This is a genomic window from Nocardioides sp. S5, from assembly GCF_017310035.1.
Classification (GTDB): Bacteria; Actinomycetota; Actinomycetes; order Propionibacteriales; family Nocardioidaceae; genus Nocardioides.
This window is the reverse complement of sequence record NZ_CP022296.1, coordinates 1,807,392-1,865,062: the sequence shown is the minus strand read 5'-3', so window position 1 is coordinate 1,865,062 and position 57,671 is coordinate 1,807,392. Positions and strand designations below refer to the sequence as shown.

General features: G+C 69.8%; 47 protein-coding genes, 2 tRNA genes, 3 rRNA genes and 1 pseudogene (2 of these 53 cut by a window edge). 23 read left to right on the top strand and 30 right to left on the bottom strand.

All coding sequences use genetic code 11. The features are described 5' to 3' along the window. The 3 genes in view from CFI00_RS09290 to CFI00_RS09280 are tightly spaced (at most 25 nt apart) and all read left to right on the top strand, a layout consistent with a single transcriptional unit that may run on beyond the window. A protein-coding gene (locus tag CFI00_RS09290; RefSeq protein ID WP_207084876.1) for a hypothetical protein crosses the window boundary here: on the top strand, positions 1-350 show its 3' portion. The gene continues 43 nt to the left of window position 1, outside the view; only the last 350 of its 393 coding nucleotides appear in the window; its start codon lies off the left edge, out of view; it ends in the stop codon at positions 348-350. Next, complete coding sequence (locus CFI00_RS09285) at positions 307-1,761, top strand: ATP-binding protein (protein WP_207084875.1); 1,455 nt, start codon at positions 307-309, stop codon at positions 1,759-1,761. The genes CFI00_RS09290 and CFI00_RS09285 overlap by 44 nt, the downstream gene beginning before the upstream one ends. Positions 1,762-1,786: 25 nt before the next feature. Beyond that, on the top strand, positions 1,787-2,458 hold the full coding sequence (locus CFI00_RS09280) for a response regulator transcription factor (protein WP_207084874.1): 672 nt from the start codon (positions 1,787-1,789) through the stop codon (positions 2,456-2,458). A 15-nt stretch (positions 2,459-2,473) separates the two neighbouring features. Here CFI00_RS09280 and CFI00_RS09275 read toward each other — a convergent pair whose 3' ends face one another. From CFI00_RS09275 to CFI00_RS09250, 6 genes are all read right to left on the bottom strand, one after another. Next, the gene (locus tag CFI00_RS09275; RefSeq protein ID WP_207084873.1) at positions 2,474-3,355 is read right to left on the bottom strand and encodes a serine/threonine-protein kinase; all 882 of its coding nucleotides are present in this window, start codon (positions 3,353-3,355) and stop codon (positions 2,474-2,476) included. A gap of 23 nt (positions 3,356-3,378) precedes the next feature. Further along, positions 3,379-3,774: a hypothetical protein gene (locus CFI00_RS09270; protein ID WP_207084872.1), complete on the bottom strand. Its 396-nt coding sequence runs from the start codon at positions 3,772-3,774 to the stop codon at positions 3,379-3,381. A gap of 110 nt (positions 3,775-3,884) precedes the next feature. Then, positions 3,885-3,956 (bottom strand) — tRNA-Val (locus CFI00_RS09265). A gap of 201 nt (positions 3,957-4,157) precedes the next feature. Beyond that, complete coding sequence (locus tag CFI00_RS09260; RefSeq protein WP_207084871.1) at positions 4,158-4,631, bottom strand: peroxiredoxin; 474 nt, start codon at positions 4,629-4,631, stop codon at positions 4,158-4,160. Then, a complete protein-coding gene (locus CFI00_RS09255) occupies positions 4,628-6,292 on the bottom strand; it encodes an AMP-binding protein (RefSeq protein WP_207084870.1) in 1,665 nt (554 codons plus the stop codon). The genes CFI00_RS09260 and CFI00_RS09255 overlap by 4 nt, the downstream gene beginning before the upstream one ends. Then, entirely contained in the window at positions 6,289-6,717 is a 429-nt protein-coding gene (locus CFI00_RS09250) for a DUF3052 domain-containing protein (RefSeq protein WP_207084869.1), read from the bottom strand. The genes CFI00_RS09255 and CFI00_RS09250 overlap by 4 nt, the downstream gene beginning before the upstream one ends. A 213-nt stretch (positions 6,718-6,930) precedes the next feature. Here CFI00_RS09250 and aceE point away from each other — a divergent pair, with 213 nt between their 5' ends. Beyond that, positions 6,931-9,714, top strand: coding sequence for a pyruvate dehydrogenase (acetyl-transferring), homodimeric type (aceE, locus tag CFI00_RS09245; RefSeq protein WP_207084868.1), 2,784 nt, complete (start codon positions 6,931-6,933; stop codon positions 9,712-9,714). A 120-nt stretch (positions 9,715-9,834) separates the two neighbouring features. On the opposite strand, the gene CFI00_RS09240 is transcribed toward aceE, so the two are convergent. Further along, positions 9,835-10,821, bottom strand: a complete 987-nt coding sequence (locus CFI00_RS09240; RefSeq protein ID WP_242532760.1) for an alpha/beta fold hydrolase — start codon at positions 10,819-10,821, stop codon at positions 9,835-9,837. 168 nt (positions 10,822-10,989) lie between these two features. Between CFI00_RS09240 and CFI00_RS09235 the strand changes: the two genes are divergently transcribed. The 7 genes from CFI00_RS09235 to CFI00_RS09205 all read left to right on the top strand — a co-directional run bounded on the left by CFI00_RS09235 (position 10,990) and on the right by CFI00_RS09205 (position 17,996). After that, complete coding sequence (locus tag CFI00_RS09235) at positions 10,990-12,162, top strand: helix-turn-helix domain-containing protein (protein WP_207084867.1); 1,173 nt, start codon at positions 10,990-10,992, stop codon at positions 12,160-12,162. Positions 12,163-12,241: 79 nt separating this feature from the next. After that, positions 12,242-13,426, top strand: coding sequence for an acyltransferase domain-containing protein (locus CFI00_RS09230; protein ID WP_207084866.1), 1,185 nt, complete (start codon positions 12,242-12,244; stop codon positions 13,424-13,426). Next, complete coding sequence (locus CFI00_RS09225) at positions 13,426-14,436, top strand: beta-ketoacyl-ACP synthase III (protein WP_207084865.1); 1,011 nt, start codon at positions 13,426-13,428, stop codon at positions 14,434-14,436. The genes CFI00_RS09230 and CFI00_RS09225 overlap by 1 nt, the downstream gene beginning before the upstream one ends. A 56-nt stretch (positions 14,437-14,492) precedes the next feature. Then, on the top strand, positions 14,493-14,738 hold the full coding sequence (locus CFI00_RS09220; protein ID WP_135839746.1) for an acyl carrier protein: 246 nt from the start codon (positions 14,493-14,495) through the stop codon (positions 14,736-14,738). Positions 14,739-14,822: 84 nt separating this feature from the next. Then, positions 14,823-16,076 carry a beta-ketoacyl-[acyl-carrier-protein] synthase II gene (locus CFI00_RS09215; RefSeq protein ID WP_207084864.1) on the top strand — a complete coding sequence of 418 codons (1,254 nt, stop codon included), beginning with the start codon at positions 14,823-14,825 and terminating at the stop codon, positions 16,074-16,076. Further along, positions 16,073-17,503: a carboxyl transferase domain-containing protein gene (locus tag CFI00_RS09210; RefSeq protein WP_207084863.1), complete on the top strand. Its 1,431-nt coding sequence runs from the start codon at positions 16,073-16,075 to the stop codon at positions 17,501-17,503. The genes CFI00_RS09215 and CFI00_RS09210 overlap by 4 nt, the downstream gene beginning before the upstream one ends. Positions 17,504-17,564: 61 nt before the next feature. Then, positions 17,565-17,996: a hypothetical protein gene (locus CFI00_RS09205; protein WP_207084862.1), complete on the top strand. Its 432-nt coding sequence runs from the start codon at positions 17,565-17,567 to the stop codon at positions 17,994-17,996. Between the two features lie 10 nt (positions 17,997-18,006). Here the strand turns inward: CFI00_RS09205 and CFI00_RS09200 are convergent, their stop codons facing one another. The 6 genes from CFI00_RS09200 to tyrS form a co-directional block, all read right to left on the bottom strand. After that, on the bottom strand, positions 18,007-18,522 hold the full coding sequence (locus CFI00_RS09200; RefSeq protein WP_207085438.1) for a DUF3145 domain-containing protein: 516 nt from the start codon (positions 18,520-18,522) through the stop codon (positions 18,007-18,009). 156 nt (positions 18,523-18,678) lie between these two features. Beyond that, positions 18,679-19,704 (bottom strand): tetratricopeptide repeat protein, encoded by a 1,026-nt coding sequence (locus CFI00_RS09195; protein WP_242532759.1) that lies wholly within the window; start codon positions 19,702-19,704, stop codon positions 18,679-18,681. Positions 19,705-19,796: 92 nt separating this feature from the next. After that, a 5S ribosomal RNA gene (gene rrf / locus CFI00_RS09190) occupies positions 19,797-19,914 on the bottom strand. Positions 19,915-20,075: 161 nt separating this feature from the next. Further along, positions 20,076-23,209 (bottom strand): 23S ribosomal RNA (locus CFI00_RS09185). 561 nt (positions 23,210-23,770) lie between these two features. Beyond that, positions 23,771-25,285, bottom strand: a 16S ribosomal RNA gene (locus tag CFI00_RS09180). Together the 16S, 23S and 5S rRNA genes form the textbook arrangement of a ribosomal RNA operon. Positions 25,286-25,880: 595 nt before the next feature. Then, positions 25,881-27,146 carry a tyrosine--tRNA ligase gene (tyrS, locus tag CFI00_RS09175; RefSeq protein WP_207084861.1) on the bottom strand — a complete coding sequence of 422 codons (1,266 nt, stop codon included), beginning with the start codon at positions 27,144-27,146 and terminating at the stop codon, positions 25,881-25,883. 73 nt (positions 27,147-27,219) lie between these two features. On the opposite strand from tyrS, the gene CFI00_RS09170 reads away from it, so the two are divergent. Further along, the gene (locus tag CFI00_RS09170) at positions 27,220-28,596 is read left to right on the top strand and encodes a serine/threonine-protein kinase (protein ID WP_207084860.1); all 1,377 of its coding nucleotides are present in this window, start codon (positions 27,220-27,222) and stop codon (positions 28,594-28,596) included. 10 nt (positions 28,597-28,606) lie between these two features. Here CFI00_RS09170 and CFI00_RS09165 read toward each other — a convergent pair whose 3' ends face one another. Genes CFI00_RS09165 through CFI00_RS09155 form a run of 3 tightly spaced genes read right to left on the bottom strand, consistent with a single transcriptional unit; the run spans position 28,607 to position 30,972 of the window. Next, positions 28,607-29,242, bottom strand: coding sequence for a response regulator transcription factor (locus tag CFI00_RS09165; RefSeq protein ID WP_207084859.1), 636 nt, complete (start codon positions 29,240-29,242; stop codon positions 28,607-28,609). Continuing rightward, positions 29,239-30,516 carry a sensor histidine kinase gene (locus CFI00_RS09160; protein WP_207084858.1) on the bottom strand — a complete coding sequence of 426 codons (1,278 nt, stop codon included), beginning with the start codon at positions 30,514-30,516 and terminating at the stop codon, positions 29,239-29,241. The genes CFI00_RS09165 and CFI00_RS09160 overlap by 4 nt, the downstream gene beginning before the upstream one ends. Positions 30,517-30,537: 21 nt before the next feature. Next, the gene (locus tag CFI00_RS09155; RefSeq protein WP_207084857.1) at positions 30,538-30,972 is read right to left on the bottom strand and encodes a hypothetical protein; all 435 of its coding nucleotides are present in this window, start codon (positions 30,970-30,972) and stop codon (positions 30,538-30,540) included. Between the two features lie 166 nt (positions 30,973-31,138). Here CFI00_RS09155 and CFI00_RS09150 point away from each other — a divergent pair, with 166 nt between their 5' ends. Further along, positions 31,139-32,626 (top strand): serine/threonine-protein kinase, encoded by a 1,488-nt coding sequence (locus CFI00_RS09150; protein WP_207084856.1) that lies wholly within the window; start codon positions 31,139-31,141, stop codon positions 32,624-32,626. Between the two features lie 18 nt (positions 32,627-32,644). Here the strand turns inward: CFI00_RS09150 and CFI00_RS09145 are convergent. Both CFI00_RS09145 and CFI00_RS09140 read right to left on the bottom strand, forming a co-directional pair. Next, a tRNA-Ile gene (locus tag CFI00_RS09145) sits at positions 32,645-32,718 on the bottom strand. A gap of 12 nt (positions 32,719-32,730) precedes the next feature. Next, positions 32,731-33,687, bottom strand: coding sequence for a GNAT family N-acetyltransferase (locus CFI00_RS09140; protein ID WP_207084855.1), 957 nt, complete (start codon positions 33,685-33,687; stop codon positions 32,731-32,733). 157 nt (positions 33,688-33,844) lie between these two features. On the opposite strand from CFI00_RS09140, the gene CFI00_RS09135 reads away from it, so the two are divergent. Genes CFI00_RS09135 through CFI00_RS09125 form a run of 3 tightly spaced genes read left to right on the top strand, consistent with a single transcriptional unit; the run spans position 33,845 to position 37,420 of the window. Continuing rightward, positions 33,845-35,245, top strand: coding sequence for a DUF1800 domain-containing protein (locus CFI00_RS09135; RefSeq protein WP_207084854.1), 1,401 nt, complete (start codon positions 33,845-33,847; stop codon positions 35,243-35,245). A 1-nt stretch (position 35,246) separates the two neighbouring features. Further along, positions 35,247-36,557, top strand: coding sequence for a DUF1501 domain-containing protein (locus tag CFI00_RS09130; RefSeq protein ID WP_207084853.1), 1,311 nt, complete (start codon positions 35,247-35,249; stop codon positions 36,555-36,557). Positions 36,558-36,598: 41 nt separating this feature from the next. Beyond that, a complete protein-coding gene (locus tag CFI00_RS09125; protein WP_242532758.1) occupies positions 36,599-37,420 on the top strand; it encodes a PIG-L deacetylase family protein in 822 nt (273 codons plus the stop codon). Here the strand turns inward: CFI00_RS09125 and CFI00_RS09120 are convergent. Genes CFI00_RS09120 through CFI00_RS23860 form a run of 6 tightly spaced genes read right to left on the bottom strand, consistent with a single transcriptional unit; the run spans position 37,383 to position 41,690 of the window. Continuing rightward, entirely contained in the window at positions 37,383-38,174 is a 792-nt protein-coding gene (locus tag CFI00_RS09120) for a putative hydro-lyase (protein ID WP_207084852.1), read from the bottom strand. The two genes, CFI00_RS09125 and CFI00_RS09120, sit on opposite strands and share 38 nt — an antisense overlap. Beyond that, the gene (locus tag CFI00_RS09115; RefSeq protein WP_207084851.1) at positions 38,167-39,060 is read right to left on the bottom strand and encodes a biotin-dependent carboxyltransferase family protein; all 894 of its coding nucleotides are present in this window, start codon (positions 39,058-39,060) and stop codon (positions 38,167-38,169) included. The genes CFI00_RS09120 and CFI00_RS09115 overlap by 8 nt, the downstream gene beginning before the upstream one ends. Further along, positions 39,057-39,668, bottom strand: a complete 612-nt coding sequence (locus tag CFI00_RS09110) for an allophanate hydrolase subunit 1 (RefSeq protein WP_207084850.1) — start codon at positions 39,666-39,668, stop codon at positions 39,057-39,059. Before CFI00_RS09110 ends, CFI00_RS09115 begins: the two co-directional genes overlap by 4 nt. After that, positions 39,665-40,453: a 5-oxoprolinase subunit PxpA gene (locus CFI00_RS09105; RefSeq protein WP_242532757.1), complete on the bottom strand. Its 789-nt coding sequence runs from the start codon at positions 40,451-40,453 to the stop codon at positions 39,665-39,667. The genes CFI00_RS09110 and CFI00_RS09105 overlap by 4 nt, the downstream gene beginning before the upstream one ends. Next, the gene (locus tag CFI00_RS23865) at positions 40,450-40,998 is read right to left on the bottom strand and encodes a divalent metal cation transporter (RefSeq protein ID WP_277988366.1); all 549 of its coding nucleotides are present in this window, start codon (positions 40,996-40,998) and stop codon (positions 40,450-40,452) included. The genes CFI00_RS09105 and CFI00_RS23865 overlap by 4 nt, the downstream gene beginning before the upstream one ends. Beyond that, a complete protein-coding gene (locus CFI00_RS23860; protein WP_277988365.1) occupies positions 40,971-41,690 on the bottom strand; it encodes a divalent metal cation transporter in 720 nt (239 codons plus the stop codon). Before CFI00_RS23860 ends, CFI00_RS23865 begins: the two co-directional genes overlap by 28 nt. 121 nt (positions 41,691-41,811) lie before the next feature. On the opposite strand from CFI00_RS23860, the gene CFI00_RS09095 reads away from it, so the two are divergent. After that, the gene (locus tag CFI00_RS09095; protein ID WP_242532756.1) at positions 41,812-42,537 is read left to right on the top strand and encodes a GntR family transcriptional regulator; all 726 of its coding nucleotides are present in this window, start codon (positions 41,812-41,814) and stop codon (positions 42,535-42,537) included. Positions 42,538-42,577: 40 nt separating this feature from the next. Here CFI00_RS09095 and CFI00_RS09090 read toward each other — a convergent pair whose 3' ends face one another. After that, positions 42,578-43,576 carry an IS481 family transposase gene (locus CFI00_RS09090; RefSeq protein WP_207084849.1) on the bottom strand — a complete coding sequence of 333 codons (999 nt, stop codon included), beginning with the start codon at positions 43,574-43,576 and terminating at the stop codon, positions 42,578-42,580. Between the two features lie 190 nt (positions 43,577-43,766). Between CFI00_RS09090 and CFI00_RS09085 the strand changes: the two genes are divergently transcribed. The 6 genes and pseudogenes from CFI00_RS09085 to CFI00_RS23850 all read left to right on the top strand — a co-directional run bounded on the left by CFI00_RS09085 (position 43,767) and on the right by CFI00_RS23850 (position 52,466). After that, on the top strand, positions 43,767-46,850 hold the full coding sequence (locus CFI00_RS09085) for a S8 family serine peptidase (protein WP_207084848.1): 3,084 nt from the start codon (positions 43,767-43,769) through the stop codon (positions 46,848-46,850). Between the two features lie 457 nt (positions 46,851-47,307). Then, positions 47,308-48,561 (top strand): annotated as a pseudogene (locus tag CFI00_RS09080) (IS256 family transposase). 654 nt (positions 48,562-49,215) lie between these two features. Next, on the top strand, positions 49,216-50,094 hold the full coding sequence (locus tag CFI00_RS09075; protein WP_207084847.1) for a potassium channel family protein: 879 nt from the start codon (positions 49,216-49,218) through the stop codon (positions 50,092-50,094). Between the two features lie 28 nt (positions 50,095-50,122). After that, complete coding sequence (locus CFI00_RS09070; RefSeq protein ID WP_207084846.1) at positions 50,123-51,427, top strand: IS30 family transposase; 1,305 nt, start codon at positions 50,123-50,125, stop codon at positions 51,425-51,427. Further along, positions 51,424-52,074: a cation:proton antiporter gene (locus tag CFI00_RS23855; RefSeq protein ID WP_207084845.1), complete on the top strand. Its 651-nt coding sequence runs from the start codon at positions 51,424-51,426 to the stop codon at positions 52,072-52,074. Before CFI00_RS09070 ends, CFI00_RS23855 begins: the two co-directional genes overlap by 4 nt. Continuing rightward, complete coding sequence (locus CFI00_RS23850) at positions 51,984-52,466, top strand: cation:proton antiporter (RefSeq protein WP_207084844.1); 483 nt, start codon at positions 51,984-51,986, stop codon at positions 52,464-52,466. Before CFI00_RS23855 ends, CFI00_RS23850 begins: the two co-directional genes overlap by 91 nt. Before the next feature lie 44 nt (positions 52,467-52,510). Here CFI00_RS23850 and CFI00_RS09055 read toward each other — a convergent pair whose 3' ends face one another. The 5 genes in view from CFI00_RS09055 to CFI00_RS09035 are tightly spaced (at most 8 nt apart) and all read right to left on the bottom strand, a layout consistent with a single transcriptional unit that may run on beyond the window. Next, positions 52,511-53,929 carry a proton-conducting transporter membrane subunit gene (locus CFI00_RS09055; RefSeq protein ID WP_207084843.1) on the bottom strand — a complete coding sequence of 473 codons (1,419 nt, stop codon included), beginning with the start codon at positions 53,927-53,929 and terminating at the stop codon, positions 52,511-52,513. Between the two features lie 4 nt (positions 53,930-53,933). After that, positions 53,934-55,424 carry an NADH-quinone oxidoreductase subunit M gene (locus CFI00_RS09050; protein WP_207084842.1) on the bottom strand — a complete coding sequence of 497 codons (1,491 nt, stop codon included), beginning with the start codon at positions 55,422-55,424 and terminating at the stop codon, positions 53,934-53,936. Between the two features lie 2 nt (positions 55,425-55,426). Next, positions 55,427-57,352 (bottom strand): proton-conducting transporter membrane subunit, encoded by a 1,926-nt coding sequence (locus CFI00_RS09045; RefSeq protein WP_207084841.1) that lies wholly within the window; start codon positions 57,350-57,352, stop codon positions 55,427-55,429. A gap of 8 nt (positions 57,353-57,360) precedes the next feature. After that, a complete protein-coding gene (locus tag CFI00_RS09040; protein ID WP_207084840.1) occupies positions 57,361-57,663 on the bottom strand; it encodes an NADH-quinone oxidoreductase subunit K in 303 nt (100 codons plus the stop codon). After that, positions 57,660-57,671: the 3' end of an NADH-quinone oxidoreductase subunit J gene (locus CFI00_RS09035; protein WP_207084839.1), read on the bottom strand. Its footprint extends 552 nt past the window's final position; only the last 12 of its 564 coding nucleotides appear in the window; the start codon falls outside the window, past its right edge — the gene reads right to left on this strand; the stop codon is at positions 57,660-57,662. The genes CFI00_RS09040 and CFI00_RS09035 overlap by 4 nt, the downstream gene beginning before the upstream one ends.

The window sequence follows — 57,671 nt, the reverse complement described above, 5'->3', positions numbered from 1 at the left end:
TGCCGGTCACGGCGTACGTCGCCGGGTCGCTGGCGTCCCAGGGTGCGCCACCGCCCGCCGACCACAGCCCCGTCATCCTGCGCGACGCGCCCACCGATCCGCCGGGCACGCCCGCGTCGGAGACGCCGGAGGCACCGACGCCCGGGCCGACGCCGGACGACGACCGTGGAGGCCCGGCGGAGCGCGACGAGGAGCAGCAGCGGGACGGGTCCGGCCGCGGCGGGGGCGAGGATGCCCGCGTCGTGACACCGATGCCGACACCGGTCGGGGAGGATGACGACGACGACTGGGACGACGACGGGCCTGATGATGACGACACCGACGACGAGCGGGCCGACGGGGACGACTGACGGTGCCCGCCGACGCCCCACCCGAGTCTCCGTCCGGACCCGCATCACCGTCGTCATCGCCGTCCTCACGGCCGCGGCCATGAGCGGTGCGGGACTGCTCGTCTACGCCCTCGAGTCGGCGCGCATCGAGCGACAGGTCACCTCCCAGATCAGCCAGGAGATCGAGGAGTTCCGCAACCTGCGCCGCGACCCCAACACCGGCGAGGCGTTCAACGACGTGCGCCGTGTCCTCGAGGTCTTCCTCACCCGCAACGTCCCCGACGACGACGAGCTGCTCGTGGGCTACACCAGCGGCGAGGGCACGATCGCCACCCGCAACCGCTACGGCCAGGAGGTGCTCGACGAGCCGGCCTACCAGCAGGCAGTCCAGGACCTCGCGGAGGTGGGCGGCACGAGGATCATCGACTCCCCCGCCTTCGGGGAGACCTGGGTGACCCTCGTGCCCGTGACCAACGCCCAGGGCGACGGGGCGCTCGTCATCGCCAACTTCCTGCGCGACGAGCACGAGGAGCTCAACCGCACCCTCCAGACCTACGCCCTCGTCGCCCTCCTCTCGCTGGGCCTCATCACCACGATCGCGGCCTTCCAGTCCGGGCGGCTGCTCGCCCCGCTGCGCACCCTGGAGGAGACCGCCCGCGAGATCACCGCGACCGACCTCTCGCGCCGCATCGTCGAGCAGGGCAACGACGACATCACCGCCCTGACCCGCACCATCAACGGCATGCTGGAGCGCCTCGACTCCGGGTTCGCCGCCCAGCGGCAGTTCCTCGACGACGCCGGCCACGAGCTCAAGACACCGCTCACGGTGGTGCGCGGCCACCTCGAGCTCATCGACCCCACCGACCCGGACGACCTGGTGCAGACGCGCGAGCTCGTGCTCGACGAGGTCGACCGGATGTCGCGCCTGGTGACCGACCTGATCCTGCTGGCCAAGAGCCGACGCCCCGACTTCCTCGTCGTGGGCGAGGTGGAGCTCGGCGGACTCACCCAGTCGGTGCTCGCGAAGGCCACCGCCCTCGGTGAGCGCGACTGGCAGCTCGACGACGCCGCCCACGGCCGCGCGGTGCTCGACGAGCAGCGCATCACCCAGGCGCTGCTCCAGCTCGCCGACAACGCGGTGAAGCACACCGACCCCGGCGCCGTGATCGCTGTCGGCTCGGCCATGGAGGACGGCCTGGTCCGGCTCTGGGTTCGCGACACCGGCGACGGCATCCGCCCGGAGGACCGCGAGGCGGTGCTGGAGCGCTTCGGCCGCAGCAGCGTCCGCGCCGGCGACGACGGGTTCGGGCTGGGCCTGAGCATCGTGCGCGCCATCGCCGACGCCCACGGCGGAGACGTCGTCATCCGCGACGCCGAACCCCGGGGTGCGCACGTGGAGATCGTCCTGCCCGAGCGGACGCTCGGCCGATGACCAGCAGCTCGCGAGAGGACCGCAGATGGCCCAGATCCTGATCGTGGAGGACGAGGACCGCATCGCCTCGTTCGTGGCCAAGGGCCTGCGCGCCGAGGGCCACCAGCCGACCGTCGCCTCCGACGGACCCACAGGGCTCGACGAGGCGCTCTCGGGCCGCTTCGACCTCATGGTGCTCGACATCGGGCTGCCGGGGATGGACGGCTTCGAGGTCCTCGACCAGCTGCGCTCCCAGGGCAGCCGGATGCCCGTCATCATCCTCACGGCCCGCGACTCCGTCACCGACACCGTCACCGCCCTCGACAGCGGTGCCGACGACTACATGGCCAAGCCGTTCCGCTTCGCCGAGCTGATGGCCCGGGTGCGCCTGCGGCTGCGCGCCCTCGCGCCGGTCGACGCGCCCGCGAGCGGTGACGACCTGGTGGTCGGCGGCCTGCGCCTGGACCGGCGTACGCGCCGGATCTCCGGCCCCCGGGGCGAGTCCGAGCTCTCGGCCCGCGAGTTCGCGCTCGCGGAGATCTTCCTGCTCAACCCCGGCCAGGTCCTCACCCGCGAGCAGCTGCTCGACCTGGTGTGGGGCTACGACTTCGACCCCGGCTCCAACGTCGTCGACGTCTACGTCGGCTACCTCCGCAAGAAGCTGGGCACCGGCGCGATCTCGACGGTCCGGGGAGTCGGCTACCGACTCGACCCGTGACCGCCCAGCGGGCCGTCAGCCCCTGATCCTGAATCCCGCCAGCGACCCGCGGGGCAGGCCGGCCAGCACCGGCTCGAGCGCCTCGGCGACCTCGTGCGGCAACGGCCGCTCGGCGGGGTCGCGGCGCAGGCAGGCCGCGATCACCTCCACGACCGGACCCGGTACGCCGTCGGGGAGCACGGCGGGCGCGTCGACGAGCTGTGGGAAGCGCTGGCGTACGTCGTCGGCGTCGGGGTCGCCGTGCGCGAACGGGCGCTGCCCGGCCACGGCGTGGAAGAGGGTGGCGCCCAGGCCCCAGACGTCGGAGGCGAAGGACGGGACGTGCCCGCCGGGGTCGCACTGCTCCGGCGACATGTAGGCGTCGGTGCCGATCGGGTAGCGCAGCCGTCGGGCGTCCTCCTCCGGGCGGGCGACCGACAGGTCGATGAGCCGTGCGGGGGCGCCCATGATGACGTTGCTGGGCTTGATGTCGAGGTGGGTCCACCCGATGTGGGTGAAGTAGTGGAGCGCCGCGGCGACGTCGATGGCCAGCGGCAGGTACTGCTGCTCCTGGAGCCGGCCGTAGCGGCGGATGAGGCTCGACAGGCGTGGTCCGTCGATGTGCTCCAGCACGACGTGGGGACGGTCCCCGTCCTGCCCGTCGCGCAGCCCGCGGACCACCACGGGGTGGTTGACGGTGTCGAGGGCGAGCACCTCCCGGCGCAGGCCGCGCCGGGAGGACTCGTCCTCCACCTGGGAGGGACGCAGGACCTTGACGACCACCGGCGACCAGGTCACCTCGTCGAAGCACAGCCAGGCCTCGTAGGCCGCGCCGCCACCGAGGCGGCGCAGCGCGCTCAGCCCGGGAGCGAGGAGCTCACCCTCGTCGAGGTGCCAGCCGTCGTCGTTCCTGCCCATGTCGCCTCCTCCGCCGCGGTCGGTCAGCGACGCGTGTCGTTGCGGCTGCGGTCGTTCGTCTTGTTGGCCGACCAGTCGCGGGTGCGGTCGCCGCCGTCGCGCGTCCAGTCGCGGGTCTTGTCGCCCCGGCTCTTGTCCCGGTCGCGGCTGACCCCGGTGAGGCGGCTGTTGGTGTTGTCGTTCGTGTCGCGGCTCTGGTCGGTGTACGACGGGCTGTTGGTGTCGTCGTCGTTCGTGTCATCGTCGTTCGTGTCGTCATCGTCGTCGTCGGCGACCAGGACCAGCGACGGCGCGTCGTCCTCGCGCTTGGCGGCCTCGTCGGCGGCCGAGGAGACGACGGGCGACGACATCCCGATCAGACCGAAGGCGGTCAGGCCGGCGATGCCCAGGAGTGCGGTGGGGAGCAGCTTCCTCATCATGGTTCCTCTCGTCGGGGGCCGGTGCGGCCCCGGTGTACGAGAAGGTTGCAGGGCCGCCGTGAGCCGACGGTGAGGCGCCGATGAGAGGGCTCTCATGCAACGAGCGGGGGTGCGTCGGGACGGTTTCGAACCGCCGACCGCTCGGGTGTAAACCGAGTGCTCTACCGCTGAGCTACCGACGCGCGCGGCACAGACTACGGGACGCACCGGCCGCGCTCGAATCCCGTCGCCGACCGCCAGCCAGGCGTGGGATGAAATGAGTTGAGCCGCTGGCGTCTCGGGTCACCAGCGGCTCAACAAGTCCAAGATTACACCAGCCCCCAAGGGCGTACCCCGTTTCGACCGATTGCCCCGGATCTGTCTAGACCAGCGGGCTCGGACGCTCAGCCGACGGCTGCCTGGAGCTCGCGGATGTGCTCGTCGAGGTCGCGCCCGTCGGGGTTCGCGTTGTGCACCGCCCAGCTCAGCCGACCCTCGCGGTCCACGACGTACGACGAGCGGCGCGGCGCCCCCTTGACGGGGTCGAACACCTCGTACGCCGACGCGACCGCGCCGTGGGGCCAGTAGTCGGAGAGCAGCGGGAAGTTGAGTCCCTCCGCCTCGGCGAAGCTGCGCAGCGCGTAGATCGAGTCGCACGACAGCGCCAGCACCTCGGTGTCGAAGCTGAGGAACTCGTCGAGACGGTCGCGGACCCCCGACAGCTCGCCGGTGCACACGCCGGTGAACGCGAACGGGAAGAACATCAGCGCCACCGCCTTGCGTCCGCGGAAGTCGCTCAGGCGCACGTCCTGGCCGAACTGGTCACGCAGGATGAAGTCGGGCGCCTCGTCACCGATGCACAGACCCTCGCTCGTCACGCCTGCTTGCCGTCCTTGTCGTCGTCGTCGTCGTTGGCGTCGTCCGGTGCCGCCCCGTGCCGTGCCAGCTCGCGCTTGAGGACCTTGCCGGTGGCGTTGCGCGGGAGCTCGTCCACGAACACGATCTCGCGCGGCACCTTGAAGCGCGCCAGGTTGGCCTTCACGTGCTCGCGCAGCTCGTCCGCGGACACCTCGCCGACGCGCACCACGAAGGCCCGCAGGCGCTGACCATAGTCCTCGTCCTCGACGCCGATCGCAGCGACCTCGCCGACCGCCTCGTGGGTGACCAGGCAGTCCTCCACCTCCTGCGGGAAGACGTTCTCCCCGCCGGACACGATCATGTCGTCGTCGCGGCCGGCCACGTGCAGGCGCCCGGCGTCGTCGAACCAGCCCACGTCGCCCGAGGACATCAGCCCGTCCACGACCTCCTTGGACCCGCCGTGGGTGTAGCCCTCGAACAGCAGCCCGTTGCCCACGAAGATCCGGCCGGTCTCGCCCTGCGGGAGCTCGGCGCCGGCCTCGTCGAGGATCCGGACCACGGTGCCGTACGGCGGCTTGCCTGCAGACGTCGGGTCCGCGCGGAGGTCCTCGGGGGTGGCGATCGAGGCGTACGCCACCTCGGTCGAGCCGTAGATGTTGTAGAGGTTGTCGCCGAAGCGGTCCATCCACGCCTGTGCCAGCGTCGCGGGCAGCGCCGACCCCGACGAGGCGACGACCTCGACCCGGCCGAGGTCGATCGCGTCGAGCTCGGCGGGATCGAGCGCCAGCATCCGCTGGAGCATGACGGGGATGACCACCATCGACTGGCAGCGCTCGTCCTGGGCGGTGCGCAGCGCGGTCGCAGGGTCGAAGCTGCGACGCAGCACCACCGTCGATCCCAGCAGCATCGCGAGGGCGAGGTGGGCGAAGCCCCAGGTGTGGAACAGCGGTGCCGCGATGTGCGTACGCCACCCGGCACGCAGCGGCATCCGCGAGAGCAGCGACACGGCCGCGTCGATCCCCGCCTCCTTGCGCGGCGCGCCCTTGGGCGAGCCCGTGGTGCCGGAGGTGAGGATCACGATCCGGGCATGGCGCTGTGGCGGGTGCAGGTCGGACTCGTCGTAGGCCGACACGAGCCGCTCGAGGCGCTCGTCGGAGACGCCCTCGTCGTCGGTCCACGCCAGCACGCGGCGCTCGACCGAGGCGCCGGCCAGCAGCCCCGTGAACTCCTCGTCGTGGATCACCATGCTCGGCGCCTCGCGCTCGAGCACATCGACCAGCTGGGGGCCGGCGAAGGCGGTGTTGAGGTAGAGGATGTCGGCGCCCAGCTTGGCGACCGCGACCGAGGCGTCGATGAAGCCCCGGTGGTTGCGGCACATCACGGCCACCGAGTCGCCCTCGCGGACGCCCCGCTCGGACAGGGCGCGCGCCAGCGAGTTGGACCGCCGGTGCAGCTCGCCCCAGGTCAGCTCGCCGAGCTCGTCGACGACGCCCACCTGGTGGGGCGAGCGGGCCGCCAGCGTGGCGAAGCCCCCCGCCGGCCCGGTGCCCCAGCGGAGCACCACCCGCCCGATGTCGACGAGCGTGCGCGGACCGTAGGGGCGGATCACACCGGCCCGCCCGAGGACGCGCACGGTCGTGCCGACGCCCGAGAGCGTCCCTGCGAGATCGCCTGGCCTCACGCGGGCGTCTTCGGTGCCACCAACCGGGTGGCCTGCCAGTCCTTGCTGACCGAAGCCGTCGTCGTCTGTGACAGGCCCGCGATCGGGGCCGCTTCCGCGACGTCTGCTGCGTCCACCGTGCCGGGACGACCGACCTTCGGCGTCAGCAGCCAGATCGAGCCGCCACCGACGAGGTCGGTCAGCGCGTCGACCAGGCCGTCCACGAGGTCCCCGTCGTCGTCGCGCCACCACAGGACCACCGCGTCCACGACGTTGCCGTAGTCACCGTCCACCATGTCGGCGTCGATGCAGTCCTCTACCGCGACGCGAAGCTCGTCATCGGTGTCGTTGTCCCAGCCGAGCTCTTGCACGACCATCCCGGGCTTCAGCCCCAGTCGGTCGCCGATCCCGGTCGCCGGGGCAGAGTCGCCCACCGTCGAACTCACGCAGTGCCTCCCATGCTCGGATACCCGTCGGTGCGCGGGATGCGCATAGTCCACCCGAACACAGCAGGCGCCGCAACCCCGTCCCGCCCGCCGGGCGCCTGCAACGGTCGTGCCCCCGCCCCTCCGGCGCTCGTCCCACCCGTCGCTGCACCCGACATCCCGCCTACCCACGGGTAGATTTCTTGGCGGCGTGTCGCGTGACACGATGGAGGGGTGAGTGACGCCGAGAAGTCCAGCAAGAGCCCGGCGATCGTGCCGGTGATCCACGAGGGACTCCCCACCCAGCTGCCCGACATCGACCCCGAAGAGACCCAGGAGTGGCTCGCGTCCTTCGACGCGATGCTGGACGACCGGGGTCGCGACCGCGCGCGCTACGTGATGCTGCGCCTGCTCGAGCGGGCGCGTGAGAAGCAGGTCGGCGTGCCGGCCCTGCGCTCCACCGACTACATCAACACGATCCCTCCGGAGCGCGAGCCGTGGTTCCCCGGCGACGAGGAGGTCGAGCGCCGCATCCGCGCCTTCATCCGCTGGAACGCTGCGGTGATGGTGTCCTCGGCCAACCGCAAGGGCCTCGAGGTCGGCGGTCACATCGCGACCTACCAGTCGTCGGCGAGCCTCTACGAGGTCGGCTTCAACCACTTCTTCCGCGGCAAGGACCACGAGGGTGGCGGCGACCAGATCTACATCCAGGGCCACGGCTCGCCGGGCGTCTACGCCCGCGCGTTCCTCGAGGGCCGCCTGGGCGAGGAGCAGCTGTACCGCTTCCGCCAGGAGGTCCAGCACGGCAAGGGCGCCGGCCTGCCGTCCTACCCGCACCCCCGGCTCATGCCGGACTTCTGGGAGTTCCCCACCGTGTCGATGGGCCTCACCGCCCTCAGCTCGATCTACCAGGCCCGCTTCAACCGCTACATGGACAACCGCGGGATCAAGGACACGAGCCAGCAGCGCGTGTGGGCGTTCATGGGCGACGGCGAGATGGCCGAGCCCGAGTCGCTGGGCGCGATCCGCGTCGCGGCCCGTGAGGAGCTCGACAACCTCACGTGGGTCATCAACTGCAACCTCCAGCAGCTCGACGGCCCGGTCACCGGCAACGGCAAGATCATCCAGGAGCTCGAGGCCAACTTCCGCGGCGCCGGGTGGAACGTCATCAAGGTCGTGTGGGGCCGCGAGTGGGACGCCCTGCTCGCCAAGGACGTCGACGGCGTGCTGGTCAACCGCATGAACACCACCCCGGACGGGCAGTTCCAGACCTACTCGACCGAGGACGGCGGCTACGTCCGCGACCACTTCTTCGGCACCGACCCGCGCCTGCGCAAGATGGTCGAGCACATGTCGGACACGCAGATCGAGAAGCTGCCGCGCGGTGGCCACGACTACCGCAAGGTGTACGCCGCCTTCGACGCCGCCAGCAAGCACACCGGTCAGCCGACGGTGATCCTGGCGCACACCATCAAGGGCTGGACGATCGACGCCCTCGAGGGCAAGAACGCCACGCACCAGATGAAGAAGCTGACCCTCCCGGACCTCAAGAAGTTCCGCGACCGGCTCTACCTGCCGATCAGCGACCGCGACCTCGAGGAGTCCTACGAGAAGACCGGCGGCGCGCCGTTCTACCACCCGGGCGCCGACGCCCCCGAGATCGAGTACATGCTCGAGCGCCGCGAGGCGCTCGGCGGCTCGATCCCGCGCCGCATCAACCGCGCCACCGCCCTCAAGCTGCCCGGCGACGAGATGTACTCCGAGCTCAAGCAGGGCTCGGGCAAGAACAAGTTCGCCACCACCATGGCGGTCGTCCGGCTGCTCCGGGACTGGATGAAGGACCCCGAGATCGGCGACCGCATCGTGCCGATCGCGCCCGACGAGTACCGCACCTTCGGCATGGACTCGATGTTCCCGAGCGCCAAGGTCTACAACCCCGGTGGCCAGCAGTACGAGTCGGTCGACCGCAAGATGCTGCTGTCCTACAAGGAGTCCGCGCAGGGCCAGATGCTCCACGAGGGCATCTCCGAGGCGGGCGCCATGGCGTCGGCGACCGCAGCCGGGTCGGCGTACTCCACGCACGGCGAGCACATGATCCCGTTCTACATCTTCTACTCGATGTTCGGCTTCCAGCGCACGGGCGACTCGATCTGGGCGATGGCCGACCAGCTGGCGCGCGGCTTCCTGATCGGCGCCACCGCCGGTCGCACCACGCTCACCGGTGAGGGCCTCCAGCACGCGGACGGCCACTCGCCCCTCCTCGCGGCGACCAACCCTGCGGTCGTGCACTACGACCCGGCGTTCTCCTACGAGATCAGCCACATCATGCAGAACGGTCTCGAGCGGATGTACGGCTCGGGCGGCCCCGACGGCCAGGGCGAGGACGTCATCTTCTACCTGACGGTCTACAACGAGCCGGTGGCCCAGCCGGCCGAGCCGTCCGACGTGGACGTCGACGGCATCCTGCGCGGCATCCACAAGATCTCGACCGCGGACGGCGAGGGACCGCGCGTCCAGCTGATGGCCTCCGGCGTCGGCCTCCCGTGGGTCGTGGACGCCGCCCGCATGCTCGCCGAGGACTGGGGCGTGCAGTCGGACCTGTGGTCGGTCACGTCCTGGAACGAGCTGGCCCGCGACGGCGCAGCCGCCGAGCAGTGGAACCTGCTCAACCCGGGCGAGGAGCGCCGCACCGCCTACGTGAGCGACAAGCTCGCCGGCGCACAGGGCCCCGTCGTCGCGGTGTCCGACTACATGCGCGCCGTCCCGCTGCAGATCGCCCGCTGGGTCCCGGCCGACTACCGCGTGCTCGGTGCCGACGGCTTCGGCTTCGCCGACACCCGTCCCGCCGCGCGTCGGTTCTTCCACATCGACGCCGTCAGCGTGGTCGTCCAGGCCCTCCAGGCCCTCGCCGACGCCGGCGACTTCCCGGTGGAGAAGGTCGTCGAGGCAGCCGAGCGCTACCGCATCGACGACCCGACCGCGACGAAGCACATCAAGCAGGAGGGTGGGGACGCCTGACGGCTCCCAGCACCACCCCGCACGACCCCGCACGACCCCGCACGACCCCGTACGACGGTACACTGGCCCTTGAGTCGCTCAGCGACTCAGGGGCCAGTCCCGTTTCCAGGTCAGCAGGCGTCAGGCGCCGGCAGCGCGAAGTACGGAGTGGACCGGCGCGACCGGCGACTCGCCCGCCTCGGCCTGCACCGGGAACCGGAGCGCACCCTCGTCCAGCAGCTCGCGCCAGCGGGTGCGGTCGTAGTGCGCGGGCTCGGTGCTGCGGATGAAGTCGCGCACGATCTTGGCGAACCGCTCGGGGTGGTCCTTGTGCGGGAAGTGGCCCGCGTTCGGGACGATCTCGATCCGCGCCGTCGGTGCGAGCGCGCTCGCGTGGCTGGCGTGGGCGACGGGGATGACGAGGTCGTCGGCCCCCCACACCACCAGCATCGGCATGGCCTCGGTCAGGTAGGCCCGGTCGGCCATGGTGACGATCTGGCCCTTCCAGTCCACCACCGCACGCGTCACGTGGCGGATGGCGGCGCGGGTGCGCGGGTCCTTGAAGGAGTCGTAGATGTCGGCGACCTCGCCGAGGTCGCGCACGTGCCGCACGCCGCTCCGGGAGAGCAGGCGGAGCGCAGCGGTGGCTGCATGACGTACGCCCGGCACCGACAGCACGGCCATCGCCTGGTGGAAGCCCGGGGTCGTGATGGCTCGGATCGCCGGGCTCACCTCGGGGCCGAGGCCGCCGGACGCGACCAGCACGAGCCGCTCCGTGCGCTCGGGGAACTGGTAGCCGAACTGCATGGCCACTCCCCCGCCGAAGCTGTGGCCGACCACGGTGGCGGTGTCGATCCCCAGCACCGTCAGCAGGTCGCGCATCCCGTTGGCGTAGCCGCCGAGGCTGTAGTCCGCCCGCGGCTTGTCGGACTGCCCGTGCCCCAGCAGGTCCGGTGCGATGACCGTGTGCGTGCGGGCGAGTGACTGCATGACCGGCGCCCACGTCGTGTGGTCGCAGCCGAGGCCGTGCAGGAGCAGCAGCGCCGGGCCCGACCCCATGCGCACGAAGGCGCGGCGGTGCCCGTGCACGATGACGTGCTCGACGTGCGGGACGGTGCGACGCGGCACGCGACCTCCAACCGATCGGGACAGGTTCCGGATTCAACCACGCACACCCCGCGCCTCGACCGGCGCACGGGCCCACGATGCGAAGTCGTGACCTCGGCACCCCTCGGCGCGCCTCCACCACCCTTCGTGGGAATCCCACTACGGCCCGCCCGCCACTAGAGTCGCCCCATGCCCCCCTCCCGTCGTCGCGCCGCCGAGGCGCTGCGCAACTCCAGCGGAGCCCTGAGCACGGCCGCGACCGGGCGGATGGCGAGCGACCTGCCCTGGTTCGACGACCTCAGCGCCGAGGACCGGTCGTGGGTCGGGCTCATCGTCCAGGCAGGCATCCGCGGGTTCGTCGACTGGTACGACCGCGAGGTCCGCGCCTCGGCGCACGACCCGCTCGACGTCGTCGTCTTCGGTGCGGCGCCCCGCGAGCTCACCGGCGTGATCTCGCTCCAGCAGACCGTCGAGCTCGTACGCCTGAGCATCCGCGTGGTCGAGACCAACATCGACGCGCTCCTCGACCCCGAGGACGCGCGCGAGGTCCACGACGCGGTGCTCCTCTACGCCCGCGAGGTCGCCTTCGCCACCGCTGCCGTCTACGCACGTGCCGCCGAGTCCCGCGGCGCGTGGGACGCCCGCCTCGAGGCGCTGGTGGTCGACGCGGTGGTGCGCGCCGAGGCCGACGAGACCGTCCTCTCGCGCGCCAGCGCGCTCGGCTGGGGCGCCCACGGGGACGTCGCCGTCGTGCTGGGCGCAGTGCCGCCGCACCGTGCGGAGCTCGACGTCTTCGACTCCGTACGCCGCTCCGCGCGCGCCGGCGACATGGACGCCCTCTGCGCCACCCAGGGCGAGCGGCTCGTGGTGGTCCTCGGCGGCGTGTCCGACCCGCTCAAGGCGGCGACCCGCCTGCTCGACCACTTCGGCGACGGTCCGGTCGTCGTGGGACCGGTCACCGCCGACCTCGCCCACGCGAGCGCGTCGGCACGCGCAGCGCTCTCGGCGCACCGAGCCGCCAGCGGGTGGCCCGACGCCCCACGACCGGTCGCGAGCCGCGACCTGCTGCCCGAGCGCGCGCTCGCCGGCGACGGCCACGCCCGGCGGCACCTGGTCGACGAGGTCTACCTCCCCCTCATGGCCACCCGCGGCACGTTGCTGGAGACCCTCGGGGCGTGGTTCGAGAACGGCTCGTCGATCGAGGCCACCGCCCGCGCGCTCTTCGTGCACCCCAACACCGTGCGCTACCGCCTGCGCCAGATCTCGGAGGTCACCGGCTGGTCGCCCACACGTCCGCGTGAGGCTTTCGCGCTGCAGCTGGCCCTCATCCTCGGGCGTCAGTCCGGACGTACGGAACTGTAGGAAACCTACAAAGATCTCCGGGTGAGTTTCGTCGGCGTCGGACCCGCAGGCACGGCACACGAACCGGCAGAGTGGTCGTGTGCTCGTCATCGTCGCTCCCGGTCAAGGGGCCCAGACCCCCGGTTTCCTCACGCCCTGGCTGGAGGACCCGACCTTCGCCGCGCGGTTCGACTGGCTGGCCACGGTGGCCGGCATCGATCTGGCCCACTACGGCACCGAGGCCGACGCCGACACCATCCGCGACACCAAGATCGCCCAGCCGCTGCTGGTCGCGACGGGCCTGGTCGCCGCGCTCGACCTGTTCCCCCACCCGGCCGACGCGTTCGCCCGCATCGGCGCCGTGGCCGGTCACAGCGTCGGTGAGCTGACGGCCGCCGCCGGCGCGCGGGTCATCACCGCCGAGCAGGCGATGGTGCTGGTGCGCGAGCGCGGCAACGCCATGGCCGACGCGGCCGCCATCACCGCCACCGGGATGACCGCCGTGCTCGGCGGCGACCGCGACGAGGTGCTGGCCGCGATCGAGCGCCACGGCCTCACCGCGGCCAACGACAACGGTCCCGGCCAGCTGGTCGCCGCCGGTACGACGGAGCAGCTCGCGGCGTTCGCCGAGGACCCGCCGGCCAAGGCACGCCTGATCCCGCTGAGCGTCGCCGGTGCGTTCCACACCACCCACATGGGTCCAGCGGTCGACCGGATGGGCTCGCTGGCCCGCTCGGTCTCGACCCACGACCCGCGCACCCCGGTGATCTCCAACCGTGACGGGCAGGTCGTGCACGACGGGCGCGACGTGCTGCGCCGCATGGTCGGTCAGATCGCCAACCCGGTCCGCTGGGACCTGTGCCTGGAGACGATGAGCGACCTCGACGTCACCGGCATCCTCGAGATGCCGCCGGCCGGGACGCTGACCGGGATCGCCAAGCGTGCGCTCAAGGGCGTGGAGACCTTCGCCCTCAAGACGCCCGACCAGCTCGACGCGGCCCGCGAGTTCTGCGACAAGCACGGCGAGGCCTCCCAGATCGAGACCACGCCCACCTGGCGCATGGTCGTGTCGCCCGCCAAGGGCACCTTCCACCTCTCGCCCGAGGCGGCCACGCTCGACGTGCTAGGCCCCGGTGCCGTGATCGGCGCCGTCGCCAGCCTGCGCGACCGCACCGACATCACCGCTGCCCACGGCGGCTCCGTGGTCGAGTGGCTCGTCGAGGACGGCGACCTCGTCTCCCCCGGCCAGCCGCTGCTGCGCCTGCACCCGGAGGGGTCGCACTGATGGCCGCGCTCACCACCACCACCGGTGCGCAGCACGCTGCGATCCTCGGCGTCGGCGCCTACCGGCCCATGCGCGTCGTGCCGAACTCCGACGTCGTGGACGCGATCGACTCCAGCGACGAGTGGATCCAGCAGCGCTCGGGCATCAAGACGCGCCGCTGGGCCGGCCCCGACGAGTCGGTGCAGATGATGTCGGTCGAGGCGTCCCGGATCGCCATCGAGCGTGCCGGGCTCGAACCCGGCCAGATCGACTGCGTGGTCGTCGCCACCGTCAGTCACCTCCTGCAGACGCCTGCGGTCGCCACGGCGATCGCGCACGAGCTGGGCACCGACGCGGCGGCCTTCGACATCTCCGCCGCGTGCTCCGGGTTCTGCCACGGCATCGCGCTGGCCTCCGACATCGTCCGCGCCGGCAGCTCGCGCTACGTCCTGGTCGTCGGTGTCGAGCGGCTCACCGACATCCTCGACCTCACCGACCGCGGCACCGCCTTCATCTTCGCCGACGGCGCCGGTGCGGCCGTCGTGGGCCCGAGCGAGACCGCAGGTATCGGCCCGGTCGTGTGGGGATCCGACGGCGAGCAGTTCGACCTGATCCGGCAGCGCGAGGACTGGCGCGACGTCGTCGGCAGCCCCGAGAGGCCCGGCAGCGGCGTCATGCCGCACCTCACCATGCAGGGCAACCCGGTCTTCCGCTGGGCGTCCTTCGCGATGGCGAAGATCGGCCAGCAGGCGCTGGATGCGGCCGGTGTCACGCTCGACGACCTCGACGTGTTCGTGCCCCACCAGGCCAACATGCGCATCATCGACGCGATGGCCCGCTCCATGAAGCTGCCCCCCACCGTCCGCATCGCCCGCGACGTCGCCGACCAGGGCAACACCTCGGCCGCGTCGGTCCCGCTGGCGCTCGACCGGATGATGGCCGAGGGCGAGGCGAGGTCGGGTGACACGGCGCTGCTCATCGCCTTCGGCGCCGGCCTGTCCTACGCCGCACAGGTCATCACCGTCCCGTAGGACCCGCACCACCCGAGACCACCCCAAGCAGCACCCACCAGAAGAAGGGAAGGCCCATGGCCACCACCGAAGAAATCCGCGCTGACCTCGCCGAGATCGTCAACGAGGTCGCCGGTGTCGACGCCGACGACGTCCAGCTGGACAAGTCCTTCGTGGACGACCTCGACGTCGACTCGCTCTCCATGGTCGAGGTCGTCGTGGCCGCCGAGGAGAAGTTCGGCGTGACCATCCCCGACGACGAGGTCAAGAACCTCAAGACCGTCGGTGACGCCGTCGCCTACATCGAGCGCGCGCAGGGCTGACGCCCTCCCTGCCACGGGGGCCGGCAGCACGCCGGCCTCCGTGGCCCAGGACCTCCCCCACCCCGCGAGAACGGAACCCACCTGATGCCCTCGACCCGCGTAGTCGTCACCGGCCTCGGCACCACCTCCCCGCTCGGCGGCGACGTCGCGTCGACCTGGCAGGCCATGCTGGCCGGCGAGTCCGGCGTACGCCACCTCACCGACGACTGGGTCGACATGCTGCCGGTGAAGATCGGTGGCCGCGTGGCCGTCGAGCCGTCCGAGGTCCTCGACCGGGTCAAGGCCCGCCGTCTGGACCGTTCCAGCCAGTTCGCGATGGTCGCTGCCGAGCAGGCCTGGGCCGACGCCGGCCTCGAGGGCTCCGGCCTGGAGCCCGAGCGCCTCGCCGTGGCGGTCGCGTCCGGCATCGGTGGCGTGACCACCCTGCTCGCCAACTACGACGCGCTCCTCGAGAAGGGTGCGCGCCGGGTCTCGCCGCTCGCGGTCCCGATGCTCATGCCGAACGCCCCCGCGGCCAACGTCAGCCTCAAGTACGGCGCCCGCGCAGCCGTCCACGCGCCCACCTCTGCCTGCGCCTCGGGCAACGAGGCCATCGCGATGGCCATCGACCTCATCCGCCTCGGTCGCGCCGACGTCGTCATCGCCGGCGGCACCGAGGCCGCGATCCACCCGCTGCCGATGGCCGCCTTCGCCAACATGATGGCGCTGTCCAAGACCGGCAGCGAGGAGGGCGGCGACCCCACGCGCGTCTCGCGTCCGTGGGACACCGCCCGTGACGGCTTCGTCCTCGGCGAGGGAGGGGCCATCCTGGTCCTCGAGTCCGAGGAGCACGCGCGGGCCCGCGGTGCCAAGATGTACGCCGAAGTGCGCGGCGCCGGCATCAGCAACGACGCCCACGACATCGCCCAGCCCGACCCGGAGGGTCGCGGCGGCACCCGCGCCATCCAGATGGCACTGCGCGAGGGCGACGTCGACCCGGCCACCGTCGTCCACGTCAACGCACATGCCACGTCCACGCCCAAGGGGGACATCGCCGAGGGCCTCATGCTCCACGCCGTCCTCGGCGAGCACGTCGACCGCTGCGTGGTCACCAGCACCAAGTCGATGACCGGCCACCTGCTCGGTGGCGCCGGCGCGCTCGAGGCCGTCGCCACGGTGATGGCGCTGCACGACCGGGTCAGCCCGCCGACGATCAACCTCGACGACTTGGACCCGGAGGTCGACCTCGACATCCCGACGTCGCGCCGCGACCTCCCCGACGGCGACATCGTCGCCCTCAACAACTCCTTCGGCTTCGGTGGCGCCAACGTCGCCGTCGCCTTCGGGAGCCTGCGATGACCGCCACCGCCGCCCGCCCGGCCAAGCTGCCCCGCGAGGACGACCCGCGCAACCCGGTCCACCGGCTCACCGCGCTCCTCGACGAGGGCACCCTCGAGCTCATCACCCCGGACGACGACTCCGGCATGCTCGCGGCCGTCGGTCGTGTCGACGGCACCGCTGTCGTCGCCTTCTGCAGCGACGCCACGGTCATGGGCGGCGCGATGGGCGACGTCGGCTGTCGTGTGGTCGTCGACGCCTACCACCGGGCCATCACCGACGGCGTGCCGATCATCGGTCTGTGGCACTCCGGTGGCGCCCGCCTCGCGGAGGGCGTGCTGTCCCTCCACGCCGTCGGCCGCATCTTCCAGGTCATGACGCAGGCCTCGGGCGTCATCCCCCAGATCTCCGTGGTCCTGGGCCCCGCCGCCGGCGGCGCCGCCTACGGTCCCGCCCTCACCGACGTCGTCATCCTCGGCCCCGAGGGACGCATCTTCGTCACCGGTCCCGACGTGGTGCGCTCGGTGACCGGGGAGGACGTCGACATGCTCCGCCTCGGCGGGCCCGAGCCGCACGGGCGACGCTCGGGTGTGGTCCACATCCTCACCGAGTCCGAACGTGAGGCCCTCGACCGCGCCCGGATCGTCGCCTCCCTCCTCGGCGCGCAGGGCAGCCTGGCCGTCGAGTCGGTGGACGACCGTGACCTCGGCGCCCTCCTGCCGGAGTCGAAGAAGCGTGCCTACGACGTCCACCCGCTCGTCGACGGCCTGCTGGACGAGGGCACCATGCAGGAGCTCCACGCCCGCTGGGCACCCAACATCGTCACCGCCCTGGGCCGCGTCGGCGGCCGCACCGTCGGCGTCGTGGCCAACAACCCGCTGCGTCTCGGCGGCTGCCTCGACTCGCTGTCGGCGGAGAAGGCGTCCCGCTTCGTGCGGATGTGCGACGCGTTCGGTGTGCCGCTCGTGGTCCTGGTCGACGTCCCGGGCTACCTCCCCGGTGTGGGCCAGGAGTGGGACGGGGTCGTACGCCGCGGCGCCAAGCTGCTGCACGCTTTCGGCGAGTGCGTGGTCCCCCGGGTCACACTGGTGACGCGCAAGACCTACGGCGGCGCCTACATCGCCATGAACGCCCGCTCCCTGGGCGCGACCCGCGTCTTCGCCTGGCCCGGCGCCGAGGTGGCCGTGATGGGCGCCGTGGCGGCCATCCGGGTCCTCCACCGCCGCAAGCTCGCCGAGGTCTCCCCCGAGATCCGGCCACAGGTCGAGGCCGAGCTCGCTGCCGAGCACGAGCGCATCGCCGGCGGCGTGGACAAGGCCGTCGAGATCGGGGTCGTCGACGAGGTGGTCGAGCCGACCCGCACGCGGAGCGCGATCGCGGAGGCCATGCGCCACGAGATCGACACCGTGGGCGTACGCCGCGGACGGCACGGCAACATCCCGCTCTGAGCATGGCGTAACGCACGTCACACCTGGTCGTTGGACCCTCCGTACCCTCGGAGGTGTCTGCATGCTCTCGACCCTGTTCACCGCCGCGGCCGTGACACTGGCCGGGCTGCTCCCCCTGCCCACCGATCCTGCGACCGCTGACGGCACGCAGCCCGCTGCCGCGCAGGTCGAGGTGACGGGGGCCCTGGACGCCCCCGACGGGCGGCTGAGGCGTGGGTGCAAGGACTACCGCTACGCCTACTCCGTCACCGCGGTGTCGGACGACTGGACGTTCGACATCACGATGCAGGACCGCCGCGGCAAGGGTGTGAACTCCCAGTCGCTGCTCGGTCCCAACGACGACGAGGCCGGGGTCCTCACCTACCGCCTCTGTCGCTGGGCGACGGTGGCCGGGCGCTTCACGCTCTCGGGCGTGCTCGTCTCCTACGACGGTGACCGGGAGACCTCGGTGCGCGTGACCGAGACGTTCCGGCTGCGGCGTACGAGGTCCTGAGCCGACCGACTCAGACGACCTGGTGCAGCCAGCGCACCGGGGCACCCTCGCCCGCGTGGCGGAAGGTCTCGAGCTCGTCGTCCCACGGCTTGCCCAGCAGCTGGTCGATCTCGAGCAGCAGCGTGGTGTCGCCGAGGGCAGCCTTGACCACCGCCGCCTTCAGCCGGTCCTCGGGGATGAGGATGTCGCCGTGGGGTCCGGTGATCGCGTGGAAGATGCCCAGGTCAGGAGTGCACGAGAAGCGGGTGCCCTCGGAGGAGCTGGTGGGCTCCTCGGTGATCTCGAAGCGCAGGTGGTTCCACCCGCGCAGCGCCGAGGCGACGGCAGCAGCGGTGCCTGCGACACCGGACCACGACAGCTCGGCACGGTAGGCACCCGGCTGGGCAGGCTGAGGCGTCCAGTCGAGCGAGACGGCAACTCCGAGGACTCCGCCCACGGCCCACTCGATGTGCGGGCAGAGTGCGGAGGGAGCAGAGTGCACGTAGAGAATGCCCCTCGTTGCCGGACCGTCCGGGCGGGAAGCAATGCGTGTGGTCACTGTGACCTCCTTGAGTTCCGACGCTCCAGATGCGCCTTCCCCAGCGTTCTGTCGTCGGTGCTCGACGGGAGTCAAGTGACACGTATGTGATTAGGGCTCCATTGTGACCCATGCGGCGCCCGAACGCCAGCACAAGCACACGACTCAGGATTGGCGTCGCTCCAGGAGGTCTGCACGCGCCGCGGCGTCGGTGATCTCGTCGGAGTCGATCGCGTGGGTGCGGTGGAACCACGCCAGCGCGTCGGACTCGCGGCCGGCAGCCTCGAGGGTGTCGGCGTACGCGTAACGCAGGCGTACGACCCACGAGGACCGGCTCTTCGACGTCAGCGGTGCGAGCTCGAGCGTCCGCAGGGCGGCGTCGAGCTGACCCATGTCGCGCCGCGCACCGGCCTCGACCAGCGTCATCTCCGCCTTCGCCTCGGAGGCGAAGTTAGCCACCGAGGGGCTCTTCGCCAGCTTGATGGCCTGCTCGGGGTTGCCGAGAGCCCGGTGGCAGTCCGCCATGATCGGCAGGTAGTCGGTCGCGCCGTTCATCCGCTTCGCTGCACGCAGCTCCGAGAGCGCCTCGGCGTAGTGACCAGCCGCGTACGCCGCTTCCCCCGCCGCCTCGCGCACGACTGCGATGCGCGACGCACGTGCGCGAGCAGCCAGGGTGTGCTGGTAGGCCTTCTCCGGCTCCTCGTCGATCAGCATGCCGGCCGCCGCGAGGTGTCGCGCCACGCGGGCGGCGAGCTTCTCGGGCAGGCCCTTCAGCTGCGCGCGTACGCCGCGGTCCAGCTCGGCGCCGGTGATGTCCTCGGGGAGGTCTGGTCCGTCGTAGACCGCCTGGTCGACGGTGCGGACCTTGTCGTCACGACGCTCGCGGTAGGGGCGGTCCTGGGCACCGGCCGGCTTCTTGCCGCCCTGGTAGCCGCCGCTGCGCGGCGCGCCACCCTTGCCCCGGGGGGCATCGTCACGCCCGCCACGGCCACGGCTGTCGGGGGACGCCGACGACCGGCCACCCGAGCTCCGCGAGCCTCCGCGGGTGTCGTCACCGCGGCTGGACGAGCCGCCGCGCGACGCACCGGCACCACGACCTCCGGAGCCACCGGCCCTGCCGGCTCCTGCTCCACCTCGTGACGGACGCTGTCCTCGACGGTCCTCGGCCACGGCCGCACTTCCCTTCTTCACGTATCGAACCCCGTCCCGGGGCAACCGTACTCACTGATGCCCCGAAATGGAGCAGAGGCCCCCAGGTATCTGGGGGCCTCTGCCAAATGATTGTCCGGCGGCGTCCTACTCTCCCACAACCTCTCGGTTGCAGTACCATCGGCGCTGAAAGGCTTAACTTCCGGGTTCGGTATGGGACCGGGTGTTTCCCGTTTCGCTATGGCCGCCGTAACTCTTTCAACCTTGTCCACACCACCTGCCAGCAACTGGTGCTGGCGTGGGTTGGGTGTGTTGGTTGGGAACTGCCTAGTGGACGCGAACAAGCTCGTGGCTGTTCGTTACGTGTGCGCGGGTGTGTCGTACAGATCATTGTGTGTGTTCTTGTACGTGGTTGGGACAAGCCCTCGGCCTATTAGTACCGGTCGGCTGGGCATTACTGCTGTACACCTCCGGCCTATCAACCCCATGTTCTGTGGGGGGCCTTACCCACTTACGTGGTGGGAAACCTCATCTTGAAACGTGCTTCCCGCTTAGATGCATTCAGCGGTTATCACTTCCGAACGTAGCCAACCAGCCGTGCTCTTGGCAGAACAACTGGCACACCAGAGGTTCGTCCATCCCGGTCCTCTCGTACTAGGGACAGCCTTTCTCAAGTTTCCTGCGCGCGCGGCGGATAGGGACCGAACTGTCTCACGACGTTCTAAACCCAGCTCGCGTGCCGCTTTAATGGGCGAACAGCCCAACCCTTGGGACCTACTCCAGCCCCAGGATGCGACGAGCCGACATCGAGGTGCCAAACCATCCCGTCGATATGGACTCTTGGGGAAGATCAGCCTGTTATCCCCGGGGTACCTTTTATCCGTTGAGTGACCACGCTTCCACATGCCGTGGCCAGATCACTAGTTCCGACTTTCGTCCCTGCTCGACATGTCTGTCTCACAGTCAAGCTCCCTTGTGCACTTACACTCGCCACCTGATTGCCAACCAGGCTGAGGGAACCTTTGAGCGCCTCCGTTACATTTTAGGAGGCAACCGCCCCAGTTAAACTACCCATCAGGCACTGTCCCTGATCCGGATGACGGACCTAGGTTAGACATCTAGTACGACCAGAGTGGTATTTCAACGTTGACTCCACCCACACTGGCGTGAGGGCTTCACAGTCTCCCACCTATCCTACACAAGCCGTACCAAACACCAATACCAAACTATAGTAAAGGTCCCGGGGTCTTTCCGTCCTGCCGCGCGTAACGAGCATCTTTACTCGTAGTGCAATTTCGCCGAGTCCATGGTTGAGACAGTGGGAAAGTCGTTACTCCATTCGTGCAGGTCGGAACTTACCCGACAAGGAATTTCGCTACCTTAGGATGGTTATAGTTACCACCGCCGTTTACTGGGGCTTAAATTCTCAGCTTCGGCATTGCTGCCTAACCGGTCCTCTTAACCTTCCAGCACCGGGCAGGAGTCAGTCCGTATACATCGTCTTACAACTTCGCACGGACCTGTGTTTTTAGTAAACAGTCGCTTTCCCCTGGTCTCTGCGGCCCTTCACGCTTCCCCCAGCAAGTGGGTTCACGATCCGGGCCCCCCTTCTCCCGAAGTTACGGGGGCATTTTGCCGAGTTCCTTAACCATGGTTGTCTCGATCGCCTTAGTATTCTCTACTTGATCACCTGAGTCGGTTTGGGGTACGGGCGGCTCGTTGCTCGCTAGAGGTTTTTCTCGACAGCATAGGATCACCCACTTCGCCATAAACGGCTCCGCGTCACGTCTCAGACTCCACACTGAAGTGGATGGTGCGGATTTGCCTACACCACGTCCTACACGCTTGCCCACAGACAACCATCGCTGTGGTTGGGCTACCTTCCTGTGTCACCCCATCGCTTGACTACTACCAGCTCGGGTCCCACGCTCCACCCACCAGCCTCGCCCCGAAGGGTCCGGTCCGATGAGCTTCGGGTGGTTAGCATCACCAGGTTCGTCATGGGCGCAACTTCGCCGGTACGGGAATATCAACCCGTTGTCCATCGACTACGCCTGTCGGCCTCGCCTTAGGTCCCGACTTACCCAGGGCAGATTAGCTTGACCCTGGAACCCTTGATCATTCGGCGCACGGGTTTCTCACCCGTGATTCGCTACTCATGCCTGCATTCTCACTCGTGTGGGCTCCACACCTGGATCACTCCGGCGCTTCACTGCCCACACGACGCTCCCCTACCCATCCAGCGCACTGAACACCGATCAAGTCGATGCTGATGTATTCGCTGAATGCCATAGCTTCGGCGGATGACTTGAGCCCCGCTACATTGTCGGCGCGGAATCACTTGACCAGTGAGCTATTACGCACTCTTTCAAGGGTGGCTGCTTCCAAGCCAACCTCCTGGTTGTCAATGCGACTCCACATCCTTTTCCACTTAGTCACCGCTTAGGGGCCTTAGCTGATGGTCTGGGCTGTTTCCCTCTCGACTACGGAGCTTATCCCCCGCAGTCTCACTGCTGCGCTCTCACTTACCGGCATTCGGAGTTTGGCTAACGTCAGTAACCTTGTAGGGCCCATCGGCTATCCAGTGCTCTACCTCCGGCAAGAAACACGCAACGCTGCACCTAAATGCATTTCGGGGAGAACCAGCTATCACGAAGTTTGATTGGCCTTTCACCCCTATCCACAGGTCATCCCCTCAGTTTTCAACCTAAGTGGGTTCGGTCCTCCACGTCGTCTTACCGACGCTTCAACCTGCCCATGGATAGATCACTTCGCTTCGGGTCTTGAGCGCGCTACTGAATCGCCCTATTCGGACTCGCTTTCGCTACGGCTTCCCCACACGGGTTAACCTCGCAACACACCGCAAACTCGCAGGCTCATTCTTCAAAAGGCACGCCGTCACCCCCACCACAAGTGGCACAAGGCTCCGACGGATTGTAGGCACACGGTTTCAGGTACTATTTCACTCCCCGCCAGGGGTACTTTTCACCTTTCCCTCACGGTACTTGTCCGCTATCGGTCATCAAGGAGTATTTAGGCTTAACGGGTGGTCCCGCCAGATTCACACGGAATTTCAGGGGTTCCGTGTTACTTGGGAACACGCTCCAGAGCCAGCGCTTTACGTCTACGGGCCTATCACCCTCTACGGTACGGCTTTCCAACCGACTTCGACTTCCACACTGGTTTCTTACTCTGTACTGAGCCGGCAGACTCAATAGAGCGGTCCCACGACCCCCCAGATGCAACCCCTGCCGGGTATCACACACCTGAGGTTTAGCCTCATCCGATTTCGCTCGCCACTACTCTCGGAATCACTGTTGTTTTCTCTTCCTGTCGGTACTGAGATGTTTCACTTCCCGACGTTCCCTCCACACACCCTATGTGTTCAGATGCGGGTAACACGACATGACTCGTGCTGGGTTTCCCCATTCGGACACCCCCGGATCACAGCTTGGTTGCCAACTCCCCAGGGCTTATCGCAGGCTCCAACGTCCTTCATCGGCTCTTGATGCCAAGGCATCCACCATGTGCCCTTCATAGCTTGTCTCAACAACGTCAAGACAACACACAAAAGACAAACACCAGCCCCCCCCCAATCAAAGGAGCAGGCCAGCACACAAAAACGACACGACCAGCCAAGGAATAGCCGGACATGCCTACGCAACTACATCCACCAACACACCACAACGCAAAACTCACGAAGCGCGTGCTGACAGATCAGCTACAAGATGCTCGCGTCCACTATGCAGATCTCAAACAACAACCCCACCAACACCCCCCACACCCACCCCAGACACCCCCAACAGGGACGACCAGGACACACGGACATGAGGAACAAAGGGAGGACCAGAAGCAACCAACACCACCCCCACCATCAGGCAGGAGCTCCCCCGAACCGGGGGCTCCCCCACCACAGCGGGGGACGGCTGATTCTTCAGGACCCAACAGCGTGCTTGACCCCATCCCCCACCAACGCAGGGCCATGAGTAACCAGACCACCCACACCAGACAAGCTGGACGCAGGAGACCTGACCATCGACGATTCCACTAGTGAACACCACCATGCGTGCCAGAACATTCGCCTGGCATCGGGGCGTGTGCTCCTTAGAAAGGAGGTGATCCAGCCGCACCTTCCGGTACGGCTACCTTGTTACGACTTCGTCCCAATCGCCAGCCCCACCTTCGACGGCTCCCTCCACAAGGGTTGGGCCACCGGCTTCGGGTGTTGCCGACTTTCGTGACGTGACGGGCGGTGTGTACAAGGCCCGGGAACGTATTCACCGCAGCGTTGCTGATCTGCGATTACTAGCGACTCCGACTTCATGGGGTCGAGTTGCAGACCCCAATCCGAACTGAGACCGGCTTTTTGGGATTCGCTCCCCCTTACGGGATCGCAGCCCTTTGTACCGGCCATTGTAGCATGCGTGAAGCCCTGGACATAAGGGGCATGATGACTTGACGTCATCCCCACCTTCCTCCGAGTTGACCCCGGCAGTCTCCTATGAGTCCCCACCATAACGTGCTGGCAACATAGAACGAGGGTTGCGCTCGTTGCGGGACTTAACCCAACATCTCACGACACGAGCTGACGACAGCCATGCACCACCTGTACACCCCCAAAAGAAGCCCCATCTCTGAGGCGGCAGGGTGTATGTCAAACCCAGGTAAGGTTCTTCGCGTTGCATCGAATTAATCCGCATGCTCCGCCGCTTGTGCGGGCCCCCGTCAATTCCTTTGAGTTTTAGCCTTGCGGCCGTACTCCCCAGGCGGGGCGCTTAATGCGTTAGCTGCGGCACGGAATCCGTGGAATGGACCCCACACCTAGCGCCCAACGTTTACGGTGTGGACTACCAGGGTATCTAATCCTGTTCGCTCCCCACACTTTCGCTCCTCAGCGTCAGGTCATTCCCAGAGAACCGCCTTCGCCACCGGTGTTCCTCCTGATATCTGCGCATTTCACCGCTACACCAGGAATTCCGTTCTCCCCTGAATACCTCTAGTCTGCCCGTATCGGAAGCAAGCGCCGTGTTAAGCACGGCGTTTTCACTCCCGACGCGACAAACCGCCTACGAGCCCTTTACGCCCAATAATTCCGGACAACGCTCGCACCCTACGTATTACCGCGGCTGCTGGCACGTAGTTGGCCGGTGCTTCTTCTGTACCTACCGTCACTTGCGCTTCGTCGGTACTGAAAGAGGTTTACAACCCGAAGGCCGTCATCCCTCACGCGGCGTTGCTGGATCAGGCTTCCGCCCATTGTCCAATATTCCCCACTGCTGCCTCCCGTAGGAGTCTGGGCCGTGTCTCAGTCCCAGTGTGACCGGTCACCCTCTCAGGCCGGCTACCCGTCGAAGCCATGGTGAGCCATTACCTCACCATCAAGCTGATAGGCCGCGAGCACATCCCTGGCCGAAAAACTTTCCACACACCCCCATGCGAGGGTCTGTCATATCCGGTATTAATCACCGTTTCCGGTGGCTATCCCGAAGCCAGGGGCAGATTACTCACGTGTTACTCACCCGTTCGCCGCTCGAGTACCACCGAAGTGGCCTTTCCGCTCGACTTGCATGTGTTAAGCACGCCGCCAGCGTTCGTCCTGAGCCAGGATCAAACTCTCCATCGAAAAACATGAACCAACCCAACCAAAGCCAGGCCAGCCACAATCAATAAGAGCCACATCCCCTGACTGAACAAAACTGACATCTGTCAGAATCATTGTCAAAGAAACCGCGACCCAACCACCCCAACCAAAAGGCCAAGGAAGAAGAGTCAACGGGGCATAACAAACTAATTCGTCGACTAATCAAACACACTGTTGAGTTCTCAAGAATCAGACGCACTCACATCGTGATCCGGTGTGGATCTCGGTTGCGTGAGGCAACTGGTCAAACCTAGTGAGCGACTTTCTGTCGTGGCAAATCCTCGACTGTTTCGCTCTGTGACCCGGTGGTGTCACCGTGACCGATGACCGCTTCGGGTTGTCCTGCCCGGGGCCGGGAGCCCGGCCTGACCGGCCTTGCTCCCCGCCGCTCCCTGGCGACAAAGAGAACATTAATCACGACGGGCACAACGCGCAAATCGAAGCGGTGTGACCGCGAGCACATCAGCGTTTTCGCAGGTCAGAGGCCTGTTGTGACACGTGGGACGAGTTGGGCGGCGCGGCGGAGGGCGTACGAGCCCCTCGCCACGCCGCCCAGGACCAGCCGCGCACGAGGCGCTCAGACGGCCTCGACGCCGGCGAACTTCTTCTTGCCGCGGCGCAACACGAGCCACGACCCGGCGACCAGGTCGGCATCGGTGGGCTGGAGATCGGGGTCCTCGACGCGCAGGTTGTTCAGGTAGGCACCGCCCTCGGCGACCGTCCGCCGGGCCTCCCCCTTGCTCTTGGCCAGTCCGCTGGCGACGAGGAGGTCGAGGATCCCGGGGAGCTCCGTGGCCGGGACCGTCGTACCCCCGGCCTCGCGCAGCGCCGACGCGAGCGTGGCGGGCTGGATGGACGCCAGGTCTCCCCCACCGAACAGTGCTGCGGCAGCCGCCTTGGCGTGCTCGACCTCGTCGGCTCCGTGCACGAGGGCCGTGACCTCGTCCGCCAGGCGCTTCTGCCCGGCGCGCAGGAACGGCTTCTCCTGCGTCTGCTGCTCGAGGTCCTCGATCTCCTCACGCGCGAGGAAGGTGAAGATCCGCAGCAGCTCGCCCACCTTCTCGTCCTCGACGTTGAGCCAGAACTGGTGGAAGGCGTAGGGGGACAGCATCTCCGCGTCGAGCCAGAGCGCACCCCCCTCGGTCTTGCCGTACTTGGTGCCGTCGGTCTTGGTGATCAGGGGCGTCGCGAAGCCGTGCGCGCTGCCGCCCGTGACACGGCGTACGAGCTCGGCGCCTCCCGTGATGTTGCCCCACTGGTCGGAGCCACCGAACTGGAGCGCGACCCCGTGCTCGCGGTGGAGGTTGAGGTAGTCCATCGACTGGAGCAGGACGTAGGAGAACTCGGTGTAGCTGATGCCCGACTCGAGGCGCCGCTTGACCGTGTCGCGGGCCAGCATCCGGTTGACCGGGAAGTGCTTGCCGATGTCGCGCAAGAAGTCGATCGTGGACAGCGAAGCCGTCCAGTCGTAGTTGTTGACCGTCGTGGCGGCGTTGTCCCCCTCGAAGGAGACGAACCGCGAGACCTGGCGGCGTACGCGCTCGGTCCACTCCTTGACGGTGTCGAGGGAGTTGAGCACGCGCTCGCCGGAGTCCCGCGGGTCCCCGATCATGCCGGTGGCGCCGCCGACGAGGATGAAGGGCGTGTGGCCGGCCAGCTGCAGGCGTCGCGCCGTGACCAGTTGGACGAGGTTGCCCATGTGGAGGCTCGGGGCGGTGGGGTCGAAACCCACGTAGAACCTGACGCTCCCCTCGGCCAGCGCTGCGCGGAGCGCATCGCGGTCGGTGGAGTGCGCGATGAGGCCGCGCCACTCCAGCTCGTCGAGGACGTTGGAGCTCGTCACGTCAGTTCCTTCGGGTGGGGTCGCGTTGGTGGTCGGGCACTAGCCTAGGGCGAGCACGGAGAGGGGACGGCACGTGATCGCAGGCAGGTACAGGCTCGAGCGACAGATCGGCCGGGGCGGCTCCGGGACGGTGCACCTGGCTGTCGACGAGGTGCTGGGCCGCCAGGTCGCTGTCAAGCGGATCGGGCTCGTCCCCGGGTCCGCCGACGCCGAGCTCGAGCGCGCCGAGCGCGAGGCGCGCCTGGCCGCAGCGCTCAACCACCCGCACGTGGTCTCGGTCTTCGACCTGGTCAACGAGGACGACGTCCGGTGGCTCGTCATGGAGTACGTCGACGGGGTGACGCTCAGCGAGCGCGTACGCGCGTCCGGCCCCCTCGACGCGGCCGACGCGGCCACGCTGCTGTCGCAGACGGCGGACGCCCTGGTCGAGGCACACGGCCACGGGATCGTGCACCGCGACGTCAAGCCCAGCAACATCATGATCGCCCACGGCGCGGCCAAGCTGAACGACTTCGGGATCGCTCGCTCCGACGACGACGCCTCGCTCACCCAGACCGGCCTGGTGACCGGGTCCCCCGCCTACCTCGCACCCGAGGTCGCGTCGGGCTCGTCCGCGACGGCGGCCAGCGACGTCTGGTCGCTCGGCGCGACGCTCTACCACGCGGTCACGGGAAGCCCGCCGTACGACGTCGGCGACAACCTCATCGGCGCGCTCTACAAGATCGTGCACGAGGACCCGCCGCGCCTGCCCGACGACCACGAGCTCGCGGGGCTGCTCTCGGTGATGATGCACCGGGACCCGGAGCAGCGGTGGCCGATGCCGCGCGTGCGCGACGAGCTCCTCCGCGTGGCGCGAGGACAGCGCTCCACGGTGGCCGTGGCGCCCGTCGTCCCCGCTCCCCCGGAGCAGACCGGCGTCCTGCCGCTGGCGCCGACGCCCACGGCCGCGAGGCCGGCCCACGAGCGGTTCCGGTGGGCGTGGCTCGCGGCCGCGGCTGCACTGGCGGTCGCCGCGGTCGTCACGGCGTACGTCCTCGCCGGGCGCGACACCCCCGAGGCCCTGCCCGACGAGCGCACGAGCGCCTCACCCCGGTCGTCGCAGACGAACGAGCCGGAACCCAGCGCCAGCCCGGCGTCGGCGGAGGACACCAAGGAGAAGATGGACGCCTTCATCTCCTCCTACCTCGAGACCGTCACCACCGACCCGCGCACGGCCTTCGAGCAGCTGACCCCCGGTTTCCAGGAGGCCAGTGACGGGTACGAGGGCTACATCGGCTTCTGGAGCACGGTGCGCTCGGCGGAACTGCTCGAGGTCGCGAGCAACCCGAGCGACATGACGGTGGCCTACACGGTCAGGTACGTCATGCAGGACGGCCGGGAGAACACGGATCAGATCCGGCTGCAGCTGCAGAAGCAGGGCGACAGCTTCCTGATCGCGAACGAGGGCTGAGTCCTCGCGGTCAGCCCCCGAGGCCGTGGCGCTCGACCCACAGCGCCGCCTGGGTGCGGTCGGCGACGCCGATGCGCTGGTAGGCCGAGGTGAGGTGGGCCTTGACGGTGCGCTCGGTGATGCCCAGCCGCTGCGCGATGTGCTTGTTGAGCAGCCCCTCGACGACCAGGCGCAACACCTCCGTCTCCCGCGGGGACAGCCCTGCCGGCAAGGCACCGGCGTCGGCGCCTGTGGCAGCGCGGTCGAGGAGCCGGCGGGCGGCCCGGGGATCGAGCGGCGACTCGCCCCGCGCCACGGCGCGGATCCCGTCGAGCAGCACCTCCGGCTCGGCATCCTTGAGGAGGTAGCCGACCGCGCCGGCGCCGAGGGCGGCATCGATGCGTGCGTGGTCGGAGAAGGAGGTCAGCACCAGCACCTCCGTGCCGGTCTCCGCCGCCACGATCGAGCGCGTGGCCTCCACCCCGTCGAGCACCGGCATCTGGAGGTCCATCACCGCGACGTCGGGCCGGTGCTCACGCACCAGCTCGACGGCCTCGGCCCCGTCGCGCGCCACGCCGACGACCTCGAGGTCGTCGGTGGACTCGATCAGCCCCGCCAGCCCACGGCGTACGACGGCGTGGTCGTCGGCGAGCACGACGCGGATCATCGGATCGGGACCTCCACACGCACCATCGTGCCGGAACCGGGCGCTGAGTCGACCTCGATGGTGCCGCCGTGCTCGCGCACCAGGCTCGTCGTGCCGCGCAGGCCGAACCGGTCGTCGCCCGTGGTCGCGCCCGGGTCGAACCCGACACCGTCGTCGACCACCTCCAGCACCAGCGCCTCGCCCTGGCGACGGACCGTCACCGACATCCGGCCCGCCCGGGCGTGGCGGGCCACGTTGCGGACGCTCTCCTGTGCCACGCGCCAGACCAGCGCCACGGCCGACCGGGGAGCCCCCTCGTCGCCACTGACGTCGACGTCGACCTCGACGCCGGTCGCGACGAGGGGCGCGACCAGGTCGTCGAGCGCCGCGGCGATGCCGGCGGCGTGGAGGTCCGGTGGGTAGATCTCGACGAGCAGGGACCGCAGCGCACGCATGCTCACCCGCAGGGACCGCCCGATGTCCTCGAGGTCCTGGCGCTCGCTGCCGTCGGCACGGGCGGCGGCCGTGGACAGGGCCATCGACGACCCGGCGAGGTCCTGCACGACGCCGTCGTGCAGGTCGCGCGCGATCCGCAGCCGCTCGCCGTCGGAGGCGCGTACGGCCGCTTCGAGCAGCCGCTCGCGGTCGCGCGCAGCGCGGGACAGCCGCCGCGACAGCAGCACGACCAGGGGCGTGCTCAGCGCGACGAGGGCCAACGGGGAGCCGATGGTGATGGGAAGGAAGCGGTCGAGGACCTGCGCGCGGCTCTCGCGCACCTGGTCGACGCCGAGGTAGGCCTCGAACAGCAGCGGCTCCCCCTCCGGCGACCGGATCCTCGTGTAGACCTCGAGGAGGTCGCCGCCGATCTCGCGCTCGAAGCGGTTCTCGGGACGACCGAGGTCGGAGATCTCGGCGTCGGTGCCCCCGTCCCGGATGACGTCGAGCTCGTCCTCGCCAAGGGGGTAGGACATGCCGATCAGCTCGGTCCGGTCGCTGTAGAGGACGGTGCCGTCCGCGTCCCAGATCTTGACCCGCAGCACGTCGCCGACCAGCAGCCGGTCGAGGGCCGTACGGTCGAAGCGGTCGATCGCTGCGGCGTCGCCGGCCACCAGCCCCTCCGGGATGGCGGGCTGCGCCACCGAGGTGCCGAGCACCCAGGTCAGGGTGCGGGCATCGGCGACGGCCTCCTCGTCTGCGGCCGAGCGGCTCAGCGCACTGGTGGCGATGATGACGACGACGAGCGTGACGAGTCCCGTGGCCAGGAACTGCACCACGGGACTCTTCAACCAGCGCATCGGGTCAGCCCTCCGGGGAGGTCAGTAGTTGACCACACCCCGGCACACCTGTCCGTCCCTCGTCGCGCGGAACGTCACCGTGTCGGTGTCGGCGAGGTCGACGATCTTCCTCTCGACCTCGAAGGAGCCACTGCGGCCACCGGTGGTGCCGGTGCCACGCTCGCTGACCGAGCCGTTGTGGCGCAGGGTCCAGCGCCACCGCTGGCCGGCGACGTTGCTGTCGATCTCGCCCTCGACCTCGAGGCGGCCGTCGTCGGTCTTCACCTTGAGCTTCCAGTCGGCGCCCGCGGTGCAGGCGCCGGTGCGGATGACGCGGTCGTCGTCGTCACCCGACCGGGCCGAGGCCGAGGTGGTGCCGGCGCCGACCGCGCCGACGAGGGCGAGGCCGACGACGAGGGCGCGTCCGATCCGCCTCGGCTGGGTGGTGCGGGTCGTGGGGGTCGTGGTGCTGGTCATGAGGTCCTCCTCGGGTAGGTAGGACCAGCGTGGTCGCTCGCGGCCGGGCGCACGAGATGTCCGATGGTGCTAGCACCCCCCGCGGGGTCGACTGGTCCCCACGGGTGTGCGGAGATGACCGGTCACGTGTCTAGCCTGAGGCGGAGCCACGAAAGGGGCATCCACTGTGATTGCAGGCAGGTACACGCTCGTCCGGGAGATCGGGCGCGGCGGAGCCGGTGTCGTCCACCTCGGACACGACGAGGTGCTGGACCGGCACGTCGCCATCAAGCGGATGGGGCTGCTCCCCGGCACCACCGAGGACGACGTCGCCCGCGCCCGGCGCGAGGCCCGCCTGGCCGCTGGGATCAACCATCCGCACGTGGTCTCGATCCTGGACCTCGTCCAGGACGAGGACTGCTACTGGCTCGTGATGGAGCACGTCGAGGGACGCACGCTCACCGAGGTCGTGGTGGCCGAGGGACCGCTGGAGCCGACCCGGGCCGCCGGGATCCTCGCCCAGGCCGCCGACGGGCTCGTCGAGGCCACCCGAGCCGGGATCGTGCACCGTGACGTGAAGCCCAGCAACATCATGGTCGACGACCACGACCACGCGAAGCTGGGCGACTTCGGCATCGCGAGGTCGGCGAACGACGCGGCCCTGACGCGCACCGGACTGGTGACCGGGTCCCCCGCCTACCTGGCCCCCGAGATCGCGTCCGGGTCCGTGGCGACCACGGCGAGCGACGTCTGGTCGCTCGGCGCCACGCTGTTCCACGCGGTCGTCGGTCGGGCGCCGTACGACATGGGCCAGAACGTCCTCGGCGGCCTCTACAAGATCGTCCACGACGACCCGCCGCGCCTGCCGGACGACCACCCCCTGGCAGCGGTGCTCGCCGGCATGATGCAGAAGGATCCCGACGAGCGCTGGCCGGTGGAGCGCGTACGCGACGAGCTGCGGCGCGCCGCGAACCCCCCAGCGGCTTCCGCCGCCGCGGGCGCTCGTCCCGACAGCGAGGCGACACTGACCCTGGGCGCGGTGCCCGGGACGGCATCCGCAGCCAGCACGCCCGAGTCGTCGCCGGTCGCCCCGGTGACGACCTCCTCCCGGCGCGACGGCCCGCCCCTGGGGCGCATCGCGACCGTCGCAGCCCTCGTGATCCTCCTCGGGCTGGGCGCATGGCTTCTCTGGCCCGACGACGGCGACACCGACAGCACCGCCGAGGCGCCGGCCGGCCAGAGCCAGGAGCCGGAGCCGTCGGACACAACGTCGAGCGAACAGCCCACCGACGAACCCACCGACGAACCCACGACGGAGCCGACGACCGAGCCCACCAGCGAGCCGACCACCGACGAGCCGTCGCCGACAGGAGGAGCCTCGGCGATGCGGGCCTTCGTCGACGACTACTTCTCGCGCGTCACCTCCGACCCGGAGTCGACCTTCGAGCTCCTGACGCCGGAGTTCCAGGCGCAGAGCGGCGGCTTCGAGAGGTACTCCGGCTTCTGGAGCACGATCGAGTCCGCAGCTGCGTCCGACATCCGTGCCGACGTCGAGGCGATGACGGTCAGCTACACGATCACGTACGTCACGACGTCGGGGCGGACCACCACCGAGCAGGGACGGCTGCAGCTCCAGGAGAGCGGCGACGGCTACCTGATCGCCGGCGAGGGCTGACGTCGCGCACGTGCGTCGTAGGGCGGGTGGGGCTCGAACCCACGACCCAAGGATTATGAGTCCTCTGCTCTGACCGACTGAGCTACCGCCCCTCGGTGCGCACCCTATGCGAGGGGGATCTCGACCTCGTACATGTGCTCGACGACGCGGAACCCCATCGCGGTGTTGGTGCGGTGCATCGCGGTGTTGGAGGGCGCGGTCCAGGTGTGCACGAGGGTGACCGACGGCGGCAGGGCGGCGTACGCGGCGGACTTGAGCGCCGCGCCCAGCCGGCGCCCGCGGTGCTCGGGCATCACGAGGGTGTCGTCCTGCCACGCGTGGTCCGCGCCGTGCGGCACGAACAGGAGCGAGTACCCGCCGAGGACGCCGTCGGACCGGCGACGGGCGGCGGCCACCCGGACGTCGTACGAGCGGGCGAGGCGCTCCTCCGACGCGGCGAGCCTGGCGTCGTCGAGGACGGTGACATCGAGGTCGAGCTCGCCGGCCGGGACGTCGGCGTTCATCTGGTTGCGCATCACGAGGTAGGCGGAGCGGTGCTCGTCGGGGCACCGCCCGCGCCAGGTGACGAGCTCGTAGGCGGAGTCGGTGGGGCAGGGTGCCACCGGCAGGTCCGCGACGAGGTGGTCCTCGCGGTGCTTCTCGGCCGCACCCATCGCTGTGGCGAAGTCGAAGCCCGCCCCGGCGACGGCGAGGTCGATGCTGACCTCGCCCCCCACGCGGGTCCGCCCGGCAGACCGCGCGCGGTCGGCCACGGTCTGCCACAGCGCGCGTCCGGCTCCTCGACGGCGTTCCTCGCGCAGCACGTGGACCTCGGCCCACCCCAGGTCGAGGTTCTCCGCCAGCGGCAGCTCCAGCTCGGCCACGCCGACGAGACGGTCGCCGTCGTGGGCCTCCCAGCGGACGCGCTCGGCATACGGCCCCGGCCGGGTGGCGGAGACCTCGAAGGCGTCGAACGCCTGGAGGAGCGCGTACGGACGGTCGGCCCGGGCGGACCGGTCCTGCACGTCGTACCAGCGGCGCCGGGCTGCGGGGTCGGTCACGTCGAGCTCGCGGATGTCCACCGGCCCATCCGACCCCACCACAGCGGGCGGGACAACCGGATATCGGTTTCACCTCCGCCCGCGCGACGGGTCGTGGGACAGTGATGCGTCTCGGGATGGGAGGACCGCGGTGGCAAAGGACCGTGCAGAGCTGTTGAGCCCGTCGCAGCGTCACCTGGTGACGCGCTTCGGCTACGGCGTCGACGCCACGCTCGCCAAGGACGTACGCCGCGCCGGTGGCGCTCAGGCGTGGTTCGAGCGACAGCTCACCCGCCCCGGCGCGTTCCCCGATCGCGGGGCCGACCAGGTGCGCAGCTGGTGGCCCGACCTCGACCGGAAGCCCGCCGACCTCTGGCAGCGGCAGGTCCAGGAAGTGCGCGGCGGCTGGCAGGTGATGGAGGACTACGGCCGCTGGCTTCTCGTGCGGCGCATCCGCACCCGCCGCCCGGTGCTTGAGAAGATGACCGAGTTCTGGGAAGGCATGCTGCACGTGCCCGTGAGCGGCGACGCCCACTTCACCTGGCGCGTGGACTACGGCGACACGATCCGGCGCCACGCCCTCGGCAGGTTCGACCAGATGCTCGTCGAGACCACGACCCACCCGGCCATGCTGATCTTCCTGTCGGCGGCCACCTCCACCAAGCGCGCGCCCAACGAGAACCTGGGCCGCGAGCTGCTCGAGCTGCACACACTCGGCGCGGGCAACTACTCCGAGGACGACGTCAAGGCCTCGTCGCGGATCCTCACCGGCTGGCACGTCGACCTCTGGAAGACCTGGGCGGCGTCCTACGTCGAGGACGACCACTGGACCGGCACCGTGCAGATCCGCGGCTTCCGCGACAGGAACCGCAAGGCCGACGGACGCCGTCTGACCAAGGACTACCTGCGCCACCTCGCGCACCACCCGGACACCGCGCACCGGATCGCCGAGCGGCTCGCGACCAAGTTCGTCCGCGACGACCCGCCGGCCTCGCTGGTCAGGCGACTGGCGAAGGTCTACCTGGAGAACGACACCGCGATCGTGCCGGTGCTGCGGGCGCTCGCGGCGAGCAAGGAGTTCCGCGCCTCGGCCGGCCGGAAGCTCCGCGACCCCAGCGAGGACGTCGTCGCGACCTACCGTGCCCTCGGTGTCGACGTCGGCCGCCCGTCGCAGGGCGACTCCGGCGCCAACGCCATGCTCTGGCAGGCCTCCGGGCTCGGGCTGTCGCCGCACGCCTGGCCGCGACCGGACGGCACACCCGTGACCGACGCGGTCTGGGCCTCTCCCTCGCGGGCGCTCGGGTCGATGAGCATGCACTGGTCGATGGCCGGCGGCTGGTGGCCCACCACCGACGTGCGTTACCGCAAGCCCGCTGCGTGGGTGCCGGCGAAGAAGCCGGTCAGGTTCGAGGACCTCGTCGACGACGTGTGCCGCGACCTCCTCCACCGTCGCGCCAGCAGCAGCATGGTCGAGACCGCGTCCCTGGCGACGGGCTGTCGCCGCCGGGAGAAGATCGACCGGGAGCACGACCTCTACCGATGGGGCTTCCCGCGGCTGCTCGCCGCGGTCCTCGACTCCCCCGACCACCTGGCGTGCTGACATGACGACCCACGACACGACCTCACCTGCCGCCACCTCTGGCTCCGCCTCCCCCTGCGGCTGCCCCGACTACGACGAGGCCCGCCTGGCGCTGAGCCGTCGCGCGTTCCTCGGAGGGACCGTCCTGGCCGGGGGCGCGATCGCGCTCGGTTCCGGGCTCACCGGCTCGGGTCCGCAGGCCTACGCCGTGACCGGCCGCACCGCTGCCGGCCTCGCCTCGACGACCGGCTCGGCGCTGGTGCTGCTGTCCCTGCGCGGTGCGGCCGACGGGCTGTCGCTGGTGGTGCCGCACGGCGACCCCGCCTACTACGCCGCGCGCCCGCGCATCGGCGTACCCCACACGGCGCTGCTCGCCCCGGACGCCATGTTCGGCCTGCACCCGGCGCTCGCGCCGCTCCTGCCGATGTGGGACGCCGGCACGCTGGCCGCCGTGCACGCCACCGGCATGGCGAGCCCCAACCGCTCGCACTTCGCGGCGATGGAGGCCATCGAGGACGCGGCGCCGGGATCGACGGCCCGCAACGGCTGGCTCAACCGCCTCTTGGGCGAGCTGCCCGGGGCCTCTCCCCTCCAGGGCACCGCGATGGGCAACCAGGTGCCGACGTCGCTCTTCGGCACGAACCCCGCCTTCGTGGTGGGTCGGGTCGACCAGGCCGAGGTGGCCGGTGCGGACGACGACGGGCGCCGCCTGCGGGCGCTCCAGCACGCGTGGAAGGGCAGCTCGCCCATGGGCCGAGCCGTGCGCGACGCGATCGCGGGGGCCGAGACCTTCGGGGCCGCGCGCGACCTGCCGGCCGGGACGCCCGCCACCGCCTACCCGGACAGCCAACTGGGCAAGGCGCTGTCCGACGTCTCGCGCGTCATCCGGTCCGGCGTCGGCGCCGAGGTGATCACGGTGGACCAGGGCGACTGGGACATGCACACCGACCTCGGCACCCTCGAGTGGGGCGAGATGAAGCGCAACGCCGGGGACCTCGCCTCCTCGATCGCCGCCTTCTTCACCGACCTCGGGCCGGCCGCCGACCGGGTCACGCTCGTGACGCTGAGCGAGTTCGGCCGACGGGTCAAGGAGAACGACAACTACGGCACCGACCACGGCTTCGGCAACGTGATGTTCGTGGCGGGAGCGGGCGTGCGGGGCGGGCGCTACCTGGGCTCCTGGCCCGGGCTCACCGACTCCCTGGACGCCGACCTGCTCGTGACCACCGACTACCGCAGCGTGCTCACCGAGGTCGTCACCCGCCGCTGCGGCGTATCCGTCGGGCAGGTCTTCCCGGGCTTCGCGCCGCAGGCCGTCGGTGTGATGGCCTGACGAGGGCAGACACGCACCGTCGCGGGTGCGATGCTCGGACCATGAGTGACGCACCCCGTCTCGAGCCGCTCCCCGAGGACTGGCAGACCGCCCTGTTCGTGGTCGCCCACCCCGACGACATCGAGTACGGCGCCGCGGCGGCCGTGGCCCGCTGGACCGGACAGGGCAAGCGGGTCGTCTACTGCATGGTCACCAGCGGCGAGGCGGGCATCGACGGGCTCCACCCCGACGAGTGCGGCCCGCTGCGCGAGGCGGAGGAGATCGCGTCCGCGCGGGCCGTCGGGGTGGACGAGGTGGAGTTCCTGCGGCTGCCGGACGGGATCCTGGAGTACGGCGTCGCGTTGCGCCGCTCGATCGCCGAGGTGGTGCGGCGCCACCGCCCCGACGTCGCGCTGACCATCAACTTCCGCGAGACGTTCGGCGGCACGAACCTCAACCAGGCCGACCACATCGCGGTGGGCAGGGCGCTGCTGGACGCCGTGCGCGACGCGGGGAACCGCTGGGTCTTCCCCGAACAGCTCGCCGACGGCCTCGAGCCGTGGGGCGGGGTGCGTGCGGTGTGGGCGGGGGGGTTCCCCCGACGCCACGCACGCCGTCGACGTCACCGCGACGTTCGACGCCGGCGTGGCCTCGCTGAAGGAGCACCGCGCTTACATCGACGGGCTCGGGTGGGAGGGGTGGGACCCCGAGGAGTTCCTCGACGGCATCCTGCGCGGTGGCGGACAGGGGCTCGGCGTCACCCACGCCGCGACGTTCGAGGTGTTCCCGCTCGGGTGGGGCTGAGCCGCTCCGCGACGTGCTGCTCCCCGGTCCGCGCTCACGCGCTCACGGGACGATGTGCTCGCTCTCGCGGATGTCGGTGATCGCCATGTGCCCCGGGGCGTGGCCGATGGCGAGCGCGGGCCGCGACTGCATGACCGCAGCCTGCGGGGTCACGCCGCACGCCCAGAAGACCGGTACCTCGCCGGGGCGCACCTCGACCGGGTCGCCGAAGTCGGGGTCGTCGAGGTCATTGATGCCGAGGTCCGACGGCGACCCGACGTGCACCGGAGCGCCGTGGACTGCGGGGTAGCGGGAGGTGACGCGCACGGCGGTGGCCACCTGTGAGGCGGGCATCGGCCGCATCGACACCACCAGCGGACCGGACAGCGATCCGGCCGGTCGGCACGCGACGTCGGTGCGGTACATCGGCACGTTGCTGCCCTGCTCGATGTGGCGGACCGGCACGCCGGCCGCGACGAGCGCGTCCTCGAAGGTGAAGCTGCAGCCGATCAGGAAGGCCACCATGTCGTCGCGCCACCGCCCGACGACGTCGTCCACCTCGGCCACCAGCTCGCCGTGCTCGTAGACGCGGTAGGCCGGGAGGTCGGTGCGCAGGTCGCCCGAGAACCTCGGGCTGCTCACCGCGCCCGGCTCGGTGACGTCGAGGACCGGGCACGGTCCGGGGTTGCGCTGGGCGAACAGCAGGAAGTCGTAGGCCAGGTCGCGTGGGACCGCGAGGAGGTTGGCCTGGGTCCACCCGGCACACCAGCCGGACGTGGGCACCCGGAGGCCGGCACGGAACCTCGCACGGGCCTCGTCGGGCGAGAGGCGGTCGGGACGGTCGGGGTCAGTCATGGCGGGCTCCTGGGGTGAGGGGTGCGGACGGGACGCGTACGAAGGTGATGCGCTGGCCCGGACGCACCTGGGCGGCGAGCGGGAGGTCGGGACCGACGACCACGGCGATGACCGGGTAGCCCCCTGTCACCGGGTGGTCGGCGAGGAACAGCGTCGGCTGGCCGGACGGCGGCACCTGGAGCGCGCCGCACACCATGCCCTCGGGCGGGAGCTCTTCGTCGCGCCGACGGGCCAGGACGGGCCCGGAGAGCCGCATGCCGACGCGGTTGCTGTCCGCGGTGACGTCGTACGGCTCGGTCACCAGCGCCTCGCGCGCCTCCGTGGTGAACCAGTCGGCGCGCGGGCCGTCGACGATGCGGAGGGTGACGTCGCCGGCGACGGGATGGGCCACCGGAGCCAGGTCGACGCCCGGAAGCGGGCCGGTGGGTCCGCGCACGAGCAGCGTGTCGCCGGACGCGAGCGGCGTGGGGCCCAGGGCTGCGAGCGTGTCGGTCGAGCGGGAGCCGAGCTGCTCGGGACCACCGATCCCGCCGCGGACCGCGAGGTAGCTGCGCAGGCCGGTGGCCGGCACGCCGAGTCGCAGGTGCGCACCGTCGGGCACCCGGACGACACCGAACCCCCAGTGCGCCCGGCCGTCGACGGTCATCGGGCACGGAGCACCGGTGAGCGCCACCGTCACCTCGCCGTGGGCGACGACCTCCAGCCCGCCGAAGGTGACCTCCACCGCGGCGGCGGCCTCGGCGTTGCCGAGCAGCCGGTTGGCCAGGCGCAGCGCAGGCGCGTCGGCCGCACCGGAGTGCCCCACGCCCAGGGCCCCGAGACCTGTCCGGCCCAGGTCCTGCACCGTGGCGAGGGGCCCCGGTGCGACGACCTCGAGCCAGCTCACCGGACCTCCACGAACCGGACGCGGGATCCCGGGACGAGGAGTGCGGGCGGGTCGCGCTCCAGGTCCCAGGGCTCGAGGGTCGAGCGACCGATGAGCTGCCACCCGCCGGGGGACTCCCGCGGGTAGACGCCGGTGAACTCGCCGGCCAGCGCCACGGACCTCGCCGGGACCCGGGTGCGCGGAACGGTGCGACGTGGCACGGCCAACCGGTCGTCGCTGCCGACGAGGTAACCGAACCCGGGGGCGAAGCCGCAGAAGGCGACCGTCCACTCCTGGGAGGTGTGTGCCTCGACGACACCGCGCTCCCCCAGGCCGGTCAGGCGTCCGACCTCGGCGAGGTCCTCGCCGTCGTAGGTGACCGGCACCTCGACCAGTCCGGCGTCGGGGCGGTGACCCCGGCGTGGTCGCACGGCCCGCACGGCACGCGCGACGCCGTGCGGGTCGGCCCGCGTGGGATCGATGCGCAGCATCAGGGTGCGGGCGGCCGGCACGAGGTCCACGACGCCCTCGGGCGGGTCCTCGACCAGCTCGGCGTAGAGCGCCAGGACGTCGCCGAGGTCCTCGACCTCGACGAGGAGGCCGGAGTCACCGCACGGCAGGAACCTCACCCGGCGTCACCGTCGAGGAACGATGCCACCCGCACCCCTGCCTCCTCGAGGCCCCGACGGACCGCGGTCGCCATGGCGACCGCTCCCGGGCTGTCGCCGTGCACGCAGACCGAGCCGGCCTGCACCGCGACGAGCGAGCCGTCGGCGGCCACCACCTCGTGGCGCGTCGCCATCCGGACCGTGCGCCCGGCCACCTCGTCGGGGTCGTGGAGCACCGCGTCGGGCTCCCGGCGCGAGACCAGCGTCCCCTCGGGCGTGTAGGCACGGTCCGCGAAGGCCTCGGCCACGGGCACGAGGCCGGCAGCCTCGGCCACCCCGAGCCACACCGAACCCGGCAGCCCGAGCACGGGCAGCGTCGGGTCGTAGCGGCGTACGGCGTCGGCGACGGCCTCGGCCTGCGCCTCGTGGTGGACGATCGCGTTGTAGAGCGCGCCGTGCGGCTTCACGTAGCGCACCCGGGTGCCGGCCACGCGCGCGAAGGCCTCCAGCGCCCCGAGCTGGTAGAGCACGTCGTTGGTCAGGTCGTGGGGGTCCATGTCGACGAAGCGGCGGCCGAACCCGGCGAGGTCGCGGTAGCCCACCTGGGCGCCGATCATCACTCCGCGCTCGACGGCGCGCTCGCACGTGCGTCGCAGCACCGTCGGGTCACCGGCATGGAAGCCGCAGGCGATGTTCGCACTGGTGATGACGTCCAGGAGGGCGTCGTCGTCGCCGAGGGTCCAGCTGCCGAAGGACTCCCCGAGGTCGGCGTTGAGGTCGATGCTCGCGGTGGCGGTGGTGGTCACAGCAGGTCCGCGATCCCGCCGAGGGACTTCCAGCCGAGGTAGACCGTCAGCACCCACGAGAGCGCGCCGACGACCAGCAGCGCCTTCGGGTAGCGGTAGCCGCGGAGGAGGTCGGTGCGGCGGGCGGCGACCCACAGGATGATGCCGAAGCCCACCGGGAGGATCAGGCCGTTGAGGGCACCGGCGAGGACCAGCAAGGTGACCGGCGCCTTGCCGAGGGCGAGGTAGACGACCATCGAGAAGACGATGAAACCGACGGTCACCCAGCTGCGGCGCTCCTCGAGGCGTCGCGAGAAGCCGGCGAGGAACGACACCGAGGTGTAGGACGCGCCGATCACCGAGGTGATGCTGGCGGCCCACAGGATGATGCCGAAGACGCGGACGCCGACCTCGCCCAGCGCGGCCTCGAACGCCGACGCGGGCGGGTTCTCGACGGCGAGGGTCACTCCTCCGGCGACCACGCCGAGCACGGCGAGGAACAGCAGCGCACGCATCACGCCCGTCACGAGGATGCCGGTCACCGAGCCGCGGGTGATCTCTCGCACGCGCTCGGGGCCGGTATGCCCGAGTCGACCAGCCGGTGCGCTCCTGCGTAGGTGATGTAGCCGCCGACCGTGCCACCGATGAGGGTCGTGATGATGAGGAAGTCGATGTCGTCGGGCAGCACGCTCTGGCGCAGTGCCTCCCCGACCGGGGGGCCCGACACGATCGCGGCATAGAGGACCATCGCGATCATCAGGAGGCCGAGCACCACGACGATGCGGTCCATGGCGATCCCGGCGCGCTTGCTCAGGAAGATCGCGATGGCGATCATGGCCGAGATCGCGCCGCCGATCTTGACGTCGAGGCCCACCATCGCGTTGGCGCCGAGGGCCGTGCCGCCGATGTTGCCGATGTTGAACACCAGGCCGCCCATGACCACGAGCGCGGCCAGGAAGTAGCCCGCACCGGGGAGCACCGAGTTGGCCAGCTCCTGGGCGCGCATGCCGGAGACGCCGACCACCCGCCACACGTTCAGCTGGACGGCGATGTCCACCAGGATCGACACCAGGATCGCGAAGGCGAAGGCCGCTCCGAGCTCGGCGGTGAAGACCGTGGTCTGGGTGATGAAGCCGGGGCCGATGGCGCTGGTCGCCATCAGGAACATCGCACCGAGCATCGTGCCGCGTACGGCGGTCCCGGACGTGGTGCCCTTCGCCACCGCCCGGTCCTGGCGTGATCGTGTCTCGTCGGTCATGTCTCGTCCGTCCGTGTCGGTCCCGGGCCTCGGCATCGGCGTCAGGAGTGTTCCCCGTCACACCAGAGTGAGGGATTGTTCAACAATCCGTCAATACCCCCTCGTCGGATAGCCTGCGGACGTGACCACCACCGACTGGCTCGAGGAGCTGCGCGCCGAGCGCTCCGACCTCGGCCGCGCCAGCACGGCGGGCCGCGTGGCCGACGTGCTGCGCACCCGCATCACCGAGGGCCACCTCCGCCCGGGCACCCGGCTGTCGGAGGAGGACATCGGCGCGGCGCTCGGCGTCTCGCGCAACACCCTGCGCGAGGCCTTCCGGCTCCTCGGCCACGAGCGCCTCCTGGTGCACGAGTTCAACCGGGGGGTCTTCGTCCGCAGGCTGACGGTGGACGACGTGCGCGACCTCTACCAGGTCCGACGCATCCTCGAGTGCGGCGCCGTACGACGCCTGGCCGAGCGCCTGGCGTCCCCCTCCGCTTCCTCGACGGTCGACCTGCTGGCGCCCGTGCGAGCAGCCGTGGAGGAGGGCGAGTCCGCTGCCGCCCAGGACGCGTGGGTGGCCGTCGGCACGGCCAACATGCACTTCCACCAGGCGGTGGCCGACCTGGCGCAGAGCCCCCGCGTCACCGAGGCGATGGACCACCTCCTGGCCGAGCTGCGGCTGGTCTTCCACGTGATGGACGCACCGCAGGCCTTCCACGCGACCTACCTGCCGGAGAACCGGGCGATCCTCGAGCTCCTCGAGGCAGGCGACCTCACCGCCGCGGAGTCGGCGATCGCGACCTATCTCGACGCCGCGGAGGCGCAGCTCGTGGAGGCGTACGCCGCGGCTGCCACCCGCGGCTGACCGGAGGGGACGGCCCCGACGCGCCGGGCACGGGACCTGACTAGATGTGATGTCCAGGCACGTTGTTCAGTCGGGTGATCGGCGGCCGGCCTCCGATGGCGGAGTGGGCGCGGTGGTGATTGTAGAAGTGCAGCCAGGTCGGCAACGCGGTGTTGCGTTGCTCGGTTGATTCGTAGAAGCGGGCATAAGCCCAGCCGTCGGCCAGGGTGCGGTGAAATCTCTCGATCTTGCCGTTGGTCTGCGGGCGGTAGGGGCGAGTCCGTTTCGGTGTGATCCCGAGCTCGGCGCATGCGTCGCGCCAGGCGTGGGACTTGTAGGCCGAGCCGTTGTCGGACAACACACGCTCGACGCTCACGCCGTGGTCGGCGAACCACGCGACCGCGCGTTGCATGACACCGATCGCAGTCGCGGCCCGCTCGTCGGTGCAGATCTCGGCGTAGGCCAAGCGGGAGTGGTCGTCGATCACGGTGTGTACGTAGGCGGTTCCGATGAGCGGCCGGTACCGCTTGCCGCGCTCCCCGGTCCTGCGGGCGGTGGCTTCGGCGTTGTGGCGCCCCTGGGTGCGTCCCACGTACCGCCAGCCGCCGCCGTCAGGGATGTTGCCGAACTTGGTGACGTCGACGTGGATCAGCGAACCGGGGTACGGGTGCTCGTAGCGGCGCAAGGGCTCACCGGTGACACGGTCGATGCGGGACAGACGGTTGATCCGACACCGCACCAGCACCGCGTGCACGGTGGAGGCCTGCATGCCGAGCCTGCCGGCGATCTGGACCGGCCCCAGTCGGTGACGCCACCGCAGTCGCACGATCTGACGCACCACCTCCGGGCTGGTCCGGGTCGGGCTGGTCTTCGGCCGCGAGCTGCGATCGACCATCCCGGCCGGCCCCTCGTTCCGGTAGCGATCAGCCCACTTCTTGGCGGTACGCGGGGCGACCATGAACATCTTGGCTGCTGCGGCATGGGTCCAACCGCGGTCGACAACGAGCTGGGCAAGCCTCAGACGGGCTCGCGGGGTTAGGGCAGCGTTAGCGTGGGACACGAGGGCCTCCGGTCGGTGAAGCGTTGAACTAGACAGCTCCACTTCACAACCGGGGGCCTTCACCTGTCAGGCAGGCTCACCGATTCCGGGCGGTACAACCTCCCTGGACATCACAACTAGACGGCCCTCGTCAGCCGACTCGGACGGGTCTAGTTTGACGGGCATCTGCTCGCCCCCTGAGAGGCTCCCGATGTCCGCTCGCGCACGCTTGGTCACCTTCGTGTCAGTCATTGCCCTCGGAGCGCTCGGGGTGACCCCCTCGAACGCGACGCCGAGCGGGCCCTCCGATGTCAGCGACTTCCTGATCCCGGACGGACCGGTCACGACCGACGTCGATCCGAGGCTGAAGGATGCGACCGGGAAGGTCTCCGTCGTCGTGGGCCTCGCCGACCAGCCACTGGCCGTGGCCCAGGGCAAGGACGCCAAGCAGCGTGGTGCTGCGCTGTCCAAGGGCCAGGCAGTCGGGCTGTTGCGTCAGCTGGACGCCAAGCAGGACACGCTCACCGAGCAGGTGGGTGATCTCGGCGGTCGCGAGGTCGCCCGCGTCAGCAAGGCGCTCAACGCGGTGGTCTATGAAGTGGATGCCGCGCGCATCGCAGCGATCGCGGACCTGCCGGGGGTCATGTCGATCCGACCGGTCGGTGAGTACGAGCTCGACCTGTCGGAGACGGTGCCGTACATCGGTGCCGGCCTCGGCGCGGCCGAGGGGCTCGACGGCAGCGGCGTCACCGTCGCGGTGCTCGACTCGGGCATCGACTACACCCATGCGGCCTTCGGCGGGGCCGGAACCTCGGAGGCCTACGGGGCGGCCTACGGCAGTTCGCTCGGGGACCCCAGGAACACGACCCGCGACGGGCTCTTCCCGACCAGCAAGGTCGTGGCGGGGTACGACTTCGTCGGCGAGTCATGGCCCAACGGCGACCGGACGTCAGACGAGGACCCGATCGACTGCGGCCCCTCAGCGACCGGCGGATGCGCCGGCGGGCACGGCACCCACGTCGCGGACATCATCGCGGGCGGGGACGGCGTGGCACCCGGCGCGAGCCTGCTCGCGGTGAAGGTGTGCAGCGCTGTGTCCTCGTCGTGCAACGGTGTCGCCCTGCTGCTCGGCATGGACTACGCCCTGGATCCGAACGACGACGCGGACATCTCTGACGCGGCGGACGTCATCAACCTCTCCCTCGGCAGCTCCTACGGACAGCGTGAGGACGACCTGTCCTTCGCCACGGCGAACGCGGTGCGCATGGGCGTCTCCGTCGTTGCGTCGGCCGGCAACAGCGCCGACCGGCCCTACATCACCGGCTCGCCCGCGTCGACGCCGGAGGTCATCAGCGTCGCCCAGACCCAGGTGCCCAGCGCCTCCTCCATCCCGCTGGTCGTCAACAGCCCTGCCGCGATCGCGGGCACCTACCCGAACACCTCGACCGTCGACTGGGCACCGATCGGCGAAGGATTCACCGGAGACGTCCAAGCCGCCGGCCTGGCCTGCACCGCGCTGCCGGCCGGGTCGCTGACCGGCAAGGTCGCGCTCGTCGATCGCGGTTCCTGTGCCATCAGCCTCAAGACGGAGGCTGCATCCGACGCCGGAGCGGTCGGTGTGCTCGTCGCCAACAACGCTGCGGGCGACGCACCGTCGTTCTCCTACGGGGGTGGCGACGGCCTGAGGCCGACGCTCATCATCACCCAGTCCACCGGCGGCCTCATCAAGAGCGCCCTCGCCAGCGGACCTGTCGACGTCAGCGTCTCTCCGGCCTCCTCGATCCCCCTGGCCGGCAGCATGGTGGCCTCGTCCGCACGCGGACCGAGCTACTCCGACCAGGCCATCAAGCCCGACATCGGTGCGCCGGGAGCGTCGATCTCCGCTGTCTCCGGCACCGGCACCGGCACCGAGGCCTTTGGTGGCACCTCCGGCGCCGCTCCCATGGTCGCCGGCGCGGCGGCGCTGCTGATCGACCAGGACGACACCCGGACGCCGAACCAGGTCAAGGCGCTGCTGATGAACAACGCCGACACCGAGGTGTACACGAACCCGTCGACGCAGCCGGGCGTGCTCGCCCCGATCACGCGCATCGGTGGCGGGGAGCTGCGCGTGGATGCCGCGGCGGCATCCAGCACGCTGGCATGGGATTCCGAGACGCAGGTCCCCAGCCTGTCGTTCGGGTACCACGCAGTGACCAGGCCGGTCTCGCTGAAGAAGTCGGTGACCGTGCGCAACGACGGCCCCACGGCTCGCACCTACTCGATCAGCCCGGACTTCCGGTTCGCGGATGACGCAGCCAGCGGTGCGGTCTCGTTCAAGGTGCCCGGCAGCCTCACCGTGCCTGCCAGGAGCAGCAGGAGCTTCGCCGTCCAGCTGCGGATCGACGCCGACAAGCTCCCGGTCTGGACACTGAACGGTGGCGCATCGGGCGGTGACGGTGCGCTGCTGCAGACGGTCGAGTTCGACGGGTACCTCACCCTGACGAACGGCGGCCGGACCACGCGGATGCCCTGGCACGTCCTGCCACACCGTGCGGCGGCGGTTGCGCCGTCGACCGGGTCGGTCGCGCTCACCGAGGGGGCGGGCAGCGTGACGCTGTCCAACGGGTCCGCTGCACACCCCGGTCGGGTCGAGGTCTTCGCACTCACCGGCGAGAGCCCCAAGATCTCCAGCAAGGTCCTGCCGCAGGCGGGCGACAACTTCGCGACCATCGATCTCAAGTCGGTCGGGGTCCGCCAGGCGGGGGGCACCCTCCAGTTCGCCGTGAACACCTTCGGCGAGCGGGCACACCCCAACTACCCGGCTGAGTTCGACGTCTACGTCGACACCGATGCCAATGGCTCTCCCGACTTCGTCATCTACACCCTGGAGAACGGCGGGTTCGCTGCGACGGGTCAGAACGTGGTGTACGTGCAGGATCTCGCCAGCGGACGGGCGAGTGCCTACTTCTTCACCATCGCTGACCTGAACTCGGCCAACGCCATCCTCACGGTGCCCCTCTCGGCACTCGCCGTCACGGCGGCCACCCAGATCCAGTTCTCCGTCTATGCCTTCGACAACTACTTCACCGGCGGCCTGACCGACGCGATCGAGGGCATGACGTTCACCCCCGCGGCCCCCCGGTACACCACGAGCGCACAGTCGCTCACGGTTCCGGCAGGCGGCACGGCGGCACTCGGGATCACCGCCCCGGCGGGCGGCGTCACCGCGTCACCGTCCCAGAAGGGTGTGCTGCTGATGTACAGCGACGCCAAGCCGTCGGCGGAGGCCAGCGCCATCAGGGTGACGCCCTGAGTCCTCCCTCCGAGTCCGGAGGGCTCAGCGCCCGCGGAGGATGAGTCAGGCACTCCTGCCCCGCCCGTGCCGCCCAGGGGCCGGGCCGGCGGACGAAGAGACCCCCTCTCACCTGTTATCGCAGGTCAGAGGGGGTCTCGATGCTCCCCCGGTTGGACTCGAACCAACAACCCTCCGATGCCGCTCCGCGTGCCCGGAGCGTTGGACGCGATTCGACGTTAGTTGCGGACAAAGACCGTCTGACCTGCGCAAACATGGACCGCTCAATGTGCTTCGTTGCCGATCGTTCTCAGCCTTTGACGCAGTTAATGGCCTGTTTCTGGACACCTTCCAATAGTTGAGTCCACGGGTGTGGTGTACGACGGGCCCGTCGTGAGCGTGGCGTCCTGACATAGCGACGGCCACCGCGTGATCCTTCAGAAGACCTGCGAAAGCACAACTGAAGGAGAACCAAACGATGACCGTCGACCCCAACTCTATTGACCTACCCACGTTCATGGCCGAGCACCTCCAGCGCGCCGAACCCGACCTGCTCCGATCGATGCTGTCGACGTTCGTGCAGGCGTTGATGTCGGCCGAGGCCGACGCGATCTGCGGCGCCCCGTACGGCGAACGCAGCCCGGATCGGACCAACTCCCGCAACGGCTACCGGACCCGGGACTTCGACACCCGCACCGGCACGATGGAGGTCGCGATCCCCAAGCTGCGCGAGGGGTCCTACTTCCCCGACTGGCTGCTCGAGCGCCGCCGTCGGGCCGAGCGAGCACTGACCACGGTGGTGGCGACCTGCTACCTGCTGGGTGTCTCGACGCGGCGGATGGAGAAGCTCGTCGAGACCCTCGGCATCACCAGGTTGTCGAAGTCGCAGGTCAGCGTGATGGCCAAGGAACTCGACGCGCACGTCGAGGACTTCCGGACCCGGCCACTGGACCAAGGGCCGTACACGTTCCTGGCCGCGGACGCGTTGACGATGAAGGTCCGCGAAGGCGGCCGGGTGGTCAACACCCACGTGCTGGTCGCCACCGGCATCAACGCCGACGGCCACCGCGAGATCCTCGGCGTGGACATCTGCTCAGCCGAGTCCGAGGCCGGCTGGCTGACCCTGTTCCGTGGCCTGAACGCCCGCGGCCTGACCGGGGTCAAGCTCGTCACCTCGGACGCCCACAGCGGTCTGGTCGCCGCGATGACCTCGACCCTGGACGGTGCCGCCTGGCAACGCTGCCGGACCCACTACGCCGCGAACCTGATGTCCGCGACGCCCAAATAGTCGTGGGGCTGGGTCAAGGCGATGCTGCACTCGATCTACGACCAGCCCGACGCCAAGGCCGTGCACGCCCAGTTCGACCGCGTCATCGAGACCCTGGCCGAGAAGCTCCCGGCGGTGGCTGAGCACCTCGAGGAAGCTCGCGCCGACATCCTGGCCTTCACCGCGTTCCCGAAGGAGATCTGGCGCCAGATCTGGTCCAACAACCCGAACGAACGGCTCAACCGCGAGATCCGCCGCCGTACCGACGTCGTCGGGATCTTCCCCGACCGCAACTCAGCGATCCGGCTCATCGGCGCCGTGCTGGCCGAGCAGCACGACGACTGGGCCGAAGGACGCCGATACCTCGGGCTCGACGTCCTGGCCCGCTCCCGCGTCGCCCTGATCAACACCGACGAAACCACCACCGAGAAGGAGGACCTGACACCCGCCGCGCTCACTGCCTAGAGTGCTGCCACCGGGTCACGCGGTGGCCCCTTCATCCACCACGACCGTGGACTCGACCCCTTCCAATGGCTGACTGAGTTCAGCAGGCAAGCCAGCGGGCAGCGGCAAACGCGCACGGCTAAGTCGGCCGACGACGAGCTGCCGGCCAAGCCCATCTACCGCCCCTAATATTCGTCCGTCGCGGCCTCACCGCCGGCGGCAGCCCACATCCCCAAGCCGACCCCCAGCCCAGTGCAGTCAGGGCGAGGGGGGTCAACAAGCCCGGGGTTGAAGGCGCGACACTTGACCCCAGGGATTCGCCAGTCGTGTTGTGCCGTGCTGCTGAGTGCACTCCCATGTCGGCCAACGCTCATCACCGATGGCCCCTGCGCCCTTTCCCGTACTGACCTGCAAGAACGACGCCGGAGGAACAGGCGTGATGTCGCTCGATGCAGCTCCCTTCGGCCGAGTGTCGGTGGTGTTTACGACCAGTGAACGATCACGGCACGGACGCCCTAACCACTCGTCGGCCTCGAGCCCTGTGCGGCCCGGACACGTCGGCGGATCGCGTCCGTGTAGGCGTCGGTGGAGTGAGCAACCCGATGGCAGTGGGCATACAGCCGAGGGCGGTGACGTCGGGTCTGAGGAAGCGGCGTTGAGACTACAGTCGCCCGGATGGGATGGATGATCAGTGCGGCAGGCCTACTCGTTGTCTTGGTGGCGCTGTGGGACATCTTCCACACTCTGTGGCACCCGGGCGGATTCGGCCGGATCGCTCGGTGGGTGTTCCAGCTCGTGTGGTGGGCCACCAAGCACGTGTTGCCCAGCCACACCCGGCACCTCGCCCGGCCGATCGAAATCATCGGAACCGTGGCGTTGTGGACGGGTCTGGTGGTGATCGGCTGGACTCTGGTCTACCTGCCCCACATGTCGGACGGCTTCTACTTCGGGTCTGCACTCAGACCCGAGCAGTCCTCCGATGCCCTGACCGCCCTGTACCTGTCGTTGGTCACCGTGGCCACGCTCGGCTTCGGTGACGTCACCCCGGCCGACCCCGTCCTGCGCCTGCTCGCACCGTTCGAGGCCCTTGTCGGGTTCGTCCTGCTGACCGCCGCCATCTCCTGGATCCTGCAGGTCTACCCCGCCCTGGGCAGGCGGCGGTCTGTTGCGAAGCGGTTGAGCCTTCTGCAGTCGAGTCATGCGACTGCCGTGGTGGCCGGTGGGGATGCATGCGTCGCCACCCGCATGCTGGACGCCGTGACCGACGGCACGATCCAGGCCCAGACGGACCTCATGCAGTACGCCGAGTCCTACTACTTCATCGAGGAAGAGGAAGAGCTGTCGCTGGCTGCGACCCTCCCCCACGCCCTGGAGTTGGCGGAGGCCGGAAGGACGTCGTCCTCGCGCGAGGTGCAGCTCGCAGCCGACATGCTCACAGCGGCCGTCGAGAGCCTCGCCCTGTTGCTGGACCGTGCCTACCTCAAGACCGGGTCCGCGACACCGGAGGTGCTCGCGTCCTACGGCGCCGACCACGGATTCGAGTCCCACGCATGATGACGACGGCGCGGGGCAGGGCGCTGCCATGACCCTCGACGTGCTGCTCATCGCGACCGGCGCGCTCGGCGTGCTGGTGGCAGCGTTGTCTGCACGGATCAGGCGTCTGCCCGTATCTGAGCCGCTACTTGCGCTGGTGGTCGGCGTGCTCGTCGGGCCCGAGGTGCTCCGCGCTTTGCCTCTTCCACCGATCACCACCGAGCATGCGAGCGTCCACGACGCGACACGGGTCCTTGCGAGCTCAACTGGTTGTTGCAACTCGATTGTGAGTGAGAGGTTGCGGCGCGTGCCGGGAGTGAGGTTGACCGCGGATCAGCGGTTGGTGATTGAGCGGGCGTTCATGGCGGGTTTGCCGCAGGCCACGATTGCTGCGTTGGTGGGCAAGCATCCGTCGACGATCTCGAGGGAGCTGCGCCGGGCGGGTTCGTTCGGGACTGCCTCGCCACGCAGGCGCACAGCGCGGGCCGGTGGGCGTGGCTATCAGCGCAAGTACAGCGCGAAGTGGTCGCAGCGTGAGGCCGCGCGCAAGGCCCGCCGCCCGAAGGCCCGCCGGCTGGATCACGCGCCGTTGCGGGAGAAGGTGTGGGAGCTGTTGCGGGCGAACTGGTCGCCGGAACAGATCGCAGCGATGCTTCCGGTGTTGTTCCCACGCGATGTGAGGATGCGGGTGTCGCACGAGACGATCTACCAGTCGCTGTTCGTTCAGACCAAGGGCGAGCTCAAGCGCGAGCTGACCGCGCATCTGCGGACCCAGCGGCAACGCCGTAAGGCTCAGACCGGTGGCGCCAAGCGAGCCACGCTCGGGATCACGGACGACATCCGGATCTCCGCACGTCCGGCTGAGGTCGATGACCGGGCCGTGCCGGGGCACTGGGAGGGCGACCTGCTGCTCGGCGGCACGGGCAAGGGCGCGGTGATCACGCTCGTCGAACGCTCGTCGCGGTTCGTGCTCCTCGCACCGCTGCCGGGGCGCCACACCGCTGAGATCGCGCGGATGAAGCTGAGCGAAATGATCGCGACGTTGCCGTTGGAACTCAGGAAGTCGATCACCTGGGACCGCGGCACGGAGATGGCCCAGCACGCCCGGTTCAAGACCGAGACAGGTGTCGCGATCTACTTCTGCGACCCGCAATCGCCGTGGCAGCGCGGGACCAACGAGAACACCAACGGGCTGCTGCGTCAGTACTGGCCCAAGGGTGCAGACCTGCGCCACCTCACCGACACCGACTGCGACGCTGTGGCCCTGCAGCTCAACACCCGGCCCCGCAAGACCCTGGAATGGCAGACTCCTGGCCAGGCCCTCAACAAGAGGCTCGCTGCAACAGCCGTTTGAACTCGCCCCTGCTGGTGATCTCGGTGATGGGGGTCGCACTGCGCTATCCGTTCGGTTCGGTCCGTGCACAGCTCCGGCCGGTCTCGATCCTGCTGTTGGTGGCCATGCCGGCCATGGCGTTGATCTCCACAGGTCTGACCGCCGCCATCCTCGGGGTCACGCTGGGCGCTGCGCTGCTGCTCGGGACAGCGATCTGCCCTACCGACCCGGTCCTCGCCTCCAGCGTGGTCACCGGCAAGCCCGCCGAAGAGGACCTACCGGCCCGTGACCGGCAGATCCTCTCCCTGGAGTCAGCCGCCAACGACGGTCTGGCCCTGCCGTTCGTGCTCGCCGCGGTCACGTTCGCGGGACCGATGACCGCCGGGCAGGCAGTTGCCGAGGCGCTGTGGCAGGTGCTGGGCGCTGTCACCCTCGGCGTGCTCGCCGGTTGGCTCGGCGGTCGAGCCTTGCGGGCAGGCGAGGATTACGGGGCGACGTCCCACGGCCCGATGCTGCTGTTCACCGTCCTCCTCGCCCTGCTCGTGCTGGGCCTGTCGGGCGTGCCCACCTTGACGGCGTGCTCGCCGCGTTCGTCGCCGGCCTCGCCTTCAACCTCACCAGCACCGGCAGCGAGCGGACCGCGGACCTGGAGATCGACGAGGCGGTGAACCGATTCGCGGTCCTACCGATGTTCGTCCTGCTGGGCGCCACCCTGCCTTGGTCCGTGTGGGGCGAGCTGGGGTGGGCGGCGATCCTGCTGAGCGTCGCCGTGCTCTTGTTCCGCCGCATGCCCGTCCTGTTGCTGCTCAAGCGACCCCTGCGTCTGGGCTGGCCGGACGCGCTGTACCTGGGCTGGTTCGGACCGGTCGGTGTCTCGGCCGTGTTCTACCTGACGCTCGAGGCGGAGGATCTCGGCATCCCTGAAACCGTGATGGCCGCCGGAATCATGGTCGTCGTCGTGAGCACCGTGGCCCATGGCGTGACCTCCTCCGCCGGCAGATTGCTGTACCGGCGCCTCACGGGCGAGACCACCACCCGACGGCCGACGTCCGGGGGTTGACCCTCCCGATACGTGGGTGGGTGGTTCCCCACCTGGGATGCAGCTCAGACCGAGAAGACACTCCAGAGGGCGCCGGCTGCGATGCCGAGCGCGAGGCTGAGACCGGCGGTCACCACCGCCGTCGTCGCCGACCAGGTAGCAGCGACGAACGCCCCTGGCAGGGTTGGCGCGGGTCGCTCCACTCGGCCGTAGACGGGTGCGATCCACCGAAGGTAGTAGAAGAGACTGACCACGGTGTTGACGAACACCAGCACGGCCAGCCAGGCAAGCCCGCCGTCCCAGGCGGCGGCTGTGGTGGTGAGCTTGCCGACGAAGACCACGGTCGGCGGGGTGCCGACGAGGCCGAGCAGCGCCACCACGAGGGATGCGCCCAGCCACGGCCGGGCCCGGCCCATGCCGCGGTAGGAGTCGAGGTCGCGCCGGTCGGGGAAGGCGGTCGTCACCGCGAATGCCGCGAGGTTGGTGACGGTGTAGCCGGCGAGGTAGAGCAGCAGGGCGGGCAGGGCCAGGTCGCTGCGCCCGGCGACCGCGACCGGCACGAGCAGGTAGCCGACCTGGCTGACCGTGGACCAGCCGAGCAGGCGCCGGGGGTCGCTCTGCCAGTAGGCGGCGAAGTTGCCGAGCGTCATGCTGGCGACCGCGAGGACGGCGACCAGCAGCGGCCAGGCGAGGGTGTCGGGGAGCATAGCGATGAGTCGGTAGGCGGCGACCATCGCGCCGATCTTGGGCACGGTGGTGAGGAAGGCCGCGACCGCCCCGCCCGCACCCTCGGCGGCATCGGGGACCCAGAAGTGCCCCGGGACGCCGCCGGCCTTAAACATCAAGCCACCCAGCACCGCCACGACGCCCGCCGCGACCACGCCCTGCGGCGCCTCAGCAAGTCGGTCGGTGAGGTCGGCGTATGACGTGGTCGCGGAGACTCCGTAGAGCAGCGTGACCCCGAGCAGCAGGAGGATGCCGAACAGGGCACCCAGCAGGTAGGTCTTCATGGCCGCCTCGGCCCCGCGGGGCGTGCGTGCGATGCCGATCAGGCCGTAGAGCGGGATGCTCGCGAGCAGGAACCCGACCACTACGACGAGCAGGTCGTCAGCGCCGGCGAGGACGAGCGTGCCGGTCGTCGAGAACAGGAAGAGTGCGTAGGTCTCGCTCTCCCGCGGCGAGCCCGCGATCTCGTCGGAGGCCAGCGCGAGGACGATCAGCGTCCCGAGCGCGGCGACGATCCGCGCCACTCCGGTGGCGGTGTCGACGGTGAAGGCGCCCTCCATCGCCGGCTGGGCCGGGCCGGGGAGGTCGACCACGGCCAGGATGGTGGCGGCGACCAGCGCGGCCGCGGCGATGACGCGGGTGACCCACTGGCGCGTCCGCGGGAGGAAGGACCCACTGACCAGGACCGCGAGCCCGCCGAGGAACAGCACGATCTCCGGCAGCAGCAGGAGCGGCCGCATGGCCATGTCGGAGCCCACGGCCCTACCTTCCGACGAGCTCGACGACGACCTCGGCCGCGGGCTCGATCACGGCGAGCAGTGGACGGGGGAACACTCCGATGAGCAGGGAGAGCACCAGCAACGGGCCGACCGACCAGACCTCGGCGGCGCGCAGGTCGGTGAAGCCGACCGAGCGGCCGCGGGTCTCGCCGGTGAAGATCCGCTGCAGCGCTCGGAGGAACAGCGCCGCAGTCAGGAGGATCCCGACGAGCGCGACGGCCGTGACGGGGGCGGCGGCGATGCTGCCGGTGAAGATCTGGAACTCCGCGATGAAGCCGGACAGCCCGGGAAGGCCCAGGGAGGCGAATGCGCCGACGGCGAAGAACGCGGCGAACCGGGGCGCGGGTCCGGCCAGGCCGCCGTAGGAGTCCATGTCATAGGTCGCTGCCCGGTCCTGGAGAACCCCGGCGAGGAGGAACAGCGCACCGGTGATCAGGCCGTGGCTGACCATCTGCGTGACGGCACCGGTGACCGCGACGGACCGGGCCTGCGCGGTGTCGTCGGCGACCAGCCCCGCGGCGCCGACGGCGAGGACGATGTAGCCCATGTGGTTCACCGACGTGTAGGCGACCATCCGCTTGAAGTCCGTCTGGGCCAGGGCCACCAGGGCGCCGTACACGACCGAGACGATGCCGACCACGATGATCACCCACGCCCAGTCCCGCCACGCCTCGGGCAGCATCGGCATCGCGATCCGCACGAACCCGTAGGTGCCCATCTTCAGCAGCACCCCGGCCAGGACCGCCGAACCGATCGCCGGCGCGTCCGTGTGGGCCGGCGGCAGCCAGGTGTGGAACGGCACAGTCGGGGTCTTCACCGCCAGCCCGATCAGGATCGCGGCCAGCACCAGCCCACCGGCCAGCGACGACCCGGCGAGCGGGGTCTGCTCGGCCAGCTCGACCATGTCGAAGGTGTGCGGGTCAGCGGCGATGTAGAGGCCGATGAAACCGACGAGCAGGGCCAGGGAGCCCAGAAACGTGTAGAGGAAGAACTTCATCGCCGACCGGGCGGCGTTGCCGTGCCCCCAGCCGGCGATCACGAAGTACATGCCGACGATCGAGAGGTCGAAGAAGACGAAGAAGAGGATCAGGTCGGCGGCGACGAACAGGCCCATGCTGACGCTCTGCAGGAAGAGGAACAGCGCAGCTTGGAGACGCGGGCGGTCGGTCTCGCGCAGCGCGAAGATCGCGCAGGCCAGGAAGATCACCGCGGTCATCGCGATCAGCGGCAGGGACAGCCCGTCGACGCCGAGGTGGTAGCTGCTGTTCACGCCGGGGATCCACTCGGCCTGCTCCTCGAAGGCGAGTCGTCCGGCCGTGGGCGTCTCGTAGCGCAGCCACGCCGCGACCACGAGGGCCAGGTCGGCGGCTGCGACCGCGACCCAGGTCCACCGTGCGGCCGCGGCGCCGAGCCGCGGAAGCGCGAGCAGGGCCAGAGCGGCAGCCAGGGGCAGGAAGACGATCAGACTGAGCACGTTCACCTCACCGTGACGAGGAGCAGGACGCCGATCGCGAGCACCGCGACGGCCTGGATGTAGTACTGGTGCAGCTGGCCGGTCTGCGGACGACGTGCGAGCCGGCCGAGGCGGCGAAGCTGCGCAGCGAGCCCCTCGACCGCCCCATCGAACCACCGGTCGTCGTCCCGTGCCGCACCAGCCGCGGCCCACAAGGACGCCTGGGACGTTGCCTCGACCGCACCGTCCAGCACCCGGTCGTCGAAGGTCGCTGCCCGACGCGCCAGACCGAGCGCGGCCGCGGCGGACCCGGCCACGCCACGGTCCAGGACGCGGTCGTCGAAGCGCGCCAGCGCCTCTGCCAGCGCGAGGGTCGGGCTTACGACGAGGGCCTGTGTTGCGCGCTCGAGGCCCAGCCAGGCCAGGGCCCAGCCCGGCTCCGGCACCGGACGCCACCACACGAGCGCCAGTACCCCCAGGGCGATCACGACCGACGCGGCCATCTCCAGCGGCGTCGGGTGGAGCGGCTCCTCGCCGAGTGCACGGGTGAGCGTGTCGCCGAACGGCGGCAGCGCGAGCACTCCGAGCACCACCGCGCCGAGCGCGAGGGCGACCAGCGGCGCCTGCTCCAGCATGCCGACGTGGCGGGTGCCCGGCTCCTCCTCGTCGAGATGCGCCTCGACCTCGGCATGCTCCCGCTCGGGCAGCTGTCGCCACAGGATCACCAAGATCTTGCCGGCGTACGCCGCCGACAGCGCGGCCGCGGCGAGGCCGATGGTGTAGAGCCACGGTGACTCCGCCAGCGCCGCGGCGAGGACCGCGTCCTTGGTCGCCCACAGTGCCAGCGGGGCGACGCCCGCGAGGGACAGCGCTCCGGCGGTGGCGGCCCAGCCGACCAGTCGCCACCTCCGAGCTACGCCGCGCAGGCCGGCGAGCTGCTTGGTGCCGAGCGCGGTGAGCCAGGCCCCGGCGGCGAGGAAGAGCAGGGCCTTGGTCGAGGCGTGGGCGACGAGGTGTGCCGCTCCCCCGCTCACCGAGGCCAGCCCGGCGCCCATGACCACGAACCCGAGCTGGGCGGAGGTGGAGGCGGCGAGGAGCTGTTTGAGGTCCTGCTGCGCCACGGCGACGGCGCCGAGCAGCAGCGCGGTGAGTGCGCCCACCCAGGCAGCAGCCGGCGCGGCCCAGCCCGTCGAGGCCAGCAGCGGCTCGGTGCGCAGCAGCAGGTAGCCACCCATCGCGACCATGGCCGCGGAGTGCAACAGTGCACTGACCGGGCTCGGACCCTCCATCGCGCGCGACAGCCAGAACGAGAACGGCAGCTGGGCCGCCTTGCCGAGAGCTGCGACCAGGACACCCGCCGCGACGACGTGGCGCCACCCCTCGCTGGCTGCGGGCAGGTCGCCCAGTGCCAGGCCGGCTCCACCGGCGAGCGCCGCACCGGCCGCGACGTACAGCCCGACGTCCGCCGTGCGCGTGGTCACGAACGCCGTGGTGCCGGCGGAGACCCGGTGGTCATCGCGCCACCAGAACCCGATCAGCGCGAACGACGTCGCGCCCATCACCTCCCAGGCGAACAGCAGCGCAAGCAGCGTCTCAGCTGTCGCCGTCAGGAGCGCGGCGGAGGCAAAGAGCAGCATCAGCCCGTGGAACCGGGCCTGTGACTCCCGGATCTCGCCAGCCGAGAACACCAACACGAGCAGGGTCACGACCGCCACCGTCGGTGTGACCAGCGCAGACAACGCGTCCACCCCTAGGGCGAGATCGCTGCCGGCCATAAACGGCGCCGACACCCTCGGCCGTTCGAGGGCGACCACCACCGACAGTGCGGCTGTGGTGAGGGCCGTGGCCAGCGACACGGCAGCCGCCGCCCGCTCGAGCCGTGAGAGGGCGAGCCCTCCGCCCACCACGGCGGGCAGCAGAACGAGCAGCCAGAGAGCGATCTCAAACATGGACCCGGTCACCCCGACAGGTCCGTGGCCATGTCGGTCATGTCGGCACCACGCTCACGATGCAGCAGCGTGGCGACCGCGAAGCCCATCGCCATCTCCACTGTCATCGCGGCGATGATCACCATGAGGAGGACCTGCCCGGTCGGGTCGGGCGCAAGGAACCACCAGACGCCGGCCGCGGCGAGGATGACAGCGTTGATCATCAGCTCCAAACCCATCATCACCATCACCACGACCTGCTGAGAGATCGCGCCGTACAGCCCGACGCTGAAGATCGCCGCGGCGACGAGCAGGGTCGCCTCGAGGGTCATCGACCGAC

Excerpts from the sequence above, each read along its gene's own strand:
- CFI00_RS09285 (WP_207084875.1), top strand. The coding sequence starts at position 307 with ATGATGACGACACCGACGACGAGCGGGCCGACGGGGACGACTGACGGT.
- CFI00_RS09280 (WP_207084874.1), top strand. The coding sequence starts at position 1,787 with ATGGCCCAGATCCTGATCGTGGAGGACGAGGACCGCATCGCCTCGTTC.
- CFI00_RS09275 (WP_207084873.1), bottom strand. The coding sequence starts at position 3,355 with ATGGGCAGGAACGACGACGGCTGGCACCTCGACGAGGGTGAGCTCCTC.
- CFI00_RS09270 (WP_207084872.1), bottom strand. The coding sequence starts at position 3,774 with ATGATGAGGAAGCTGCTCCCCACCGCACTCCTGGGCATCGCCGGCCTG.
- CFI00_RS09235 (WP_207084867.1), top strand. The coding sequence starts at position 10,990 with ATGCCCCCCTCCCGTCGTCGCGCCGCCGAGGCGCTGCGCAACTCCAGC.
- CFI00_RS09225 (WP_207084865.1), top strand. The coding sequence starts at position 13,426 with ATGGCCGCGCTCACCACCACCACCGGTGCGCAGCACGCTGCGATCCTC.
- CFI00_RS09220 (WP_135839746.1), top strand. The coding sequence starts at position 14,493 with ATGGCCACCACCGAAGAAATCCGCGCTGACCTCGCCGAGATCGTCAAC.
- CFI00_RS09215 (WP_207084864.1), top strand. The coding sequence starts at position 14,823 with ATGCCCTCGACCCGCGTAGTCGTCACCGGCCTCGGCACCACCTCCCCG.
- CFI00_RS09210 (WP_207084863.1), top strand. The coding sequence starts at position 16,073 with ATGACCGCCACCGCCGCCCGCCCGGCCAAGCTGCCCCGCGAGGACGAC.
- CFI00_RS09205 (WP_207084862.1), top strand. The coding sequence starts at position 17,565 with ATGCTCTCGACCCTGTTCACCGCCGCGGCCGTGACACTGGCCGGGCTG.
- CFI00_RS09165 (WP_207084859.1), bottom strand. The coding sequence starts at position 29,242 with ATGATCCGCGTCGTGCTCGCCGACGACCACGCCGTCGTACGCCGTGGG.
- CFI00_RS09160 (WP_207084858.1), bottom strand. The coding sequence starts at position 30,516 with ATGCGCTGGTTGAAGAGTCCCGTGGTGCAGTTCCTGGCCACGGGACTC.
- CFI00_RS09155 (WP_207084857.1), bottom strand. The coding sequence starts at position 30,972 with ATGACCAGCACCACGACCCCCACGACCCGCACCACCCAGCCGAGGCGG.
- CFI00_RS09130 (WP_207084853.1), top strand. The coding sequence starts at position 35,247 with ATGACGACCCACGACACGACCTCACCTGCCGCCACCTCTGGCTCCGCC.
- CFI00_RS09125 (WP_242532758.1), top strand. The coding sequence starts at position 36,599 with ATGAGTGACGCACCCCGTCTCGAGCCGCTCCCCGAGGACTGGCAGACC.
- CFI00_RS09120 (WP_207084852.1), bottom strand. The coding sequence starts at position 38,174 with ATGACTGACCCCGACCGTCCCGACCGCCTCTCGCCCGACGAGGCCCGT.
- CFI00_RS23860 (WP_277988365.1), bottom strand. The coding sequence starts at position 41,690 with ATGACCGACGAGACACGATCACGCCAGGACCGGGCGGTGGCGAAGGGC.
- CFI00_RS09085 (WP_207084848.1), top strand. The coding sequence starts at position 43,767 with ATGTCCGCTCGCGCACGCTTGGTCACCTTCGTGTCAGTCATTGCCCTC.
- CFI00_RS09075 (WP_207084847.1), top strand. The coding sequence starts at position 49,216 with ATGGGATGGATGATCAGTGCGGCAGGCCTACTCGTTGTCTTGGTGGCG.
- CFI00_RS09070 (WP_207084846.1), top strand. The coding sequence starts at position 50,123 with ATGACCCTCGACGTGCTGCTCATCGCGACCGGCGCGCTCGGCGTGCTG.
- CFI00_RS09045 (WP_207084841.1), bottom strand. The coding sequence starts at position 57,352 with ATGTTTGAGATCGCTCTCTGGCTGCTCGTTCTGCTGCCCGCCGTGGTG.
- CFI00_RS09040 (WP_207084840.1), bottom strand. The coding sequence starts at position 57,663 with ATGACCCTCGAGGCGACCCTGCTCGTCGCCGCGGCGATCTTCAGCGTC.